At 70.6% G+C, this 55,526-nt stretch carries 54 protein-coding genes, 2 pseudogenes and 1 riboswitch (2 of these 57 cut by a window edge); of the genes and pseudogenes, 26 read left to right on the top strand and 30 right to left on the bottom strand.

Annotated features, from left to right (window positions below):
• Window positions 1–139, bottom strand: a pseudogene (gene sodX, locus ACFVDP_RS31995) (nickel-type superoxide dismutase maturation protease) (its annotated part extends 158 nt beyond the left edge of the window); the annotation flags it as partial.
• Window positions 140–295: 156 nt separating this feature from the next.
• On the opposite strand from sodX, the gene sodN reads away from it, so the two are divergent.
• Together sodN and ACFVDP_RS31985 are read left to right on the top strand one after the other, a co-directional pair.
• A complete protein-coding gene (sodN, locus tag ACFVDP_RS31990; protein ID WP_383497406.1) occupies window positions 296–691 on the top strand; it encodes a superoxide dismutase, Ni in 396 nt (131 codons plus the stop codon).
• A 142-nt stretch (window positions 692–833) separates the two neighbouring features.
• Window positions 834–1,679: a hypothetical protein gene (locus ACFVDP_RS31985; RefSeq protein WP_383497404.1), complete on the top strand. Its 846-nt coding sequence runs from the start codon at window positions 834–836 to the stop codon at window positions 1,677–1,679.
• Here the strand turns inward: ACFVDP_RS31985 and ACFVDP_RS31980 are convergent.
• From ACFVDP_RS31980 to ACFVDP_RS31970, 3 genes and pseudogenes are all read right to left on the bottom strand, one after another.
• Window positions 1,676–2,218 (bottom strand): sugar O-acetyltransferase, encoded by a 543-nt coding sequence (locus tag ACFVDP_RS31980; protein WP_383497458.1) that lies wholly within the window; start codon window positions 2,216–2,218, stop codon window positions 1,676–1,678. The genes ACFVDP_RS31985 and ACFVDP_RS31980 overlap by 4 nt on opposite strands.
• 33 nt (window positions 2,219–2,251) lie before the next feature.
• Window positions 2,252–2,572 (bottom strand): annotated as a pseudogene (locus tag ACFVDP_RS31975) (DUF952 domain-containing protein); the annotation flags it as partial.
• A gap of 26 nt (window positions 2,573–2,598) precedes the next feature.
• Window positions 2,599–3,186, bottom strand: a complete 588-nt coding sequence (locus ACFVDP_RS31970) for a dihydrofolate reductase family protein (protein WP_383497402.1) — start codon at window positions 3,184–3,186, stop codon at window positions 2,599–2,601.
• 120 nt (window positions 3,187–3,306) lie between these two features.
• Here ACFVDP_RS31970 and ACFVDP_RS31965 point away from each other — a divergent pair, with 120 nt between their 5' ends.
• Window positions 3,307–3,897, top strand: coding sequence for a TetR/AcrR family transcriptional regulator (locus ACFVDP_RS31965; RefSeq protein ID WP_383497400.1), 591 nt, complete (start codon window positions 3,307–3,309; stop codon window positions 3,895–3,897).
• A 27-nt stretch (window positions 3,898–3,924) separates the two neighbouring features.
• On the opposite strand, the gene ACFVDP_RS31960 is transcribed toward ACFVDP_RS31965, so the two are convergent.
• The 3 genes from ACFVDP_RS31960 to ACFVDP_RS31950 all read right to left on the bottom strand — a co-directional run bounded on the left by ACFVDP_RS31960 (window position 3,925) and on the right by ACFVDP_RS31950 (window position 7,253).
• Window positions 3,925–4,533 carry a GNAT family N-acetyltransferase gene (locus ACFVDP_RS31960; protein WP_383497398.1) on the bottom strand — a complete coding sequence of 203 codons (609 nt, stop codon included), beginning with the start codon at window positions 4,531–4,533 and terminating at the stop codon, window positions 3,925–3,927.
• A gap of 193 nt (window positions 4,534–4,726) precedes the next feature.
• Window positions 4,727–5,797 (bottom strand): family 2 encapsulin nanocompartment cargo protein polyprenyl transferase, encoded by a 1,071-nt coding sequence (locus tag ACFVDP_RS31955; protein WP_383497396.1) that lies wholly within the window; start codon window positions 5,795–5,797, stop codon window positions 4,727–4,729.
• Window positions 5,798–5,840: 43 nt separating this feature from the next.
• Entirely contained in the window at window positions 5,841–7,253 is a 1,413-nt protein-coding gene (locus ACFVDP_RS31950) for a family 2B encapsulin nanocompartment shell protein (protein WP_383497394.1), read from the bottom strand.
• A gap of 232 nt (window positions 7,254–7,485) precedes the next feature.
• Between ACFVDP_RS31950 and ACFVDP_RS31945 the strand changes: the two genes are divergently transcribed.
• The 3 genes from ACFVDP_RS31945 (at window position 7,486) to ACFVDP_RS31935 (ending at window position 9,409) form a co-directional block, all read left to right on the top strand.
• Window positions 7,486–7,719: a hypothetical protein gene (locus tag ACFVDP_RS31945; RefSeq protein WP_383497392.1), complete on the top strand. Its 234-nt coding sequence runs from the start codon at window positions 7,486–7,488 to the stop codon at window positions 7,717–7,719.
• A gap of 156 nt (window positions 7,720–7,875) precedes the next feature.
• Window positions 7,876–8,466 (top strand): N-acetylmuramoyl-L-alanine amidase, encoded by a 591-nt coding sequence (locus ACFVDP_RS31940; RefSeq protein ID WP_383497390.1) that lies wholly within the window; start codon window positions 7,876–7,878, stop codon window positions 8,464–8,466.
• 25 nt (window positions 8,467–8,491) lie between these two features.
• On the top strand, window positions 8,492–9,409 hold the full coding sequence (locus ACFVDP_RS31935; protein WP_383497388.1) for a 1-aminocyclopropane-1-carboxylate deaminase/D-cysteine desulfhydrase: 918 nt from the start codon (window positions 8,492–8,494) through the stop codon (window positions 9,407–9,409).
• 7 nt (window positions 9,410–9,416) lie between these two features.
• On the opposite strand, the gene ACFVDP_RS31930 is transcribed toward ACFVDP_RS31935, so the two are convergent.
• Window positions 9,417–11,015, bottom strand: coding sequence for a Na+/H+ antiporter (locus ACFVDP_RS31930; protein ID WP_383497386.1), 1,599 nt, complete (start codon window positions 11,013–11,015; stop codon window positions 9,417–9,419).
• Between the two features lie 51 nt (window positions 11,016–11,066).
• Between ACFVDP_RS31930 and ACFVDP_RS31925 the strand changes: the two genes are divergently transcribed.
• The 3 genes from ACFVDP_RS31925 (at window position 11,067) to ACFVDP_RS31915 (ending at window position 13,028) form a co-directional block, all read left to right on the top strand.
• Window positions 11,067–11,327: a UBP-type zinc finger domain-containing protein gene (locus ACFVDP_RS31925; protein WP_383497384.1), complete on the top strand. Its 261-nt coding sequence runs from the start codon at window positions 11,067–11,069 to the stop codon at window positions 11,325–11,327.
• A gap of 256 nt (window positions 11,328–11,583) precedes the next feature.
• A complete protein-coding gene (locus tag ACFVDP_RS31920; RefSeq protein ID WP_111666343.1) occupies window positions 11,584–11,997 on the top strand; it encodes an anti-sigma regulatory factor in 414 nt (137 codons plus the stop codon).
• The gene (locus tag ACFVDP_RS31915; protein ID WP_383497382.1) at window positions 11,997–13,028 is read left to right on the top strand and encodes an RNA polymerase sigma factor SigF; all 1,032 of its coding nucleotides are present in this window, start codon (window positions 11,997–11,999) and stop codon (window positions 13,026–13,028) included. The genes ACFVDP_RS31920 and ACFVDP_RS31915 overlap by 1 nt, the downstream gene beginning before the upstream one ends.
• A 98-nt stretch (window positions 13,029–13,126) precedes the next feature.
• Here ACFVDP_RS31915 and ACFVDP_RS31910 read toward each other — a convergent pair whose 3' ends face one another.
• Complete coding sequence (locus tag ACFVDP_RS31910; protein WP_383497380.1) at window positions 13,127–13,588, bottom strand: hypothetical protein; 462 nt, start codon at window positions 13,586–13,588, stop codon at window positions 13,127–13,129.
• A gap of 92 nt (window positions 13,589–13,680) precedes the next feature.
• Here ACFVDP_RS31910 and ACFVDP_RS31905 point away from each other — a divergent pair, with 92 nt between their 5' ends.
• Both ACFVDP_RS31905 and ACFVDP_RS31900 read left to right on the top strand, forming a co-directional pair.
• On the top strand, window positions 13,681–14,649 hold the full coding sequence (locus ACFVDP_RS31905; protein WP_383497378.1) for a diacylglycerol/lipid kinase family protein: 969 nt from the start codon (window positions 13,681–13,683) through the stop codon (window positions 14,647–14,649).
• 319 nt (window positions 14,650–14,968) lie between these two features.
• Window positions 14,969–15,226: a WhiB family transcriptional regulator gene (locus ACFVDP_RS31900; RefSeq protein ID WP_016639615.1), complete on the top strand. Its 258-nt coding sequence runs from the start codon at window positions 14,969–14,971 to the stop codon at window positions 15,224–15,226.
• A gap of 207 nt (window positions 15,227–15,433) precedes the next feature.
• Here ACFVDP_RS31900 and ACFVDP_RS31895 read toward each other — a convergent pair whose 3' ends face one another.
• The 3 genes from ACFVDP_RS31895 to ACFVDP_RS31885 all read right to left on the bottom strand — a co-directional run bounded on the left by ACFVDP_RS31895 (window position 15,434) and on the right by ACFVDP_RS31885 (window position 19,110).
• A complete protein-coding gene (locus ACFVDP_RS31895) occupies window positions 15,434–16,900 on the bottom strand; it encodes a sensor histidine kinase (RefSeq protein WP_383497456.1) in 1,467 nt (488 codons plus the stop codon).
• Window positions 16,901–17,316: 416 nt separating this feature from the next.
• Window positions 17,317–17,922: a TetR/AcrR family transcriptional regulator gene (locus tag ACFVDP_RS31890; RefSeq protein WP_383497376.1), complete on the bottom strand. Its 606-nt coding sequence runs from the start codon at window positions 17,920–17,922 to the stop codon at window positions 17,317–17,319.
• Window positions 17,923–18,045: 123 nt separating this feature from the next.
• Window positions 18,046–19,110, bottom strand: coding sequence for an SIS domain-containing protein (locus ACFVDP_RS31885; RefSeq protein ID WP_383497454.1), 1,065 nt, complete (start codon window positions 19,108–19,110; stop codon window positions 18,046–18,048).
• 373 nt (window positions 19,111–19,483) lie between these two features.
• Between ACFVDP_RS31885 and nagB the strand changes: the two genes are divergently transcribed.
• Entirely contained in the window at window positions 19,484–20,269 is a 786-nt protein-coding gene (nagB, locus tag ACFVDP_RS31880; protein ID WP_383497374.1) for a glucosamine-6-phosphate deaminase, read from the top strand.
• A gap of 235 nt (window positions 20,270–20,504) precedes the next feature.
• On the opposite strand, the gene ACFVDP_RS31875 is transcribed toward nagB, so the two are convergent.
• The 4 genes from ACFVDP_RS31875 to ACFVDP_RS31860 all read right to left on the bottom strand — a co-directional run bounded on the left by ACFVDP_RS31875 (window position 20,505) and on the right by ACFVDP_RS31860 (window position 25,335).
• Window positions 20,505–21,998 (bottom strand): glycoside hydrolase family 3 protein, encoded by a 1,494-nt coding sequence (locus tag ACFVDP_RS31875; protein ID WP_383497372.1) that lies wholly within the window; start codon window positions 21,996–21,998, stop codon window positions 20,505–20,507.
• Between the two features lie 9 nt (window positions 21,999–22,007).
• Entirely contained in the window at window positions 22,008–22,850 is an 843-nt protein-coding gene (locus ACFVDP_RS31870; protein ID WP_383497452.1) for a carbohydrate ABC transporter permease, read from the bottom strand.
• Window positions 22,851–22,918: 68 nt separating this feature from the next.
• Entirely contained in the window at window positions 22,919–23,911 is a 993-nt protein-coding gene (locus tag ACFVDP_RS31865) for a carbohydrate ABC transporter permease (RefSeq protein ID WP_383497370.1), read from the bottom strand.
• A 143-nt stretch (window positions 23,912–24,054) separates the two neighbouring features.
• Window positions 24,055–25,335, bottom strand: coding sequence for an extracellular solute-binding protein (locus tag ACFVDP_RS31860; protein WP_383497369.1), 1,281 nt, complete (start codon window positions 25,333–25,335; stop codon window positions 24,055–24,057).
• A 427-nt stretch (window positions 25,336–25,762) separates the two neighbouring features.
• On the opposite strand from ACFVDP_RS31860, the gene ACFVDP_RS31855 reads away from it, so the two are divergent.
• The 7 genes from ACFVDP_RS31855 (at window position 25,763) to ACFVDP_RS31825 (ending at window position 32,587) form a co-directional block, all read left to right on the top strand.
• Window positions 25,763–26,527 carry a GntR family transcriptional regulator gene (locus ACFVDP_RS31855; protein ID WP_018535186.1) on the top strand — a complete coding sequence of 255 codons (765 nt, stop codon included), beginning with the start codon at window positions 25,763–25,765 and terminating at the stop codon, window positions 26,525–26,527.
• Between the two features lie 107 nt (window positions 26,528–26,634).
• Entirely contained in the window at window positions 26,635–28,776 is a 2,142-nt protein-coding gene (locus tag ACFVDP_RS31850; protein ID WP_383497366.1) for a carbon starvation CstA family protein, read from the top strand.
• On the top strand, window positions 28,748–28,948 hold the full coding sequence (locus ACFVDP_RS31845; protein ID WP_202456023.1) for a YbdD/YjiX family protein: 201 nt from the start codon (window positions 28,748–28,750) through the stop codon (window positions 28,946–28,948). Before ACFVDP_RS31850 ends, ACFVDP_RS31845 begins: the two co-directional genes overlap by 29 nt.
• A gap of 119 nt (window positions 28,949–29,067) precedes the next feature.
• Window positions 29,068–29,334 carry a DUF3311 domain-containing protein gene (locus ACFVDP_RS31840; protein WP_383497364.1) on the top strand — a complete coding sequence of 89 codons (267 nt, stop codon included), beginning with the start codon at window positions 29,068–29,070 and terminating at the stop codon, window positions 29,332–29,334.
• The gene (gene mctP, locus ACFVDP_RS31835) at window positions 29,331–30,953 is read left to right on the top strand and encodes a monocarboxylate uptake permease MctP (protein ID WP_383497362.1); all 1,623 of its coding nucleotides are present in this window, start codon (window positions 29,331–29,333) and stop codon (window positions 30,951–30,953) included. Before ACFVDP_RS31840 ends, mctP begins: the two co-directional genes overlap by 4 nt.
• Before the next feature lie 138 nt (window positions 30,954–31,091).
• Complete coding sequence (locus ACFVDP_RS31830) at window positions 31,092–32,072, top strand: nucleoside hydrolase (RefSeq protein ID WP_383497360.1); 981 nt, start codon at window positions 31,092–31,094, stop codon at window positions 32,070–32,072.
• The gene (locus ACFVDP_RS31825) at window positions 32,069–32,587 is read left to right on the top strand and encodes a GNAT family N-acetyltransferase (RefSeq protein WP_383497358.1); all 519 of its coding nucleotides are present in this window, start codon (window positions 32,069–32,071) and stop codon (window positions 32,585–32,587) included. Before ACFVDP_RS31830 ends, ACFVDP_RS31825 begins: the two co-directional genes overlap by 4 nt.
• Here the strand turns inward: ACFVDP_RS31825 and ACFVDP_RS31820 are convergent.
• Window positions 32,577–33,410: a hypothetical protein gene (locus ACFVDP_RS31820; protein ID WP_383497356.1), complete on the bottom strand. Its 834-nt coding sequence runs from the start codon at window positions 33,408–33,410 to the stop codon at window positions 32,577–32,579. The two genes, ACFVDP_RS31825 and ACFVDP_RS31820, sit on opposite strands and share 11 nt — an antisense overlap.
• Window positions 33,411–33,487: 77 nt before the next feature.
• Window positions 33,488–33,629, top strand: a riboswitch (cobalamin riboswitch).
• Window positions 33,630–33,753: 124 nt separating this feature from the next.
• Here ACFVDP_RS31820 and ACFVDP_RS31815 point away from each other — a divergent pair.
• Complete coding sequence (locus ACFVDP_RS31815; protein ID WP_383497353.1) at window positions 33,754–36,102, top strand: ribonucleoside-diphosphate reductase subunit alpha; 2,349 nt, start codon at window positions 33,754–33,756, stop codon at window positions 36,100–36,102.
• Entirely contained in the window at window positions 36,102–37,127 is a 1,026-nt protein-coding gene (locus ACFVDP_RS31810) for a ribonucleotide-diphosphate reductase subunit beta (protein ID WP_383497351.1), read from the top strand. The genes ACFVDP_RS31815 and ACFVDP_RS31810 overlap by 1 nt, the downstream gene beginning before the upstream one ends.
• A gap of 14 nt (window positions 37,128–37,141) precedes the next feature.
• Here ACFVDP_RS31810 and ACFVDP_RS31805 read toward each other — a convergent pair whose 3' ends face one another.
• A complete protein-coding gene (locus ACFVDP_RS31805; protein ID WP_383497349.1) occupies window positions 37,142–37,309 on the bottom strand; it encodes a hypothetical protein in 168 nt (55 codons plus the stop codon).
• Window positions 37,310–37,402: 93 nt separating this feature from the next.
• Here ACFVDP_RS31805 and ACFVDP_RS31800 point away from each other — a divergent pair, with 93 nt between their 5' ends.
• Entirely contained in the window at window positions 37,403–38,365 is a 963-nt protein-coding gene (locus ACFVDP_RS31800) for a helix-turn-helix domain-containing protein (protein ID WP_383497347.1), read from the top strand.
• A gap of 3 nt (window positions 38,366–38,368) precedes the next feature.
• Here ACFVDP_RS31800 and ACFVDP_RS31795 read toward each other — a convergent pair whose 3' ends face one another.
• From ACFVDP_RS31795 to ACFVDP_RS31750, 10 genes are all read right to left on the bottom strand, one after another.
• Window positions 38,369–39,751, bottom strand: coding sequence for a cytochrome P450 (locus ACFVDP_RS31795; RefSeq protein WP_383497344.1), 1,383 nt, complete (start codon window positions 39,749–39,751; stop codon window positions 38,369–38,371).
• The gene (locus ACFVDP_RS31790) at window positions 39,748–40,686 is read right to left on the bottom strand and encodes a multidrug MFS transporter (protein ID WP_383497342.1); all 939 of its coding nucleotides are present in this window, start codon (window positions 40,684–40,686) and stop codon (window positions 39,748–39,750) included. Before ACFVDP_RS31790 ends, ACFVDP_RS31795 begins: the two co-directional genes overlap by 4 nt.
• Window positions 40,687–41,148: 462 nt before the next feature.
• On the bottom strand, window positions 41,149–41,799 hold the full coding sequence (def, locus tag ACFVDP_RS31785; RefSeq protein WP_383497340.1) for a peptide deformylase: 651 nt from the start codon (window positions 41,797–41,799) through the stop codon (window positions 41,149–41,151).
• A 124-nt stretch (window positions 41,800–41,923) separates the two neighbouring features.
• Window positions 41,924–42,904, bottom strand: a complete 981-nt coding sequence (locus ACFVDP_RS31780; RefSeq protein WP_383497338.1) for a tetratricopeptide repeat protein — start codon at window positions 42,902–42,904, stop codon at window positions 41,924–41,926.
• A gap of 105 nt (window positions 42,905–43,009) precedes the next feature.
• Window positions 43,010–44,209, bottom strand: coding sequence for an HD-GYP domain-containing protein (locus tag ACFVDP_RS31775; protein ID WP_383497336.1), 1,200 nt, complete (start codon window positions 44,207–44,209; stop codon window positions 43,010–43,012).
• A 155-nt stretch (window positions 44,210–44,364) separates the two neighbouring features.
• Window positions 44,365–45,678, bottom strand: coding sequence for an HD-GYP domain-containing protein (locus ACFVDP_RS31770; RefSeq protein WP_383497333.1), 1,314 nt, complete (start codon window positions 45,676–45,678; stop codon window positions 44,365–44,367).
• Window positions 45,679–45,881: 203 nt separating this feature from the next.
• Window positions 45,882–46,172, bottom strand: coding sequence for a mycothiol system anti-sigma-R factor (rsrA, locus tag ACFVDP_RS31765; protein ID WP_383497331.1), 291 nt, complete (start codon window positions 46,170–46,172; stop codon window positions 45,882–45,884).
• A complete protein-coding gene (gene sigR / locus ACFVDP_RS31760) occupies window positions 46,169–46,843 on the bottom strand; it encodes an RNA polymerase sigma factor SigR (RefSeq protein ID WP_351451648.1) in 675 nt (224 codons plus the stop codon). Before sigR ends, rsrA begins: the two co-directional genes overlap by 4 nt.
• Before the next feature lie 244 nt (window positions 46,844–47,087).
• On the bottom strand, window positions 47,088–47,726 hold the full coding sequence (locus ACFVDP_RS31755; RefSeq protein WP_383497329.1) for an alpha/beta family hydrolase: 639 nt from the start codon (window positions 47,724–47,726) through the stop codon (window positions 47,088–47,090).
• A 417-nt stretch (window positions 47,727–48,143) separates the two neighbouring features.
• A complete protein-coding gene (locus tag ACFVDP_RS31750; protein ID WP_383497327.1) occupies window positions 48,144–48,959 on the bottom strand; it encodes an SOS response-associated peptidase in 816 nt (271 codons plus the stop codon).
• 54 nt (window positions 48,960–49,013) lie between these two features.
• Here ACFVDP_RS31750 and ACFVDP_RS31745 point away from each other — a divergent pair, with 54 nt between their 5' ends.
• The 4 genes from ACFVDP_RS31745 (at window position 49,014) to ACFVDP_RS31730 (ending at window position 52,513) form a co-directional block, all read left to right on the top strand.
• Window positions 49,014–49,715 carry a M50 family metallopeptidase gene (locus tag ACFVDP_RS31745; protein WP_383497325.1) on the top strand — a complete coding sequence of 234 codons (702 nt, stop codon included), beginning with the start codon at window positions 49,014–49,016 and terminating at the stop codon, window positions 49,713–49,715.
• 36 nt (window positions 49,716–49,751) lie between these two features.
• Complete coding sequence (gene aroA / locus ACFVDP_RS31740) at window positions 49,752–51,077, top strand: 3-phosphoshikimate 1-carboxyvinyltransferase (RefSeq protein ID WP_383497323.1); 1,326 nt, start codon at window positions 49,752–49,754, stop codon at window positions 51,075–51,077.
• A gap of 13 nt (window positions 51,078–51,090) precedes the next feature.
• Entirely contained in the window at window positions 51,091–52,101 is a 1,011-nt protein-coding gene (gene rsgA, locus ACFVDP_RS31735) for a ribosome small subunit-dependent GTPase A (protein ID WP_383497321.1), read from the top strand.
• Window positions 52,102–52,189: 88 nt separating this feature from the next.
• A complete protein-coding gene (locus ACFVDP_RS31730; RefSeq protein ID WP_383497319.1) occupies window positions 52,190–52,513 on the top strand; it encodes a DMT family transporter in 324 nt (107 codons plus the stop codon).
• A gap of 628 nt (window positions 52,514–53,141) precedes the next feature.
• Here ACFVDP_RS31730 and ACFVDP_RS31725 read toward each other — a convergent pair.
• Window positions 53,142–55,163 (bottom strand): dipeptide ABC transporter ATP-binding protein, encoded by a 2,022-nt coding sequence (locus ACFVDP_RS31725; RefSeq protein ID WP_383497450.1) that lies wholly within the window; start codon window positions 55,161–55,163, stop codon window positions 53,142–53,144.
• Window positions 55,156–55,526, bottom strand: partial view of an ABC transporter permease gene (locus ACFVDP_RS31720; protein WP_383497317.1) — the final stretch only. It continues 535 nt past the right edge of the window; 371 of the gene's 906 nt are visible here — the last part of the coding sequence; the start codon falls outside the window, past its right edge; it ends in the stop codon at window positions 55,156–55,158. The genes ACFVDP_RS31725 and ACFVDP_RS31720 overlap by 8 nt, the downstream gene beginning before the upstream one ends.

The raw sequence follows: 55,526 nt of genomic DNA, 5'->3' as shown, positions 1-55,526 counted from the left end.
CGGGCCGCACCCGCGCGCCGTGCTGCACCAGCAGCCAGTCCCCCGGATTCAGGGTGGGCACCATGGAGGGCCCCTCCACCTCGATGAGCTGGAACGGCACCCTGCCCTCCCGCGCTTCCTCCGCCGCCGTCTCGGGCATCAGACACAACCTCCCCGGTCCCTCACGGTCCCATCCTCCACCAGTCCCGGTCCCACCCTGGACTTTTGTCCTAAGCCCCCGGGGGCACCCGAGAAAACCAGTGCTGCACGGAGTAATGTCGCACTCGAGAAGACGATCACGAGGAAGGACAGCTACATGCTTTCCCGCCTGTTCGCCCCCAAGGTGAAGGCCAGTGCCCACTGCGACCTCCCCTGCGGCGTGTACGACCCGGCCCAGGCCCGCATCGAGGCCGAGTCGGTGAAGGCCGTCCAGGAGAAGATGGCGGCCAACGACGACGCGCACTTCCAGGCGCGCGCCACGGTCATCAAGGAGCAGCGAGCAGAGCTCGCCAAGCACCACGTCTCGGTGCTGTGGAGCGACTACTTCAAGCCCCCGCACTTCGAGAAGTACCCGGAGCTGCACCAGCTGGTCAACGACACCCTGAAGGCCCTCTCGGCCGCCAAGGGTTCGAAGGACCCGGCCACGGGCCAGAAGGCGCTCGACTACATCGCCCAGATCGACAAGATCTTCTGGGAGACCAAGAAGGCTTGATCCCTGATCATGCCGTTTGACCTGCGTTTTCCTTGTTCGCATGGTCTTCCGGTCCGCACCTGGTCCACGGTTCGCCGCATCCCGGCGCTCTGATGGACCAGGTGCGGTCTTCTTTTTCCCGTCACTCCAGGAGCCAGGAACCTTGTCCGCACCGCGCAGCAGCACCCGCCCCCGCATCCTCTACGTCACCGATCTCGCGTACGAGGCCCGTGGCCGCCGCTACTGCGACGAGGACATCTTCCTGACCTCACGGCTGCGCGCCGCCTTCGACCTGGCGCTGTGCCATCCGCTGGACGCGGCCGGACTGATGGACTCCTTCGACGCGGTCGTGGTGCGCAACAGCGGTCCGGTGCTCGGCTACCAGGAGGCGTACGAGGCGTTCCGCGCGCGGGCCCTCGCGCAGGGCACGACCGTCTACAACCCGCTGAACGGGCGCGCCGACATGGCGGGCAAGCAGTACCTAGTCGACCTGACCGAGGCCGGCCGCCCGGTCATCCCGACCGTCGAACGGGCCGCGGACCTGGCGAAGCTCCCGGCCGCGCCCGCGTACGTGGCGAAGCCGAAGCAGGGCGCGGACTCGATAGGTCTGCGCCGGGTGAGCCCGGAGCAGCTCACTGAACTCCCCTACGAAGAGGGCCTGCTGGTCCAGCCCCACATCGACTTCGCCTACGAGGTCTCGTTCTACTTCGTCGACGACGCGCTCCAGTACGCCCTCTACGCACCGGACCCGGCCCGCCGCTGGGAGCTGCGCTCCTACGAAGTCACTCCCGCCGACCGCGAGTTCGCCCGCTCCTTCATCGACTGGAACACGCTCCCGTACGGCATCCAGCGCGTCGACGCCTGCCGCACCCGCGAGGGCGACCTGCTGCTCGTGGAGCTGGAGGACCTCAACCCGTATCTCTCGCTCGACCTGGTGGACGACGCGACGCGGGACGCCTTCGTGACGGCGATGACGGCGTCGGTCCGGGCGGCGGTCTCCGGCTCCTAGCTGTCCGGGAGGTCGCGCACGACCCGCGCCGGATTGCCCACCGCCACCACGTCCGCGGGCAGGTCGCGGGTGACGACGGAGCCCGCGCCGACCACCGTGTTCGCCCCGATGGTGACGCCGGGGCAGACGATGACGCCGCCGCCCAGCCAGACGTTGTCACCGATGGTGATCGGCTTCGCCGCCTCCCACTTGGCGCGGCGCGGTTCCGCCGCGACGGGGTGCGTGGGCGTGAGCAGTTGGACGTTCGGGCCGATCTGGACGTCCTCGCCGATCCGGATGGGCGCCACGTCGAGGAACACGGCGCCGTAGTTGACGAAGGTCCGCGCGCCGATGCTGATGTACGTCCCGTAGTCGACGGCGAGCGGCGGCCGGACCACGACGTCCTCGCCCAGTTCGCCGAGCAGTTCGCGCAGCAGGGCCCGGCGCGCGGGCAGGTCGGTGACGCTGCTCGCGTTGTACCGCTCCCCGAGTGCGGCGGCGCGCAGGGCGGCCGCCTCCAGTTCGGGGTCGTCGGCGAGGTAGAGGTCACCGGCGAGCATGCGCTCCTTCTGGCTGCGCTCCTCGGGGCGCGGCCAGTCGCGCACCTCGGTCACCGCCGAGACCGGCAGCGGACCGTAGAGGTGCGGGAACCGCTCCCCGCCGGGCACGCCCTCCTCGACCCGCACCGGAACCCCGTCGAGACGTCCCGGGTCGACGACGAGGACCACCAGCTCGCCCGGGGCGGGATCGGTCCCGTACAGCAGTTCCGCGACCTGGCGCACCTGGTGCGGGAACGAGAAGTGGATGAAGCCGACCTCCGGGAGCGTCTTGCCGCGGGTCGACATCTCGTACGTCCCCGCGGCCCGGGCGCTCTCCCACAGGCGTCGCTCGGTGATGTGCAGCAGCTCGATCATGCCCCCAACGTACGGGGCCGCCGAGGTCACCGCGTCCTGGTGTAGCGGCGCACCACCACGCCGCCGGCGAACGTGCGGTTCTCCGTCAGGTCGAACCGGTCGAACGAGTAGGAGCGGCCGCCGAACAGCGGCATGCCGCCGCCGAACACCACCGGGTACGTCTTCAGCACGAGTTCGTCGATCTCGTCCATGAGCAGCCCGGCGAGCTGCGCGCCGCCGCACAGCCAGATGTCCAGGTCGCCGTCCTCGGCCTTGAGTTCACGGACCTTGCCGACGACGTCGTCGTGGATCAGTCGCACGTTCGGGTGCGGGGACTCGGTGAGGGTGCGCGTGAGGACGTACTCGCGCAGGTGCCCGTACGGGCTGGTGAGCCCGGCGTCGAGGCCCACCTGGTAGCTGTTGCGGCCCTGGATCACGGTGTCGAATTTTTTGTTCGCGACCCCGTCGAGGCCGAGCATCTTCCGGCCGGGCGCCGAGACGGTGTCCGGGTATTCGCCGGTGAGGTACGCGAGGAACTCCTCGTCGGCGAACTGCATGAACATGTTGCCGTCGCCGGTCTCGTCGCCGATGAAGCCGTCGATGGACACGGCGACGAAGTACGTGAGCTTGCGCAAGCTGGTCTCTTTCCGCTGGGGACAAGGGAGTTGGGGCGTCGTTCCGCCCGAACCACTTCAGTTATAGTGCTTCACGTGTAGTGGTTGCAAGGGCTTTGAGGGATACAGGGAGTCGGACGCATGGTGAGGAATCCCGAGCGCAGGGCGGCACTGGTCGACGCGGCCGTCGAGGTGCTGGCGGCGGAGGGGGCCCGGGGCCTGACCTTCCGCGCGGTGGACACGGCGGCGGGCGTGCCGACGGGCACGTCGTCGAACTACTTCGCCAACCGCGACGACCTGCTCCACCAGATCGACGCCTGGCTGCACCAGCGGCTCGCACCGGACCCGGAGGCCGTCGGGAAGCTGCTGGCGCTCCCCCGGGACCGGGCCCTGGTCACCGCGTTCATGCACAACCTGATGGGGCGCGTGCAGGGCGACCGCACCGGGTTCCTCGCGATGATGGAGATGCGCCTGGAGGCGAGCCGTCGCCCGGAACTGCGTGCGTCCCTGAGGGGGTCGCTCCGCGGCGACCTGGACGAGGCCGTCTCCTTCAACGCGCAGGCGGGACTGCCCGGCGGCGCGGAGGAGATCACGCTGCTCTACCTGGGCATGCTCGGACTCATCCTGGAGCACCTGACGATGCCGGGAATGCTGGACGGCGCGATCCCCGGGGCGAGCGTGCCGGACGGCGTGGTGGCACGCCTGGTGGAGCGGATCATTCCCGAGGGCTGACGCGGCACGGCGGGCAGCGGCGAGCGGTCAACCCGCCTGCGGCTCGCGCCACATGGGCCACATCGTCGGCCCGTCCGGCAGCTGGACGGTACGGTCCATGACGGCGAACCCGAGCCGCTCGTACAGGGCGCGGCCGCGTGCGCTGCTGGCCTCCAGGTACACGGGCCGGCCCGCACGGTCGCACCGGTCGAGCACCGGCGTCATCAGCGCGGTGCCGAGCCCCTCGCCCTGCCGCTCCGGCGCGACGCCGATCATCCAGAGGTACGTGTGGGCCCGCCCCTGCGGGTGCGCCTCGTCCAGCAGGCGGGCGATGTCCTCGATCCGCGCGTTGTCCGGATCGACGGCCTCCCGCACCTGGGCCGGGATGTCCTCGTCACCGGCGTCGTGCGGCTCGTCGGGCACGTCCATCCACAGCGCGACGGCCGAACCGTCCTCCAGCAGATCGACATATCCCCCGGACCCCTCGGCGAGCGTCGCATCGGTGAACGCCCCCATGAGCCCCGCATGCCGGACCCGCCGGTACTCGGCACCGGGAAACACCCAGCCGCTGACCGGATCGTCCATGAACGCCCGATCGAGCACCCCGACTATCCACTCCCGATCCTCGACCCCCGCCCGCCGGATCCCCACACCCACACCAACCGCCCCCGCTCAACTCGCCTTCGCTGCATGGCCGTTGGCAGCCTAAACGATGAGAACCGGAGATCTGCGCGCCCCCTCCTGATGGGAGATGCCGCACGAAGTGCGCATCTCAGGGGCGCGGGGAACTGCGCGCCCAGCCCCCACGCACCCGCACACGCCCCACAACACGAGGCCCCCGAGCGGAGCGCTACCGCTCACGGCGCGTGACGAACTCCGCCAACGACAACAACCCTCCCGCCGCCTCAGGCACCGGCACAGCCCGCTGCAACTCGGCCACGGCCCGGGCCATCTGATCGGCGGCCTGCGCCTGCGCCCAGTCCCGCCCACCGGCCCGCTCGACCGCGAGCGCGATCGCCTCGATGTCGGCCCGCCCCTCCTGCCCCGGCCCCGGCGGCCCGTACCGCGCGGCCAGCTCGTCCGCCGCCGGCCCACCGGAGGCCAGCGCCGCGACGACCGGCAGCGACTTCTTGCGGACGACCAGATCAGCGCCGGCCGGCTTCCCGGTACGGGCCGGATCGCCCCAGATCCCGATCACGTCGTCGATCAGCTGGAAGGCCAGACCGGCCGCCCGCCCGAACGCGTCGAGCGCCGCGACCTCCTCGTCCCCCGCTCCCGCGTACAGCCCGCCGAGCGCGCAGGCGCAGCCGAGCAGCGCCCCGGTCTTGGCCTCCGCCATGGCCAGCGTCTCCGCGAGGCTGGTCTCCGCCGGATCGCGCCGCTCCAGGGCGACGTCGGCGGCCTGCCCGGCGCACAGCTCCACGACGCAGGAGGCGAGCCGGGCCACCGCAGCGGCCGCCGCCGGGTGCGCGTCCTGGACGAGCAGCCGCTGCGCCTGGGCCTGCAACGCGTCCCCCGTGAGGATCGCGTCCGCGTCACCGAACACCGCCCACGCGGTGGGCCGGTGTCTTCGGGTGGCGTCGCGATCCATCACGTCGTCGTGCAGCAGCGAGAAGTTGTGCGTCAGCTCCACGGCGGCCGCGGCCGGTACCGCCTGCTCGGTGCGCCCGCCGAGGGCGCGCGCCGCGGCGAGCACGAGGGCGGGCCGTACCGCCTTGCCCGCGTGGCCCACCGCCGGTGTGCCGTCCGCGTGCTCCCACCCGAAGTGGTAGCGGGCGACGCGGCGTATGGACCCCGGCAGGTCCTCGACGGCCCGCCGCAGCGCGGGGTCGACCGACGCCCTGGCCTGCGCCAGGATCGTCGCTGCTTCCTGGGCCTCGGGCGACTGCACCGTGTTCGCGATCTCCGTCGTCCGGGTCAAGGGCTCACCCGGGTGCGGGTGCCGGTACGCCGTGTGCGGCTCGTCACCGCCACCGGCCGATCTCGACGTTCTCCAGGACTCCCAGCGCGTCCGGCACCAGGACCGCCGCCGAGTAGTACGTGGTCACCAGGTACGAGATGATCGCCTGCTCGCTGATGCCCATGAACCGCACCGACAGGCTCGGCTCGATCTCGTCCGGGATGCCGGACTGCCGCAGACCGATGACGCCCTGCTCGTCCTCGCCCGTACGCATGCAGATGATGGACGTGGTCCGCGCCTCGCTGATCGGGATCTTCCCGCACGGGTAGATCGGCACCCCGCGCCAGGTCGGGATGCGGTTCCCGCCGACGTCGATGCTCTCCGGGACCAGGCCCCGCTTGTTGCACTCGCGGCCGAACGCGGCGATCGCCTTGGGGTGCGCCAGGAACACCTTGGAGCCGCGCCGCCTGCTGAGCAGCTCGTCCATGTCGTCGGGGCCGGGCACGCCGTCGTGCGGCTGCAGCCGCTGGTCGTACTCGCAGTTGTTGAGCAGGCCGAACTCCCGGTTGTTGACGAGCTCGTGCTCCTGGCGCTCCTTCAGCGCCTCGACGGTGAGGCGGAGCTGGTGCTCCGTCTGGTTCATCGGCTGGTTGTAGAGGTCGGCCACGCGCGTGTGGATGCGCAGCACGGTCTGGGCGACGCTCAGTTCGTACTCGCGCGGCGCCGCGTCGTAGTCGACGAACGTGCCCGGCAGGACGGCTTCGCCGACATGGCCGGCCGAGAGGTCGATCTCCTTCTCTCCGTAGTTGTTCGACCGCTGCTCCGGCAGCGAGCGCAGCTGCTGGAGATGGTCGCGCAGGGCTTCCGAGCGCTCGGCGACCTGCTCCACGTCGCGGCGCGGCAGGACGAGCACGGTGCACGCGGTGGCCGCGCGTGCCGTGTACTCCCAGATGCCCTCGTCGTCGAGGAGGGCCTGGTCACCGAAGTACGCGCCGTCGGCGAGGACGCCGAGCACCGCGTCGTCGCCGTACGGGCCCGTGCCGACCTTCTCCACCCGGCCGTGCGCGAGCAGGAACACCTCATCCGCCTGGCTGCCGAACGAGGCGAGCACGTCGCCTGCCGCGAACTCGCGCTGCGCGCACCGCTGCGCCAGCTCGTTGAGGACATCGGGGTCCTCGAAGTCGCGCAGCGCGGGCAGCTCGCCCAGCTCGGCGGGGATGACCCGGACGTCGTCCCCCGTCTTCACGAAGGTGATCCGTCCGTCACCCACCGAGTAGCTCAACCTGCGGTTCACCCGGTACGTGCCGCCCTGGACGTCCACCCACGGCAGCGTCTTCAGCAGCCAGCGTGAGCTGATCTCCTGCATCTGCGGGGCGGACTTGGTGGTGGTGGCCAGATTCCGCGCGGCGGATGTGCCGAGGCTCTTCTGTCCCCCCGAGCCCGTCTGCTCCGCGCGGACCTCTTCGCCTACCGACATGTCTTTGCCCCTCCCGATCACGAACCGACCTGCGGAGGAAAGCCTTCCAGCACGGTGAGTGGCGACGCCATTACACGAATGAGGGGGAATGGACCTGCCCGGCGCGGGGCATGGGCGGCGTTTTTCGCACACGGCGTTGCTCCGTACCGCCGATTTCCGGAACTCGAAGATCTCGGTGCGCGTTGATCGGGGAACGGCTTCCCACAGAACTCCGACAGAAAAGGTGACCACCATGGCGGGCTTCCTGGACAAGGCCAAGGAACAGGCGCAGCGCGGGCTGACGCAGGGCAAGCAGAAGCTGGACGAGGTGCAGGCGCAGCGTGCGGGCGGTGACCTGCTGAAGAAGCTGGGCGCCGCGTACTACGCGGAGCGCTCGGGCAGCGGCAGCCCCGAGGCGACGCAGACGGCGCTGCGCGCACTGGAGGCGCACATCGCGACGAACGGGGACGGGTTCCTGCACAGCTGACCCGCGGCTCCGCGCAGGGTGCCCGCTGTCCGGAACGGCTCGCACGGAATACGAACGAGTAGTCAACGAGTAGTCCCTGCCGGGCTGTTCCGGGTACAAGCAGCGGTACGAGACGGCCCGCGGGAGGCGGCCGTCGTCCCCGCGAAGGAGTCGGTCATGGCCCCACCCATGTCCGCGGCCAGTTTTCTCGCCGCTCTGAAGGACGAAGGCGTGACAGTGGTCGAAGTCGGCGACTGGCAGCATCACAACCGCAACAGCAAGGGCGCCTGGGGTCCGGTGAACGGCGTGATGATCCATCACACCGTCACCAAGGGCAGCGCGGCGACCGTCCGGATCTGCCGCGACGGACACACGGACCTGCCGGGTCCGCTCTGTCACGGCGTCATCACCAAGGACGGCCACGTCCACCTGGTCGGCTACGGCCGGGCGAACCACGCGGGGCTCGGTGACGACGACGTGCTGCGCGCGGTGATCGCGGAAAAGGCGCTCCCGCACGACAACGAGGCGAACACGGACGGCAACAGCCGCTTCTACGGCTTCGAGTGCGAGAACCTCGGCGACGGCGAGGACCCGTGGCCGGCGGCTCAGCTGGCGGCCATCGAGAAGGTGTCCGCGGCGATCTGTCGCCACCACGGCTGGACGGAGCGGTCGGTCATCGGCCACCTGGAGTGGCAGCCCGGGAAGATCGACCCGAAGGGCTTCACGATGTCCTGGCTGCGCGAGCGCGTCCGGGACCGCCTGAAGTAGGCCGCGACGGCGGGCACCCGGACACATGTCCGACAATGGCCGGGTGCCCCGCCTGTCCCTCGCCGATCTGCGCCCCCGTCTGCCGTCGCCCCTGACGGAGATCGACGACGACCGCTTCACCCGCCACGGCGTCCGTGTCCTCCTCAAGCGGGACGACCTGATCCACCCGGATCTGATCGGCAACAAGTGGCGCAAACTCGCCCCGAACCTGGAGGCGGCGCGGGGTCGCCCCCTCGTCACGTTCGGCGGCGCCTACTCCAACCATCTGCGGGCCACGGCCGCGGCCGGCCGTCTCCTGGGCATCTCCACGACCGGCATCGTCCGCGGTGACGAGCTGGCAGACCGCCCCCTCAACCCGTCGCTGACGCGCTGTGCCGCGGACGGCATGCGGCTGCACTTCGTCGACAGATCGACGTACCGGCACAAGGACCGGCCCGCCACGCTCGCCGCACTCCTCGACGCGGCCGACGCCCGGGACGCCCATGTGGTCCCCGAGGGCGGCAGCAACGCTCTCGCCGTCCGGGGCTGCACGGCGCTGGGCCGCGAACTGCGCGGCCGGGCCGATGTCGTCGCCCTCGCGTGCGGCACCGGCGGCACCCTGGCGGGGCTGGCCGCGGGCCTCGCCCCCGACCAGCGCGCGCTCGGTGTAGCGGTCCTCAAGGGCGGCTTCCTGACCGCCGAGGTCCGCGCCCTCCAAGAGGCGGCGTTCGGCGGTGTGCGGGGCGACTGGCAGGTGGCGGACGACTTCCATTTCGGCGGCTACGCGCGCGTGCCCGCCGAGCTCAGGGCGTTCGCCGAGGACTTCGAACAGCGGCACGGCGTCCCCGTGGAGCACTTGTACGTCGCCAAGATGCTCCACGCCCTCGTCACCCTGGCCCAGCAGGGCGCGTTCTCCCCGGGCACGACGATCGCGGCGGTCGTCACGGGCACGCCCCAGCAGTAGGCCGGGCTCAGTCGTCGACCTCCCGGTAGGCCGCGGCCTCCTCCAGGTCCAGCTTGCGCAGCAGCGTCCGCATCATCTCGTCGTCGATGCGCCGCTCGTCGCGCAACCGTACGAACACTTCCCGCTCCGCGGCGATCGCCTCCCGCGCGAGCCGCCGGTACGTGTCGTCGGCGGACTCCCCCGTCACCGGGTTGGGCTGTCCGAGCCGCTCCCACACGGAGTTGCGCCGCCGCTCCAGCACGGTGTGCAGGCGGTCCTGGAGGGCCTGTGGCAGGCAGTTGCGCTCGTCGCGCATCAGGGAGTCCACCCGCTTCTCCGCGGCCGTCGAGGCGGTGTTCTGCGCCTGCGCCTCGGCCAGCGTCTCGGCCTGCACGTCCCGCCCGGGCAGCTTCAGCAGCCTGATGAGCGGCGGCAGCGAGAGCCCCTGCACGACCAGCGTGCCGATGACCGTCGTGAACGTCAGGAAGAGCACCAGGTTGCGGGCGGGGAAGTCCTCCCCGCTGTCCGTCACGAGCGGGATCGAGAACGCGATGGCCAGTGACACCACACCCCGCATCCCGGCCCAGCTCACGATGAGCGGTTTGCGCCAGTCCACGTCGTCCTCGCGCTCCCGCGCGCGCGGGAAGATCCACCACGGCAGATAGGTGGCCGGATACGACCACACGAACCGCACCACGACCACGAGGAAGAACACCCCGACCGCATACCAGACGGCCTGCGCGACGCTGTACTCGCCGAGGCCGCCGAGGACCACGCGCAGTTGCAGTCCGATGAGCGCGAACACCGACGACTCCAGGATGAAGGCGACGACCTTCCACACCGCGGCCTCCTGGAGCCGCGTCTCGAAGTCGACCTGCCAGGACCGGTGCCCCAGGTAGAGCGCGACGGTCACCACGGCGAGCACCCCGGAGGCCCCCACCTGCTCGGCGGCGGCGTACGCGACGAAGGGGATGAGCAGGGACAGCGTGTTCTGCAGCACCGCTTCCTTCAGGTGCGTACGCAGCCAGTGCAGCGGCACCATCAGCAGCAGCCCCACGCCGACCCCGCCGACGGCAGCCACCAGGAACTCCCGGATACCGCCCGCCCAGCTGGCCCCCTCCCCCACGGCGGCGGCGAGTGCCACCTTGTAGGCGGTGATCGCGGTCGCGTCGTTCACGAGGGACTCGCCCTGGAGGATCGTCGTGATCCGCGCGGGCAGCCCCACCCGCCGGGCGATCGCCGTGGCCGCCACGGCGTCGGGCGGCGCGATCACCGCGCCCAGGACGAGCGCGGCGGTCAGCGGCAGATCGGGGATCAGCTGGTACGCGAGCCAGCCCACGGCCACCGTGGCGAACAGGACGTACCCCACGGACAGCAGCGCCACGGGCCTGATGTTGGCCCGCAGATCGAGGTACGAGCTCTCCAGGGCCGCGGTGTGCAGCAGCGGCGGCAGGATCAACGGCAGCACGATGTGCGGGTCGAGCGCGTATTCGGGAATCCCCGGCACATACGAGGCCGCGAGACCGACCGCGACCAGCAAGAGGGGCGCCGGCACCGGTGTCCTGCGCGCCGCCCCCGCCACCGCGGCACTCACCGCGACCAGTCCCACCAGCGGCAATACGTCCATGGCCCGCCCTTCGCCCTACGTGATCACGCCACCCGTCGTAACCTGGCCATCATGAACGAGTGCCCGCACGTCGACACGCTGCCGCACCCCGAGCCCGACTCTCTGAGCGAGACCTGTCTGGAGTGTCTGGCCGTCGGCAGTCACCCTGTGCAACTGCGGCTGTGTCTGGTCTGCGGCCACGTCGGCTGCTGCGACTCCTCGCCCTACAAGCACGCCACGGAGCACTTCAAGGAGACCGGGCATCCGGTGATGCGCACCTTCGAGCCTGGTGAGAGCTGGCGCTGGTGCTTCGTGGACACCGCTCTCGTCTGATCGTCGGCGGCATCGGGATTCGATCGGCGAGCACGTGGGTACGTCAAACCGGCGCCCCCTCTTTCCAATTGGGCCCGCACACCCTCTAGCCACTGTCCGTGCCCGTGGGCTTACTATGAGTGACAGCAATGGGCCGGGGGTCCCCGGGACAGGAAAGTCGGGCGCGCGGTAGCGTCACCGCAGATATATGTGGCGTGTCACCCGGGGGACGACACCTCCGGAGCCCGAAAGTGCTTGTACCACCTTGGAGGTGAGGGTGTCCCAGTTTGCAGGCGAGCCCGGGAATCAGGACTTCGTGGAAGTCCGGCTGCCGGCTGCGGGTGCCTACCTGTCGGTGCTGCGGACGGCCACGGCCGGCCTCGCGGCGCGTTTGGACTTCACCCTGGACGAGATCGAGGACCTGCGCATCGCGGTCGACGAGGCCTGCGCGATCCTGCTTCAGCAGGCCGTCGCCGGCTCCGTTCTCAGCTGCGTGTTCCGCCTCGTGGACGACTCCCTGGAGGTGACGGTCTCCGCACCGACCACCGACGGCCGGGCCCCGGAGCGCGACACCTTCGCATGGACGGTGCTCTCGGCCCTCGCGGGCCAGGTCGATTCCTCGGTGGCCGAGGACAAAACCGTCTCGATCAGCCTCTACAAGAAGCGCGGCGCGGGCCCCGGCCCGGCGTGATGAACGGGGAAGGTCCGGTGCGGGACGACAAACGCGGCACACGGGATCTCCCGGCCGACGGCTCGGGCGGGATGCGACGGCTGACCACCGGCATTCCCGAACAGCAGGCCCGGCCGCATCCGGAAGACCGAGCGGACCCGGCGACGAAAGCGCCACAGCAGGCAGCACCGACCACCGGGGCCGACGTTCGCGGGGGCTCAGGAGGATCGGACGCGCGACGGGCGGGATTGATGAGCGACCACGAGCGACACGGCCAGCAGCGCGGCCGGCGCGATCCGCAGGACCGCAGTGGTGCACGCGCGATGTTCATCGAGCTGCGCACCCTGAAGGACAGCAGTTCGGAGTACGCCGAGCTGCGCAATCAGCTCGTGCGCATGCATCTGCCGCTGGTCGAGCACCTGGCGCGCCGCTTCCGCAACCGCGGGGAGCCGCTGGACGACCTCACGCAGGTGGCGACCATCGGTCTGATCAAGTCGGTGGACCGGTTCGACCCGGAGCGCGGCGTGGAGTTCTCCACGTACGCGACGCCGACGGTGGTCGGCGAGATCAAGCGGCATTTCCGCGACAAGGGCTGGGCCGTGCGCGTCCCGCGCCGTCTGCAGGAGCTGCGGCTGGCCCTGACGACGGCGACGGCCGAGCTGTCCCAGATGCACGGCCGCTCCCCCACGGTCCATGAGCTGGCCGAGAAGCTGGCCATCTCCGAGGAGGAGGTCCTGGAGGGCCTGGAGTCGGCGAACGCGTACTCCACGCTGTCCCTGGACGTCCCGGACACGGACGACGAGTCCCCGGCGGTGGCCGACACCCTGGGCGCGGAGGACGAGGCGCTGGAGGGCGTCGAGTACCGCGAGTCCCTCAAGCCGCTCCTGGAGGACCTGCCGCCGCGCGAGAAGCGCATCCTGCTGCTGCGTTTCTTCGGGAACATGACGCAGTCGCAGATCGCCCAGGAGGTCGGCATCTCCCAGATGCACGTCTCCCGCCTCCTCGCGCGGACCCTCGCGCAACTGCGGGAGAAGCTCCTCGTGGAGGAGTGAGCGAGAGTTCCTCCACGCGTATTTCTCGCAGCACACGAAGGCGCCCGGTGCGATGTCCGCACCGGGCGCCTTCGTACGCGTAGAGATCGTGTGGAGAACTACCGGGACTCCTGGGACTCCTGCGTGCTGCCCGGCGTACGGATGCCGAGCGCGCGCGTGGTCTCCCGGTTGACGAGCATTACCAGGGCCACGACCGCCACCACACCGAGCACGATGCCGGCGCCGATGGCCGCGCTGTCGGCCTGCAACAGCGTGTAGGCGACGGGCAGCGCCATGATCTGCGTGATGATCGCGGGGCCGCGGCTCCAGCTCTTGCGGGCCAGCAGGCCGCGGGCGGCGAGCAGCGGCAGCAGCGCGAGGACGATCAGCGTGATACCGCCGGTGATGGCCTGCTCCGGATTGTCGGGGTGTCCGGCGAGCCCCGCGACCAGGATGTAGCCGCCGCCCGCGACGAGCGCGGCACCTTCGAGTCCGGCCAGGGCGGCGGCGACGGTCAGCCGGCCGGGGCGCGGGACTTCTTCTTCGGAGGTCTCGGGGGCGGGATTCTGCTCTGAGGTCACCTTTGCAGAGTAGCCCCCGCCCGCGACGGCGTTCTTACCCGACTCCTACCTCGGTCTGGGCGCGATCAAGGGCGCTAGGTACGCTGCCTTGCATGCGTGCACTTCTCGTGGTCAATCCGGCGGCAACCACCACCAGCGCGCGCACGCGCGATGTCCTGATCCACGCCTTGGCGAGCGAGATGAAGCTCGAGGCCGTCACCACCGAGTACCGCGGCCACGCCCGCGACCTCGGCCGGCAGGCCGCGGAGAGCAAGGACATCGAGCTGGTCGTCGCCCTCGGCGGCGACGGCACGGTCAACGAGGTGGTGAACGGGCTGCTGCACGGCGGCCCCGATCTCGACCGGCTGCCGGGCCTCGCGGTCGTCCCCGGCGGCTCCACGAACGTCTTCGCCCGCGCCCTCGGCCTGCCGAACGAGCCCGTGGAGGCCACGGGACAGCTCCTGGACGCCCTGCGGGAGGGCCGGCAGCGCACGGTGGGTCTGGGACTCGCCGCGGGCACGCGCGGCACGGAGGACGAGGCGGTGCCGTCGCGCTGGTTCACCTTCAGCGCGGGCCTCGGCTTCGACGCGGGGGTGGTCGGCCGGGTCGAGCAGCAGCGGGAGCGGGGCAAGCGTTCGACGCACGCTCTGTATGTGCGACAGGTGGTGCGCCAGTTCCTCGGCGAGCAGGACCGCCGGCGCGGCACGATCACGCTCGAACGGCCGGGCGAGAACCCGGTCACGGATCTGGTCGTCTCCATAGTCAGCAACACCTCGCCGTGGTCGTTCCTGGGCAACCGTCCGCTGTACCCGACGCCCCAGGCGTCCTTCGACACCGGCCTTGACGTGCTCGGACTCAAGAAACTGTCGACTCCGGCGGTGACCCGCTACGGCACCCAGCTGCTGATGTCGACGCCCGAACGCGGCCCCCACGGCAAGAACGCGGTCACGCTCCACGACCTCACCGACTTCACCTTGCATTCGAAGGTGCCTCTGCCCCTTCAGATGGACGGTGACCACCTGGGGCTGCGCACGAGCGTGACGTTCACAGGCGTACGCCGTGCACTGCGTGTGATTGTGTGAGTGGAAGGGCCCAAAGTCCTTTATCTCGAACGTTTGGGCTGGGCTCCACCCCATGGAAGTACGGCTGTGACCTAGCCGACACCGAGGAATCAAAAAAAACTTTCCTGAAGGGGTTGTATCCGCCGCCGAGGTTTGCGAATCTCTACATGGCGCTCGGGACGGCCCGCAACATCGGCCCCATTGAGAGCCCGAATCCCCTCCTCAAAGCAACGGACCACCGTCGCGTACGTGACGTTCGGCCCTTCACTTGTTGAGGGATTCGTGAAAGCGTTCACATTCACAAGCAACCTGCACGTAATACCAAGGAGAGGTAGCAGCCATGGACTGGCGTCACAACGCCGTTTGCCGCGAAGAAGACCCCGAGCTCTTCTTCCCCATCGGCAACACTGGTCCTGCGCTGCTGCAGATCGAGGAAGCCAAGGCCGTCTGCCGTCGCTGCCCCGTCATGGAGCAGTGCCTGCAGTGGGCGCTCGAGTCCGGCCAGGACTCCGGCGTCTGGGGTGGCCTCAGCGAGGACGAGCGCCGCGCAATGAAGCGCCGCGCCGCTCGCAACCGGGCCCGTCAGGCCTCCGCCTGATTCCCCACCCCTCACGAGCCTGAGCCCGGCGGCGCGTACAGCGAGTACGCATCTCCCGCCCCCGAGCCGCAGCGCGCAGTACCCCCGATGCTCCCCCAGGCTCAGCCCGGGACATGACCCGAGCACGCGAGTATGGAGCCCCGGACCGTATCCCGGTCCGGGGCTCTCTGCTGTGTGCACTCCCTCGCCGAATGCGGCCGGCGGCGGCTACTTCTGTGAGCGGACCGGGATGTCGAGGATGACCTGGGTGCCGCGCTCGGGTGCGGGCACCATGTCGAACGTTCCGCCCAACTCGCCCTCCACCAAGGTGCGTACGATCTGCAGTCCCAGATTGCCGGCCCGCTTCGGGTCGAAGTTCTCGGGCAGACCGACACCGTCGTCCTGGACGGTGATCAGCAGACGGGTCTCCTTGCTCGTCCCGCCGCGCACCGCCGAGACCTCGACGGTGCCGGTGTCGCCCTGGCGGTAGCCGTGCTCAAGTGCGTTCTGCAGCACCTCGGTCAGGACCATCGACAGCGGCGTGGCCACCTCGGCGTCGAGGATGCCGAACCGGCCGGTGCGCCGACCCGTCACCTGGCCCGGGGAGATCTCCGCGACCATCGCGAGCACCCGGTCGGCGATCTCGTCGAACTCCACGCGCTCGTCCAGGTTCTGCGAGAGCGTCTCGTGCACGATCGCGATGGAGCCCACGCGCCGGACCGCTTCTTCGAGCGCCTCGCGCCCCCGGTCCGACTCGATGCGCCGGGCCTGAAGACGGAGCAGGGCCGCGACGGTCTGGAGGTTGTTCTTCACCCGGTGGTGGATCTCCCGGATGGTGGCGTCCTTGGTGATCAACTCACGCTCGCGGCGGCGCAGTTCGGTGACGTCGCGCAGGAGGACGAGGGATCCGATGCGGGTGCCCTTGGGCTTGAGCGGGATCGCCCGCAGCTGGATCGAGCCCTCCTCGCCCTCGATCTCGAACTCGCGCGGGGCCCAGCCGCTGGCGACCTTGGCGAGTGCCTCGTCCACCGGGCCGCGGGACGGGGCGAGTTCGGCGGTGGTGCTGCCGAGGTGGTGGCCGACCAGATCGGCCTGGAAGCCCAACCGGTGGTAGGCGGACAGCGCGTTGGGGGACGCGTACTGGACGACACCGTCGGCGTCGAGCCGGATCAGGCCGTCGCCGACACGCGGGGAGGCGTCCATGTCGACCTGCTGTCCCGGGAACGGAAACGATCCGGCGGCGATCATCTGGGCGAGGTCGGACGCCGACTGGAGATAGGTCAGTTCCAGTCGGGAGGGGGTACGCACCGTCAGCAGGTTGGTGTTGCGGGCGATGACCCCGAGGACCCGGCCCTCCCGGCGGACGGGGATCGACTCGACCCGGACCGGGACCTCCTCGCGCCACTCGGGGTCGCCCTCGCGCACGATGCGGCCCTCGTCGAGCGCGACGTCCAGCATCGGGCGGCGGCCGCGCGGCACCAGGTGGCCGACCATGTCGTCCTGGTAGGACGTGGGGCCGGTGTTGGGGCGCATCTGCGCGACGGAGACGTATCGCGTGCCGTCGTGCGTGGGGACCCACAGGACGAGGTCGGCGAAGGAGAGGTCGGAGAGCAGCTGCCACTCCGAGACCAGCAGGTGGAGCCACTCGAGGTCGGAGTCACCGAGGGCGGTGTGCTGGCGTACGAGATCGTTCATGGAGGGCACCAGGCGAGCGTACCCGCCGGTCGGCAGGGGCCCGAACGGTCCCGAAAAGACCGACGGGCCGCGGCGCCGGGGGTCGGGACCCTCAACCCTTTCCCTGGCACCGCAGCCCTTCAGGTGCATCGGCTTCCAGGTGTGCGGTTCCCGGTGCCGATCGAGGAGCCGACGCAGTCAGGGCAGAGAGCGGCGGGTCCTCTGTCCGTCCTCCTGTGCGGGGAGGACGGAGGTCTCCGTTACGCATTGTGGACTAGACCATTCTCCGATGTCCATGCATCGGCGGAGGATTGTTGTCGTCTCTTCCTACGACTTCTGCCACGACTCGTCCTCCGGTCGACAGGGCCGCTCCCGGCCCGCGCGTCCACGGTTACTCCAACGTACGTCCTTCACCACGGGTGCCGGAACGCCCGGGTTCAATCGGATTCGATTCCGGGCCAGACCGCCATCGCCAGGGCGGCGACGGCCTCCAGCTCGGTCCGGCTCGCGCCGTCGCGGGCCTGCTGGGACATGCCCTGGAAGACCGCGGCGACGCAGCGGGCGAGAGCGGTGGTGTCCGTGCCCTCGGGCAGCTCCCCCGCGGCCACGCCCTGGCGCAGCCGGTCGGCGATGGCGCCGAGGCTGGTGTTGCGCTGCTCGCGCAGGGCCAGCTCGACCTCGGGGGTGGTGCAGTTCGTCGCGGCGTGGATGACCAGGCAGCCGTGCGGGAGCCCGGGGGCGGTGAACGCGTCGGCCGCCTCCCGCAGCAGTCGCTCGACCGCGCCGCGGGCCGTCGGCTCCTCGGCGAGGGCGCGGCCGGGGCCCGCGCCGTGCGTGGTGCCGTAGACCCGCACGACCTCTTCGAAGAGGGTGCGCTTGTCCCCGAACGCGGCGTAGAGACTCGGGGCGCCGATCCCCATCTCGCGGGTCAGGTCGGAGACCGAGGTCGCCTCGTACCCGTTCTCCCAGAAGGCTCGCATGGCCTTCTCCAGGGCGGTCTCCCGGTCGAAGGAGCGGGGCCGCCCGCGCTGCTTGGTCGCCATGGGGTGAATTCTATAGCGCCCACTAGAAAACGGGGCAGGGGCTGCGCTACGGTCATTTTCTAGCGAGCGATACAGAAACGGGGGCGCGATGGTGCACGGCTCAGGGAGCGGCGCGGTGGACGGCTATCGGGTCTCGGTGACCTTGGCGAGGGCGCGCGGGGCGTCGGGGTCCTGGCCGCGGGCGATCGTCACCTCGTACGCGAGCAGCTGCAGCGGCAGGATCTCCAGCACCGGCTGCACCTCCTCGGCCACCCCGGAGGTGGGCAGCACGAAGCCGGCGGAGGCCCGGGCGACCTGGGCCTCGGGGCCGACGACCATCAGATCGGCGCCGCGGCCGCGCAGCCGGTCGAGGACGGGCTGGAGGGCAAGACCACCTCTGCCGTCGGTGACCACGGCGATGACCGGGGAGATGTTGTCGACCATGGCGAGCGGGCCGTGCAGCAGATCGGCGCCGGAGTAGGAGAGGGCGGGGATGTAGCTGGTCTCCATCAGCTTGAGGGCCGCCTCCTTGGCGGTCGGGTAGCCATAGCCACGGGAGGTGATCACCATGCGTCCGGCGAAGCGGTAGCGGGAGGCGAGCGTGCGGACCTCGTCCTGCCGGGCGATCAGGTCGTCGGCGAGATCGGGCAGCACGGCGGCCACGTCCGAGCCGTCGGCGCCGCGCAGCCCCTCCACGAAGAGGTAGAGCGCGAGCAGGGACGCGGTGTACGTCTTCGTCGCGGGCAGCGCCTTCTCCGGCCCCGCCATGATGTCGATGTGGTGCTCGGAGACCGCGGCGAGCGGGGAGTCCGGGTTGTTGGTCACGGCGAGGGTGATCGCGCCGGCCTCGCGGGCCGCCTTCGTCGAGGCGACGAGGTCGGGTGAGCCGCCGGACTGGCTGACCGTGATGACGAGGACGTCCCGCAGATCGGGCCGGGCGCCGTAGGCCGTCGTGGTGGACATGGAGGCGAGACCGCAGGGCAGGCCGAGCCGGATCTCCAGGAGGTACTTGGCGTAGAGGGCGGCGTTGTCCGAGGTGCCGCGAGCGGTGAGGAGGACGAAGCGGGGGGCGCGGGCGGCGACCTGGCGGGCCACGTCCTGGATGCGCGCGGCACCGGTGCCGAGGAGGCGGCGCAGGACGTCGGGCTGCTCACGGATCTCACGGGCCATGATCCGGCCGGGCCGTTCCTGCTCGGGCGTGGCGGTCATGCGGGTCACCTCCGGTGGGTCGGCGCGGCCGGACATCTTCCACTCTGGCCGCCCACGGCGCGCGGCGCCCAGTGAAACGCGGCGCGGGTCGATCGCGTCGGCCCGCCCGGCCGCGCGCAGGCGTCCCGGAAGCGTGGCCGCGCCCATCACGTCGAGCCGCGCACCATCCGCACCATCACCACTGGCACCACCCCCACCGCCCGCACCACCCGCGACGGCCCCCTTCGACGTGCCGACCCCCGGTGCAGCGTCGAGCATGGTCGGAGCGGGTCCGTGGAGGGCCTGACCGGCGGGGCCCTGCTCTGCTAGATTGGTCTATACCACATGAACTCCGGTTCTCCCCGTCCCCTCTGACCAGAACGGCAGGCCATTCGTGGAAGTTGTGATCGTTCCGGACGCCAAGGCAGGTGGCGAGCTGATCGCCGAAGCCATGGCCCAGCTGCTGCGGCGCAAGCCCGACGCGTTGCTCGGTGTGGCCACCGGCTCGACCCCGCTGCCCATCTACCAGGCGCTGACGGCGAAGGTCGGCAGCGGCGAGGTCGACGCGTCCAGGGCGCGCATCGCCCAGCTCGACGAGTACGTGGGGCTGCCCACCGGGCACCCCGAGTCGTACCGGGCGACGGTGCTGCGCGAGGTCGTGCAGCCGCTCGGGCTCGGCGAGGGGTCCTTCATCGGTCCCGACGGCAGCGCCGAGGACGTGCAGGCGGCCTGCGAGGCGTACGACAAGGCGCTGGCCGAGGCCGGGGGTGTCGATCTCCAGCTGCTGGGGATCGGGACCGACGGGCACATCGGGTTCAACGAGCCGTGCTCGTCGATCGCGTCGCGGACCCGGATCAAGACGCTGACGGAGCAGACCATCGCGGACAACGCGCGGTTCTTCGACGGCGACCTCGGCCAGGTGCCCCGCCATGTCATCACGCAGGGCATCGGGACCATCCTCGAAGCCCGTCACCTGGTGCTGCTCGCGACCGGCGAGGGCAAGGCCGACGCGGTCGCCGCCACCGTCGAGGGGCCCGTCGCCTCGGTGGTGCCCGCCTCCGCGCTGCAGTTGCATCCGCACGCGACCGTCGTCGTGGACGAGGCCGCCGCGTCCAAGCTGAAGCTTGCCGACTATTTCCGGCACACCTATGCCAACAAGCCGGAGTGGCAGGGCATCTAGGCTCCGCCTCGACCCGGCAAAAAGGTGCCGGCCCCCATCCGGGGGCCGGCACCTTTTTCTGTTTCGTCGTCGGCTGCGGGCCGGTGGGGGCTGGTCGCGCAGTTCCCCGCGCCCCTGAAGGGCACACTCCGTGCGCCCCAGGGGGAAGCTGCGCGAAGCGCATGCTTCAGGGGCGCGGGGAACTGCGCGACCAGCCACGACGAGAGCCGCGGCCGACGACCGAACGAAGCCGGGGCTAGGCCCCCACGATCACCTCGGCGGCAGCCACCCCGCACACCCGCGCCGCCCCATGGGTGGCGATGTGCAGAGCGCCGCGCGCCGCGGCCTGCGGCACGCCCATCTCCACGACCACCGTGTCCGGCCGCGCCGCCAGCAGCGCGTCGACGGCGGCCGCCATCCACCCGTGGCGGTGCTCGTCGCGGACGACGGCGATGATCCGCCGGTCCCCCGCGGCGGCCAGCGCCTCGGCACCGGCGTCGGCGCCCGTGTAGGAGCCGGTGGTGGTGCCGGGCAGCAGGCGTTCGAGTTCGGCGGCGACGCCCCAGGGGGTCTCGTCGCCGACCGCGATGTTGGCGACCGGGGAGAACGCCGCCACATGGACGGGGGCCCCGGCGACCGACGGCGCGTACCCGGCGGACCGGGTCACCGTCAGCGCGCGCCGGGCCGCGACCAGGCCGATCCCGGGATCGGTGGGCACGCCCCCCGACGTGCCCGCCGCACCCGAGGTCCAGGCGGCGAGGGCCCGTACCCGGGCGGCGGCGTCGGCGAGCCGCTCCTCGGCCAGTTCGCCGGAGCGGACCGCCGCGACCAGCGCGTCGCTGAGCCGGACCACCGTCTCGTCGTCGGCGAGCCCGCCGCCCACGCAGATCGCGTCGGCGCCGGCCGCGATGGCGAGGACACTGCCGCGCTCGATGCCGTATGTGGCGGAGATGGCCTGCATCTCCATGCCGTCGGTGACGATGAGGCCCTGGTAGCCGAACTCCTCGCGGAGCAGGCCGGTGAGGATGCGCCGGGACAACGTTGCCGGACGCTCGGGGTCGAGTGCCGGGACCAGGATGTGGGCGCTCATCACGGCCTGCGAACCGGCCGCGATCGCCGCGCGGAACGGGGCGAGGTCGCGGGCGTGCAGCACGTCGAGGCCGACGTCGATGCGCGGCATGTCGTGGTGCGAGTCCACCGCGGTGTCGCCGTGCCCGGGGAAGTGCTTGGTGCAGGCGGCGACGCCCGCGGACTGCAGCCCCGTCACGTACGCGGCGGTGTGCCGGGCGACGAGGTCGGTGTCGGCGCCGAAGGAGCGGACGCCGATGACGGGGTTGCCCGCGTTGGCGTTGACGTCGGCGGACGGCGCCCAGTTGAAGTTGACGCCGCATTCGGCGAGCCGGCGGCCCAGCTCGTGGGCGACGGCCCGGGTCAGCTCGACGTCGTCGACCGCGCCGAGCGCGTGGTTGCCGGGGAAGGACGAGCCGGTGCGCACCTCAAGGCGGGTGACGTCACCGCCCTCCTCGTCGATGGCGACCAGGATGTCGTCCCGCTCGGACCGCAACTGGGCGGTCAGGGCGGCCAGTTGCTCCGCGGAGGCGATGTTGCGGCCGAACAGGCCCACCGACGCCAGGCCCTCGCCGACCCGGCGCAGCAGCCAGTCGGGCGCGGTCGTGCCCGGGAATCCGGGCTGCAGGACCGTCAGGGCATCCCGCGTGAGGGTGTCCGTACCGTGTGCGAGTGTCGTCATCAGGTGGCGTTATCCCTTCACGGCGCCGGCGGTGAGACCCGCGGCCATCTTGCGCTGGACGAAGAGGAACAGAACGACGATCGGCACGGCCATCATCGTGGCTCCGGCCATCATCGGGGCGTACTCCGTACCGTGCTTCGTGGTGAAGTTGCCGAGCCAGACCGTGGCCGTCTGGTGCTTCTGGCTCATCAGCATCAGGGCGTACAGGTACTCGTTCCAGGCCTGGATGAAGGCGTAGACCGAGGTGGCGACCATGCCGGGGGCGAGCAGCGGGAAGACCACGCGGACGAAGGCGCTGGTGCGGGTGCACCCGTCGACCTGGGCGGCCTCCTCCAGTTCCTTGGGGATGTTCACGATGAACCCGCGCAGCGTCCACACCGTGAACGGCAGGATGAAGGTCAGGTACGTGATGACCAGGCCGGAGAGCTTGTCGTACTGGTCGAGGTCGTTCAGCAGCAGGAAGACCGGGATGATCATGGCGACGAGCGGCACCATCTGCACCGCGAGGATGCCGACGATCACGACCTTGCGGCCGCGGAACGCGAACCGGGAGATGGCGAGCGCCGCCAGCATGCCGACGATGATGCCGATGACGACCACGACGAGCGAGACGATGAGGCTGCGGCCGACCGGGCCCCAGAAGTCCGAGATCTCGAGGGCGCGCTTGAAGTTGTCCAGCGTGAACCCGGTCGGGAACAGGCTCGGGTCCGGGTCGATGGCGTCCTTGGCGGGCTTGAACGCCGTGTTGACCATCCAGTAGACCGGGAACCCGGCGATGAGGAAGACCAGCACGCCGATGACGTTCCAGCCGAGCTTGGACTTGCGGCGGCCGCTGTCGGCGGTGATCGTCACCGGGGCCGTCGTCCCGGGCTTGCCCGGCTTGCCCGGGTTCCCCGGCTTCACAGGGGCGGTGGTGGTGCTCACTCGACCTCTCCGATCTTGAGCATCTGGCGCATGTAGACGGCGACGACACCGAGCAGCAGGATCACCGTGATCAGGGCGATCGCGGAGCCCTGCGCGTAGTCGTTGACCTGGAACGCCCGGTCGTAGGAGTAGGTGGTGAGCAGTTGGAACTCGTCCTCGGGGTGCCCGCCCCGCATCACGAAGACCTGCGGGAAGACGCCCATGTCCCAGATGACCGACAGCGTCGTGAGCATCACGATGATCGGCTTGAGGATCGGCAGGGTGACGAAGCGGAAGACGCCCCAGGCGCCGGCCCCGTCGAGGCGCGCGGCCTCCTCCATCTCCTTGGGCACCTGGGTCAGGCCCGCGCTGAGCGTGATGACCACGAAGGGCACGGCGCCCCAGACGACCAGGAGCATGATGACGGCGAGGCCCTGCGGGCCGCTGGCGAACCAGTTGTGGCCGACCATGTCGACGCCCGGCAGCTTGCTCAGCACGGCGTTGAAGATGCCGTAGTCGGTGTCGAACAGCCACTTGAAGACGGTGGTGGCGACGATGATGGGCATGCCCCAGCTCGCCACGAGCGCGATGTTGATGAGGGTCTTCACCCAGCCGGAGACGCGCTGCTGGAGCAGCGCGATCAGCATGCCGACGACCATCGTGAAGATGACGGACCCGCCGGCGAAGATGATCGTGCGGACGACGACCTGCCAGAACTGGCTGTCGCCGAGGATCGCGGAGAAGTTGTCGAAGCCGACCGACTCGGGATCCTGGAAGCCCCACAGCTGGGACTGGCCGAACTTCTGGAAGGAGAGCGTGACCAGCCTGACCAGCGGGTAGCCGAGGACCAGGACGAGGATCAGCAGACAGGGGGCGAGCAGCGCCCAGGGGGTGGCCGCCCCGCCCGTGCGCTTTCTGCGTGGCCCCTGCGGGGCCCCGCTCGCTCCGCCCGGCGGCGGTGATTGCCGCGGCGGCGGCATCTTGGCAGTGGTCGTGTCTGCGGCACTCATCCGCGCGCTCCTCAGCGGTCCCTCAGGTCGTGCAATAGGTCGAGCTAAGCCGTGGGGTACGCGCCCGGCGCGCGGGGCGTACCGATAAGGACGAGCCGCGGGGCCCCGTCGCTGTGAGGCAGCCGACGGGGCCCCGCGTCAGGTCACTTGGTGTTGATGACCTTGTCGATCTTGGCGTCCGCGTCCTTCGCGGCCTGCGCGACCGACTTCTTGCCGGTGCCGATCTCCTGCAGCATCGTCTGCAGGACCTGGGCCTTCTCGACGGCACCCCAGCCCGGGGCCATCGGGACGAACCAGTTGGACTCGGCCGCGGTGGCCGGGACCTCGGTCTTCGGATCGGCCTTCATGGTGGCCAGGTCCTTCTTGTTGTTGGGCAGGTTGCCCTTGGCCATCAGGCCGGCCTGGCCCTTGGCGCCGGTGAAGGCGTTGATCCACTCGCCGGCCACGGCCTGCGCGTCGGACTTCACCGGGACGGCGAGGTCCGAGCCGCCGAGGAAGACGGGCATCGCCTTGCCGGACGGACCCGGCATCACGAAGTTCTCGAGGTTGTCCTTGAGCTTGCCGGTCTTGTCGTTCTTCGGGTCGGCGGAGGTCGCGCCCTCCCAGGCCGCACCGAAGATCAGGTCCGACTTGCCCTGCCCGTACACGATGTAACGGTCGGACTCGTCCTTGGTCTTGTCACCGTGCATGTACTTGTCGATGACGTTCTTGAACTCCGTGAGGCCCTTCTGGGACTCGGCCGAGGAGAGGTTGGCGACCCACTTGCCGCCCTCTTCCTTGGCGATGGAGCCGCCGGCGTCGTAGACGAAGGACATGGCCGCGTACCAGTCACGGGTCGGCTGGTACCAGGCGTTGAACTTGTCGCCCTGCTTCTTCTGGATCTTGTCCAGGTCGGCGGTGAGCTCGTCGTACGACTTCGGCGCGGCCTTGATGCCCGAGGCCTTGGCGATGTCCGTGCGCCAGGTGGCGACACGGCCACCGGCGTAGTAGGGGACACCGTAGGTCTTGCCGTCGTACGTGACCGAGGCCTTGAGGCCGTCCAGCCACTGCGCGGAGTTCTCGAACTTCGCGGGGTCGACCGGGGCGAGCGCACCCTTGACCATGTAGCTGAGCATCTCGGTGTTGCCCATCTCGACCACGTCCGGCACCTTGTCGGTGGCGAGGACGGCGTCGAGCTTGGCGGGCTTGTCCGGCCAGCCGTAGTACTCGTGGTTGATCTTGATGCCGGGGTGCTTCTTCTTGATCGCCGCGTCGGCGGCCTTGACCAGGTCCGGCCAGTTGTTCTGAGCGTCGACCGTCAGCCAGACGGTCAGCTCCTTGGCGTCCGCCCCCGCGTTGTCGGACTTCTTGTCACTGTCGCCACACGCCGCGACCGAGACCATGATGCCCGCGATACCGATCGCCGCTATCAGCTTGCGCTTCACGCCACACTCCTCAGAGATGCCAGCAACCCCCCACCCACAGCGACGCATACGACGAGTAGTGCTCGTGGGACTGGGACCTGGTCGTTAATGGTGTAGACCAGTAAGCGGAGCTTGGCCCAGACCAATAGGCGTGTCAAGGGTGGCTGAGAAAGGTCCGTGCGTCCGTTATCGGAACGACACCCGCCCGTCATGGCAGGGGGGTTGAGCCCGCGGCGCACCACTTGCCCGGTAACGCTCCCACCAATCGGCCATGTGGACTAGACCAGACGGTCACCGGACGGTATAAGGAGGGATCACGGAGCGTGCGGGGCCTGAAGAGGGGTCCCGGCCAGCGAGCCGTGCCACGATGAGAACCGTGGGGCCGTGGCCGATGCACATGGACGTCGGTCGCATCGGCACAGGAGCCGGGAAGGCGGAGCAGCGGAGCATGAGCACCGACGTCAGCAGTGCGGAGAACGAGAGCGGGGCGCCCGTCCGTACCGCGCGCGTGCCCAAGTACTACCGCCTGAAGAAGCATCTGCTCGACATGACGGAGACCCTGCCGCCGGGCACCCCGGTGCCGCCGGAGCGCACGCTGGCCGCCGAGTTCGACACCTCCCGCACCACGGTCCGCCAGGCTCTCCAGGAGCTGGTCGTCGAGGGCCGTCTGGAGCGCATCCAGGGCAAGGGCACCTTCGTCGCCAAGCCCAAGGTCTCCCAGGCGCTCCAACTCACCTCGTACACCGAGGACATGAGGGCCCAGGGGCTGGAGCCGACCTCTCAGCTGCTCGACATCGGCTATGTCACCGCCGACGACACCCTCGCGGGCCTGCTCGACATCACGGCCGGCGGTCGTGTGCTGCGCATCGAGCGGCTCCGCCTGGCCAGCGGCGAGCCCATGGCCATCGAGACCACGCATCTGTCGGCCAAGCGCTTCCCCGCGCTGCGCCGCAGCCTCGTCAAGTACACGTCCCTCTATACGGCGTTGGCCGAGGTCTACGACGTCCATCTCGCCGAGGCCGAGGAGACCATCGAGACCTCGCTGGCCACGCCGCGCGAGGCGGGCCTGCTCGGCACGGACGTCGGCCTGCCGATGCTGATGCTCTCCCGTCACTCGATCGACGGCTCGGGCCAGCCGGTGGAGTGGGTGCGTTCCGTGTACCGCGGCGACCGCTACAAGTTCGTGGCGCGCCTCAAGCGGCCGATGGACTGATCGAACCCCAACTCCCTTACCCGGTGGCCGTGTTCGCGCCGTAGCGCGCGTACACCTTTCTGCCCTACGGTCCTCCCGTCGCCGCATGGACGGGAGGGGACCACCCCGTGCGTACCGCATCTCCTCGCACCATCGCCCTCTGGACACTCGTCGCCCTCGTGGGCGCCGCCGGCTGGAGCGTGCTCGCGCTCGCGCGCGGAGAGGAGGTGTCCGCCGCGTGGATGGTGGCCGCCGCTCTCGGCACGTACGCCATCGCCTACCGCTTCTACGCGAAGTTCATCGCGCACAAGGTGCTGAAGGTCGACGCGACGCGGGCCACCCCCGCCGAGCGCCTGAACGACGGCATGGACTTCCATCCGACCGACCGGCGGGTGCTCCTCGGTCACCACTTCGCCGCGATCGCCGGGGCCGGACCGCTCGTCGGCCCGGTGCTCGCCGCACAGACGGGCTATCTGCCGGGCACCATCTGGATCATCGTGGGCGTCGTCCTCGCGGGCGCCGTCCAGGACATGGTGGTGCTGTTCTTCTCGACCCGGCGCGACGGGCGCTCGCTCGGACAGATGGCCCGCGAGGAGATCGGCCCGTTCGGCGGGGCCGCCGCACTGATCGCCGCCTTCGCCATCATGATCATCCTGCTCGGGGTGCTCGCGCTCGTCGTCGTGAACGCGCTGGCGGCCTCCCCGTGGGGGACGTTCTCCCTCGCGATGACCATCCCCATCGCGCTGTTCATGGGCTTCTACCTGCGCGTCGTGCGGCCCGGCCGGGTCAGCGAGGTCTCGCTCATCGGTGTCGCGCTGCTGCTCCTCGCACTGGTCGCGGGGCGCTGGGTCGCCGAGTCGTCCTGGGCCGGCGCCTTCACCCTGAAGCCCTCCACCCTCGTCGTCTGGCTGGTCGCCTACGGGTTCGTGGCCTCGGTGCTGCCGGTGTGGATGCTGCTCGCGCCGCGCGACTACCTCTCCACCTTCATGAAGCTCGGCACCATCGCGCTGCTGGCCGTCGGCGTGGTCGTCGCGCTGCCGACGCTGAAGATGGACCCGGTCACCGACTTCGCCTCGCGCGGCGACGGGCCGGTGTTCGCCGGCTCGCTGTTCCCGTTCGTCTTCATCACCATCGCGTGCGGCGCCCTGTCGGGGTTCCACGCGCTCATCTCGTCGGGCACGACGCCGAAGATGATCCAGAAGGAGACGCAGGTCCGGATGATCGGCTACGGCTCCATGCTCATGGAGTCGTCGGTCGCGATCATGGCGCTGATCGCCGCCTCGATCATCGACCCGGGCCTGTACTTCGCCATGAACGCGCCCGCGGGCGTCATCGGCGACAGCGTGCAGTCCGCGTCGCAGGCCGTGGCGCACTTCGGGTACTCGATCTCGCCGGGCGACCTCGCCCAGGCCGCCAAGAACGTCGAGGAGTCGACGCTCCTGTCCCGCACCGGCGGCGCGCCCACCCTCGCCATCGGCGTCTCGGAGATCTTCTCGAAGGTGACCGGGGACGGCCTGCGCGCCTTCTGGTACCACTTCGCCATCATGTTCGAGGCGCTGTTCATCCTGACCGCGCTCGACGCCGGCACGCGCGTGGGCCGCTTCATGCTCCAGGACATGCTCGGCAACGTCGTCAAACCGTTCAAGAACGTGAGCTGGAAGCCGGGGCTGCTCCTGTGCAGCGCCGCCGTCGTCGGCCTGTGGGGCTACTTCCTCTGGGTCGGCGTGCACGAGCCGCTCGGCGGGATCAACCAGCTCTTCCCGATCTTCGGCATCGCCAACCAGCTGCTCGCGGCCGTGGCGCTGGCGGTCTGCACGACGCTGCTGGTGAAGTCCGGACGGCTCAAGTGGGCGTGGATCACCGGCGTTCCGCTCGCCTGGGACGCCACGGTGACGCTCACCGCGAGCTGGCAGAAGGTGTTCTCGTCGGACCCGAAGGTCGGCTTCTTCCAGCAGCGCGCGAACTACCGGGACGCGATCGACGCCGGGAAGGTGCTGCCGCCCGCCAAGAGCATGGACGACATGCACACCGTCGTCACCAACTCCACGGTGGACGGCGTCCTGACGGCCGCGCTCGCGCTGCTCATCGTCGTGGTGATCGTGGACGCCGCCCGGATCTGCGTGAAGCACGTACGCGATCCGCGCTCGTCGAAGCTCAGCGAGGCCCCGTATCTGGAGTCCACCCTGGTGGCACCGGCCGGCCTCTTCCCCAGCCGGAAGGAGAAGGAGGAACGTCGTGACGCTGGTGTCGGCAGTGCTGCGGGTCGGTAGACAGGTGCGCTGGTACGTCAGGGAGCTGACGGACGAGGCGGCGTACGACCGCTATGTGGCGCACCTGCGGGCCGCGCATCCGGAGATCTGCGCGCCCTCGCGCCGGGAGTTCGAACGGATGCGGACGGACCGCCAGGAATCGGATCCGCGGCAGGGGTTCCGCTGTTGCTGACGCCGCGTCATGTCACGTCCGTTATGCGGACGGGGGTTCCGTAGAGCAAGACTCTCGCCTAGATTTCCCGCACGTTAAGCATGAGATAAGTGGAACCAGCGAGGGGACGGAGCCGCGTCATGTCCGATGCGCCTGAAGTGAACGGACCGGTGGTCACACTGGTCCGCGTCGTCATTGCACTGTGTCTGATCGCACCGTTCGTGGCGATGCTCTGGGTCAGTTCCTACGCCAAGGTCGACCCGACGTTCATCGGGATCCCGTTCTTCTACTGGTACCAGATGCTCTGGGTGCTGATCTCGACCGCGCTCACGATGACCGCGTACAAGCTGTGGCAGCGCGACCAGCGCGGCCGTAAGTCCGACCGGTCCGCGGGGAGCAAGGCGTGAACAACGGGGTCAACGGTGTCGCGCTCACCGTCTTCATCATCTTCTTCCTGGCCGTCACGGTCATGGGCTTCCTCGCCGCGCGCTGGCGCAGGCCGGCGAACGAGTCGCTGGACGAATGGGGCCTGGGCGGCCGCTCGTTCGGCACCTGGATCACCTGGTTCCTGCTCGGCGGCGACCTGTACACGGCGTACACCTTCGTCGCCGTCCCCGCGGCGATCTACGCGGCCGGCGCCGCCGGCTTCTTCGCCGTCCCGTACACGATCCTCGTGTACCCGCTGATCTTCACGTTCCTGCCGCGCCTGTGGTCGGTCTCGCACAAGCACGGGTACGTGACGACGTCCGACTTCGTGCGCGGGCGCTTCGGCTCGAAGGGCCTCTCGCTCGCGGTCGCGGTCACCGGCATCCTCGCCACGATGCCGTACATCGCGCTCCAACTGGTCGGCATCCAGGCCGTCCTCGACGTCATGGGCGTCGGCGGCGGCGAGGGCACCAACTGGTTCGTCAAGGACCTGCCGCTGCTGATCGCGTTCGGCGTGCTCGCCGCGTACACGTACTCGTCGGGGCTGCGGGCCCCCGCGCTGATCGCGTTCGTCAAGGACACGCTGATCTACATCGTCATCGCCGTCGCCATCATCTACATCCCGATCAAGCTGGGCGGCTTCGAGCACATCTTCGCGTCGGCCTCCGACAAGTTCGACGCCGCGAACAAGGCGGCCGGCAAGCCGGTCGCCGGACTCGCGCCCGGATCGTCGGGGACCTGGACGTACGCGACGCTCGCGCTCGGCTCGGCCCTCGCGCTGTTCATGTACCCGCACTCGATCACGGCGACCCTGTCGTCCAAGAGCCGCAACGTGATCCGCCGCAACACCACGATCCTGCCGCTGTACTCGCTCATGCTGGGCCTGCTCGCGCTGCTCGGGTTCATGGCGATCGCGGCCGGAGTCAAGGTGCAGAACGGGCAGTTGGCGATTCCGCAGCTGTTCGAGGACATGTTCCCCGACTGGTTCGCGGGCGTCGCGTTCGCCGCGATCGGCATCGGCGCGCTGGTCCCGGCGGCCATCATGTCGATCGCCGCGGCGAACCTGTTCACGCGCAACATCTACAAGGACTTCCTCAAGCCGGACGCCACGCCCGAGCAGGAGACCAAGGTCTCCAAGCTGGTCTCGCTGCTGGTGAAGGTCGGCGCCCTCGCCTTCGTCCTCACCATGGACAAGACGGTCGCCATCAACTTCCAGCTCCTGGGCGGCATCTGGATCCTGCAGACCTTCCCGGCGCTCGTCGGCGGTCTGTTCACCCGCTGGTTCCACCGGTGGGCGCTGCTCGCCGGCTGGGCCGTCGGCATGGTCTACGGCACGGTCGCCGCGTGGAACGTCGAGTCGGCGACGCAGAAGCACTTCGGCGGGTCCTCGGCCAAGATCCCGGCCATCGGGCAGATCGGGTACATCGGCATGACGGCGATCGTGCTGAACGTGATCGTGACCGTGGTGCTCACCTTCATCCTGCGGGCCGCGAAGGCGCCGGACGGGGTCGACGAGACGTCGCCGGGCGACTACACCGCCGATGCCGGGGACAAGGGCGTCAAGGTGGAGCTGCCCACCGTGGGGGCCTCCGGGCACTGACGGTTCGTCGTCGGGTGCGGGTGGGCTGTGGCTGGTCGCGCACACGCGGCGGTAGCCGCAGATCAGACACAGCCCCGCGCCCCTGGCGGGGTTACCGTGGGCCCGAATCATGATCCGTACCGCCCCCGGAGGAAAACTGTGCCCGCCCCCATCGTTCTCGACAGTGATCCCGGTATCGATGATGCCGTCGCGCTCCAGTACCTGCTCGGCACCGGGCTGTGGGACCTGAAGGCGTACACGACCGTCGGCGGCAATGTCCCCGCCGGACAGACCTTCCGCAACGGCCGCGCCCTCGCCCGCGCCTTCGGCATCGACGGGGACGTGTCCGTGCACCGCGGCGCGGGCCGCCCGCTGACCCGACTGCCGTACTCGGCGGCCGGTGAGTTCCACGGCGCCTCGGGGCTCGGCGCCGAGACGCTGCCCGACTCGACGGCGCCCGAGGCGACCGAGTCCTCGACGCAGGCGCTGCTGCGGCTCTCGCGGGAGTACGAGGGTGAACTCACCGTCTGCGCCACGGGACCGCTCACCAATGTGGCCCTCGCGCTCACCGAGGACCCGGACTTCGCCCGCCGTGTGAAGAAGCTCGTCTTCATGGGCGGCGCCGCCGACGTGCCCGGGAACATCACCCCGGTCGCCGAGTTCAACGCCTGGGCCGACCCGGACGCCGTGGACCTCGTCGTCTCCTCCGGCATCACCTACACGATGGTCGGGCTCGACGCGACGCACGGCTGGCGGTTCACCACCGACGACCTGGAGACCCTGCGCGCGGCCGGTGAGGGCATGGCGCTCACCGCCCGGCTGATGGACTTCTACCTCGGCGCGTACCGCGAGAGCGGCGGTTCCCCGCTGCACGACCCGCTGGCCGTGGGCGTGTGCGCCGACGAGTCGTTCGTGACCGCCGCCGAAGGCACGGTCGTGGTGGAGTGCGGGTCCGAACTGACCCGCGGCAAGACGGTGTTCATCCCCTACGACGCCGACTACCCGCGCGCCTACTACCAGGAGTCCCCGCTGGTCGCGGAGCGCACCGCCCGGCGCGGCCGGGTCGCCCTCGGCACCGGCCCGCGCAACTTCACCGAGGATTTCGTCAACACCCTCCTCAAGCAGCCGAGCGTGGCGTGAGCGCTCCCCCGGCTGTCACCGTCCGGGCCGTGCGCCCCGAGGACCACGCCCGGCTCGGCGAGATCGGTGCCGCCGCCTATCTGGACAGCGGGCTCCTCGCGTTCGGCGAGAGCGACTGGTACGCGGGCGAACTGCGCGATGTCGCGCGGCGCGCCCGGGAGGCGACCGTGCTCGTCGCCGTCGGCCCCGACGGGGCCGTGCTCGGCGGTGTCACGTACGTCCCCGCGCACGACCATCCCTACGCCGAGGTGGCCCGGGAGGGCGAGGCCGAGTTCCGGATGCTGGCCGTGGCCGCCGAGGCGCGCGGGCAGGGCGCGGGGGCGGCCCTCGTACGGGCCATGATCGACCGCGCGCGGGCCGACGGACGCACGGCCCTCGTGCTGTCCACCCAGCCCGTCGCGACCGCCTCGCACCGGCTCTACGAGCGGCTCGGGTTCCGCCGGGCGCCCGGCCGGGACTGGGCGCCGGTGCCCGAAGTGACGCTCCTGGGCTACGAGTTGAGGCTCAGCGGCTGATCCCGTACAGATCGCCGCGCACGTCCCTGGCGAGCTGCGCGGCCCAGCGGACGGTCGCGTCGCGGTCCGGGTCCTCGCCGCTCTCCACCCGGACCAGGACGCCGCCGACGCGGACGTGCGCCCGGTACGAGGTTCTGGTGTCGCCCTCGTAGACGATCTCCTGGACCTCCAGGTTCGCCTCGTCGCCGAGCCCCTTCAAGGGCTCGACGCGGTAGCGCTCGGTCGCGGTGCCGGCCTCCATGTCGGAGCCGAACTCCGGGCAGTGGCGCAGGATGTCCTGCTCGACGCGGTGCAGGTCACGAGCGGCGGCCGTGGTCAGCGACACGAGGTGCTGGGACACCATGATGTGGCCCTGGGGCGGCCGCGTCCTGCGGTTCGTCCACAGGGAGTGGGAGTACGCCTCCGTGCCGCGGTAGGCGGCCGGGCCGAGCCACGCCGGATCCTCCTCCGACTCCAGGCAGTACGACCACCAGCCGCGCCGCTGCTCGTGCGTGTTCTTGAACACCCCGGCCTGGTGCTGATCCTTGCTGTCCAGGCCCCGGCCGAAGGCCGAGTCGGGCAGCAGGGTGGCATCCAGCTGCGCGCCGGTGAAGGTCCGCTGCGACGGCGCCACGGAGTCGACGCCCGGGGCGGTCGGCGCGCCGGTGGGCGGCACGATCCCCGGCGGCGACGCGGCCGGGCTCGCGGAGGCCGACGTGGGCGTCCCGGGCGCCGACGACCTCGGCGCCGCCTTGTCCGCCTCCCCCGTCCCGTTCACCCCTTGGGTGCCACAGCCCGCCAAGAGTCCCACCAGCACCATGGCCGTCACTCGCCCCGCACGCATGGAACCACTCTCCCCAAGATCGTCCACACTCGACTGGCCGTCACCCTAGCCGACACAACATGTGGGGCTGCCGCGAACACCCGACACAACATGTATGCTCGCTCTCGCTGTCAGCGCAGGGGAATCCGGTGCAAATCCGGAACTGTCCCGCAACGGTGAACGTAAGCCTCAAAAGCGTGTACGTGAGTCCGAAGACCTGCAGACGGCACACCCGAGCCACTCGGCCCGGGTGTCGAAGACGTCCGGGCCTCGTGGAATGGGCCGGTGACGCGGGCCCTGCCGTGCGCGGGCCCGGGCCACTGTTCCCCCGCGGGCCCCGAGCCGAGCGAGGGAGAGCCCCACCGTGACCATCGCGCCCGCTGATCCTGCCTCAGCCGTGGCCGAGGCGGATGCCCCCGGTACCGCGCTGCTGCGCACCCTGACCGAGCTGACCGCCGATCTGCCCGCCGCGGATCCCGGCCGGGTCGCGGCCGCCGCGCTGCGGGGCCGCAGCGCGCGGGCCGACGAGGCCGAGCTGCGCGAACTCGCCACCGAGGGCGCGGCCGGGCTGATCTCCGAGGACCCCGTCTACTCCCGGCTCGCCGCGCGGCTGCTCACGCTCTCCATCGCCGCCGAGGCCGCCTCGCAGGGCGTCACGTCGTTCACCGGGTCGATCGCCGTCGGCCACCGCGAGGGCCTGATCGCGGACCGCACCGCCGAGTTCGTGCGCGTCCACGCCGCGCGGCTCGACGCACTGGTGGACCGGACGGCCGACGACCGCTTCGGCTACTTCGGCCTGCGCACCGTCTTCAGCCGCTATCTGCTGCGCCACCCGATCACCCGCAAGGTGATCGAGACGCCCCAGCACTTCATGCTGCGCGTCGCGGCCGGTCTCGCCGAGGACGACTCGGCGCGGGCGCTCGACGAGGTCGCGGCGCTGTACGGCCTGATGAGCCGGCTCGACTACCTGCCCTCCTCCCCCACCCTGTTCAACTCCGGCACCCGGCACCCGCAGATGTCGAGCTGCTACCTGCTCGACTCGCCGCTGGACGAGCTGGACTCGATCTACGACCGCTACCACCAGGTGGCCCGCCTCTCCAAGCACGCCGGTGGCATCGGGCTCTCGTACTCCCGCATCCGCAGCCGGGGTTCGCTGATCCGCGGCACGAACGGGCACTCCAACGGCATCGTCCCGTTCCTGAAGACGCTCGACGCCTCCGTCGCCGCGGTGAACCAGGGCGGGCGCCGCAAGGGCGCGGCGGCCGTCTACCTGGAGACGTGGCACTCCGACATCGAGGAGTTCCTGGAGCTGCGCGACAACACCGGTGAGGACGCGCGCCGTACGCACAATCTGAACCTGGCGCACTGGATCCCCGACGAGTTCATGCGCCGCGTGGACGCCGACCGGCCGTGGTCGCTGTTCTCCCCCGCCGACGTGCCCGAGCTGGTCGACCTGTGGGGCGACGAGTTCGACGCCGCGTACCGCAAGGCCGAGGCCGAGGGGAAGGCGCGCAAGACCATCCCCGCCCGCGACCTGTACGGCCGCATGATGCGCACCCTCGCGCAGACCGGCAACGGCTGGATGACGTTCAAGGACGCCGCCAACCGCACCGCCAACCAGACCGCGGAGCCCGGCCACACGGTCCACTCCTCGAACCTGTGCACCGAGATCCTGGAGGTCACGGACGACGGGGAGACGGCCGTCTGCAACCTCGGGTCGGTGAACCTCGGTTCGTTCGTCGTCGAGGGCGACATCGACTGGGAGCGCCTGGACGAGACCGTCCGCACCGCCGTCACGTTCCTCGACCGTGTCGTCGACATCAACTTCTACCCGACCGAGCAGGCGGGCCGCTCCAACGCCCGCTGGCGCCCGGTGGGCCTGGGCGCGATGGGGCTCCAGGACGTCTTCTTCAAGCTGCGCCTGCCGTTCGACTCCCCCGAGGCGAAGGCGCTGTCCACGCGGCTCCAGGAGCGGATCATGCTCGCCGCGTACGAGGCGTCGGCGGATCTCGCCGAGCGCAGCGGCCCGCTGCCCGCCTGGGAGAAGACCCGCACCGCGCGCGGTGTGCTGCACCCCGACCACTACGACGTCGAGTTCACCTGGCCGGAGCGCTGGGCCGCGCTGCGGGAACGTATCGCCGCGACCGGCATGCGCAACTCGCTGCTGCTCGCGATCGCGCCGACGGCCACGATCGCCTCGATCGCGGGTGTCTACGAGTGCATCGAGCCGCAGGTCTCCAACCTGTTCAAGCGCGAGACGCTGTCGGGTGAGTTCCTCCAGGTCAACTCGTACCTGGTGGACGAGCTGAAGGCGCTCGGCGTGTGGGACGCGCAGACCCGTGAGGCGCTGCGCGAGTCCAACGGCTCGGTGCAGGGCTTCACCTGGGTGCCGGACGAGGTGCGGGCGCTGTACCGCACGGCGTGGGAGATCCCGCAGCGCGGGCTCATCGACATGGCGGCGGCCCGTACCGCCTTCCTCGACCAGGCCCAGTCGCTGAACCTGTTCCTGGAGACGCCGACCATCGGCAAGCTCTCCTCGATGTACGCCTACGCCTGGAAGTCGGGCCTGAAGACGACGTACTACCTGCGCTCGCGCCCCGCGACGCGCATCGCCCGCGCGGCGGCCCGCGCCACCGTCCCCGTACAGGTGGCCGATCCCGACGCGGTCGCCTGCTCCCTGGAAAACCCCGAGTCCTGCGAGGCCTGCCAGTAATGACCACCCCTGCCGACAAGACCGGGAAGAACCTGCTCGACCCGGGCTTCGAACTGACCCTGCGCCCCATGCGCTACCCGGACTTCTACGAGCGCTACCGCGACGCGATCAAGAACACCTGGACCGTCGAGGAGGTCGACCTCCACTCGGACGTCGCCGACCTCGCGAAGCTCAGCCCCGGCGAGCAGCACATGATCGGCCGCCTCGTCGCGTTCTTCGCGACGGGTGACTCGATCGTCGCGAACAACCTCGTACTGACGCTGTACAAGCACATCAACTCCCCCGAGGCGCGGCTGTACCTGAGCCGTCAGCTGTTCGAGGAGGCCGTGCACGTCCAGTTCTACTTGACGCTGCTCGACACCTACCTCCCCGACCCGGAGGACCGGACGGCGGCGTTCGCGGCGGTGGAGAACATCCCGTCCATCCGCGAGAAGGCCGAGTTCTGCTTCAAGTGGATGGACTCGGTCGAGAAGCTCGACCGCCTGGAGACGAAGGCGGACCGCCGCCGCTTCCTGCTCAACCTGATCTGCTTCGCCGCGTGCATCGAGGGCCTGTTCTTCTACGGCGCCTTCGCCTACGTCTACTGGTTCCGGTCGCGAGGTCTGCTGCACGGCCTCGCCACCGGCACCAACTGGGTGTTCCGCGACGAGACGATGCACATGAGCTTCGCCTTCGACGTGGTCGACACGGTCCGCAAGGAGGAGCCCGAGCTCTTCGACGACGCCCTGGAGCAGCAGGTCACCGACATGCTGCGGGAGGCGGTCGAGGCGGAGCTGCAGTTCGGGCGCGACCTGTGCGGTGAGGGCCTGCCGGGCATGAACACCGACTCGATGCGCCAGTACCTGGAGTGCGTCGCCGACCAGCGCCTCCAGCGGCTCGGCTTCGCCCCGGTCTACGGCTCGGAGAACCCGTTCTCCTTCATGGAGCTCCAGGGTGTCCAGGAGCTGACCAACTTCTTCGAGCGCCGGCCCTCCGCGTACCAGGTCGCGGTAGAGGGCTCGGTCGGCTTCGACGAGGAGTTCTGAGAGGTGCGGCCGGCTCAGGCCACGGTCGCGTAGCGGGAGCGCCGCTCGTCGGCCTCACGGGCCTCGCGGGCCGCACGGATCTCGCGGTCGATCCGCCGGTCGCGGGCGATCCCGTACAGCGAGGGACCGGCGAGGAGCAGGAAGACGAAGAGGACGGTCAGGTAGTTCATCGCTGTGTTCATGCCTCTACTCTGTCGCTGCCGCGCACCCCGCGGCAGTGGCAGGACTGTCATCAGACCCTGAATTCCTGCCAACTCTGAGGCACACTGGACGGCATGCTGAAGAACGTGGCCGCAGTGCTGCTCGACGGTGTGCATCCCTTCGAACTCGGCGTCGTCTGCGAGGTGTTCGGCCTCGACCGGGGTGACGCGGGACTGCCCGTGTACGACTTCGCGGTGGTCTCCGCCGAGAGCCCGTCCCTGACCACCCATGTCCCGGGCATGACGGTCTCCACCCCCTACGGCCTCGAACGGCTGGCGGAGGCCGACCTCATAGCGATCCCCTCGGCGGGGCGGCGGTTCGACGCCTACCCGCCGGAGCTGCTCGACGCGCTGCGGCAGGCGGTCGACCGGGGAGCGCGGGTGCTCAGCCTCTGCGCGGGCGTGTTCGTGCTGGGCGCCGCCGGACTGCTCGACGGCCGCCGCTGCGCGGTCCACTGGCGGTACGCGCGTCAGCTCGCCCGGCAGTTCCCGCGCACCCGGGTCGACCAGGACGTGCTGTACGTCGACGAGGGGCCGGTGATCACCTCGGCCGGCACCGCCGCCGGCATCGACGCCTGCCTGCACATCGTGCGCACCGAGCACGGCGCCGAGGTGGCCAACACGATCGCGCGGCGCATGGTCGTCCCGCCGCACCGCGACGGCGGCCAGGCCCAGTACGTGGAGCGGCCGCTGTCGGCGACGCGCTGCGACACCGTCGGCGAGGTGCTGGCCTGGATGGAGCGGCACCTGGCCGAGCCGGTGACCGTGGAGGAACTGGCGGCGCGGGCGCTCATGTCGCCGCGCACGTTCGCCCGCCGCTTCCTCCAGGAGACGGGCACCACGCCCTATCGCTGGCTGCTGCGTCAACGGGTGCTGTTCGCCCAGGAGTTGCTGGAGGGCACCGACGAGACGGTGGACGCGATCGCCGGGCGCGCCGGGTTCGGCAACGCCGCGGCGATGCGCCACCAGTTCATGAAGGTGCTCGGCACGACACCGAACGCCTTCCGCCGGACCTTCCGGGTGCGACTGGCGGGCTAGTCCCTATCGCGCCTCGACCCGCAGCAGCGCCCTCTTGGGCTGGAGCGTGATGCCCAGCTGCGGGGTCGGGTCCGTCTCCGGCACCTGCACGAACCGCCACTTGGCCACCAGCGTGCCCAGGGTCAGCGCCAGTTCGGTCATGCTGTAGTGATCGCCCGGGCACTTGCGGTTGCCGGTGCTGAAGGGCTGGTGCGCGATCTGCGCGGCCCGGGTGCGGCGCTCGGGCAGCCAGCGGTCGGGGTCGAAGTCGAGCGCGCCGTCGAACGAGCGCGGGTCGCGCTGCATCGCGTACGGGCTGTAGACGATGTCGGCCCCGGCCGGAATCCGGTACCCGCCGAGCTCGGTGTCGACGGCGGCGACCCGGGTGAATATCCAGGCCGCCGGTCGAATCCGCATCGACTCGGTGATGAGATTCCGCATATATGCGAGTTTCTCGAGGTCGTCGAATGCGACCGGCCTGCCACCCGTGACAGATTCAACTTCTTCGTACAACCGCCTTTCGTGCTCCGGGTGTTCGGCGAGGAGTTGCAGGGTCCACGACAGCGTCTTCGCGACATTCTCGGCGCCGGCCACGAGCAACGCGATGACTTGGTCGTGGACCTCTTGCTCGGTGACCAGTTCGCCGTTCTCGTCGCGGGACCGGAGCAATGTGGTGAGGAGCGCGTCCGCATTGCCTTCCGAAGCCACCGCTCCCCTTCGTTCAGCGATGATCTCGTCGACCAGCCGATGCAAATCGGCCAATGCCCGGTCGAATCGCCGATTGGCCGGAAGCGGCAGCCGGTAGAACGGGCCGACGGAGAGGATCATCCGCCGGTACATACCGCCGAAGACGGTGCCGAGGGCCGTGCACAGCAGCTCGGCGCGATCGTCCAGGGCCTCTGTGCACAGCAGCGAACGGGCCGCCGTGCGGGTCGCGGTACGGAACATCTCGGCCGCGATGTCGACGGTCTGCCCGTCGCGCAGCCCGTCGGAGGTGCGCTGTGCCTCCTCGGCCATCAGCACGCCGTACTCGGCGATCCGGTCCGGCCGGAACGCGGGCTGCAGGGCCCGGCGCTGGCGCCGGTGCCGCGCTCCGTTGCTGGTCGCCACGCCCTGGCCGAGCAGCACGCCGAGCGTGTCCCACAGGGCCCCGCCGACCAGGAAGTCCGGGCTGCGCAGCAGCCGTTCGACCAGTTCCGGGGAGTTCACCGCGTAGGCGTTCTTGGGGCCCAGCCTGATCCGCACCACCTCGCCGCCGTCGCGCAGCGAGGTGAGGAAGCCGAGCGGGTCGCGCAGCAGGTTCCAGGCATGGCCGACGAGCGGCGCGCCGCCGGGGGCGGGCGGCGGCGGCTTCGGCTCGGCCTCCGGTGTCTGTGCCGGATTCGGCAACGTGGATTCGATGGTCATGCGCGGTCACCCACCTGATCGGTCCGGGGCGTGTCGGTGATGTACGGCGGGGTGGCCCGGTCGTCCCAGGTGTCGACCTGATAGCGCCCCGATTCGTGATGGAACCAGTACACGGAACTGAACCAGTTCCGCATGTTCTCGACGCACGACCTGATGGCCGCCGCGAGCTCCTTTCCGTGCGGGCCGATATTCTCCGCGGCCACCGTGGTCCGCTCGATCTCCCGCTCCGCGGAGAGGAAATCGGAAACGGTTCCCTCGACCCTTCGGTGGACTTCCGTCACGGCCTCCCGCACGGAAATACCCTCATGCTTGATGAGGCTTATCCCGAGGTTGTGCAATTCCTGTCCCGCGAGTTCCTTGGGCAGCGAGCAGAGGTCGTTGTACCAGGCGGAGAAATCCTGGGTCGCGAGCGCTGCCCGCATGAATGCCTCGTTCTTCCGCACCCATGTGGGGAGTTCGTACTGGGCGACCGGTTCGAGCAGATCGATCCAGATCCAGTGTGCGAAAGTCCGCCGCCGCAGTCCGATGTATTCGTCGACCGTCGGCACGGTCCCGGTCATCCGGTTGCGGAACTCCTCGTCGTACGCGTCGATCACCACGTGGAAGTGGCGGGCGAACCGGGCGTCCCAGGACCTGCTCAGCCGGCCGTAGAACCGGTCGAAGCAGTCCGCGAAGCCCGCGACCAGTGGGTCCTGGTGGTCCAGGTGCAGCTTCGGGGCCTCGGTGGCCGCGTGCAACTGGACGGCGAGGCGCCGCCAGTTCGCCGTCCTGCCGTGGACCACGTCACGGTCGTGCCGGTCGTCCCAGGCGAAGAACCACGCGCTGAAGTCGGCTATCGCTTCGAGGAGGTCGTCGGGCGCGCCCATGTAATAACCGGCGACCAAGTCCGTGTAGCACAGGCCGTCGGCATATTTCGCCACCTTGTCGGCGGGCATGAGGCGCTTTTCGAGCAGCCAGGTACGGGTCGTCCCCTGAAGCTTTGGCCAATACGGATGCAGTTTGCGAGGAAACGCGTCCTCGATCACCGGTAGTGCCAGCGCCGGCGGTACTGCCGCATGTGGAGCATGTGGATAGGCAGGCACGAACAAACCCCTCTCTGTCGGCCGAAGGCGTACACCCCTCCCGCAGTGCCGGGCGCGCGCCGTTGCGTATCCCCGCGCTTTCTATTCAGCACCACAACTGACCGTTCTGGGAACGGATTTGCTCCCCTCACTACCCCTAGTCACCGGATTCGTCCCCTTACATGACCGGATCTGAATCTTGTTCGGCCGGTCCTGTTCGCACACGCGGGCGCACACCCGCTCGTGCGATCGCACGCCTGACCCGGCGGTCAGCGGGAACGCGAACGGCGCCTGGCCGGATTCATCCGTACCAGGCGCCGTTCGGGGCGATGAGAATCAGTCGTTCGCGACCACGGGGTAGCGCGGGGTGCCCTCTTCCATCTGCTTCAGGGCGTTCTTGCGCTCACGCTTCGACAGCCGGTCGATGTAGAGGTACCCGTACAGGTGGTCCGTCTCGTGCTGGAGGCAGCGCGCGAAGTAGCCGGTGCCGCGCACCGTGATGTCGTTGCCCTTCTCGTCCTGCCCGGTGACCACGGCGTAGTCGGGGCGCGCGAGTTCGGCGTACGCGGTCGGGACGGAGAGGCAGCCCTCGTTGGAGTCGTCGAGGCGACGCCGCTCGGCGGGCAGCTCCTGGAGCACCGGGTTGCAGACGACGCCGGTGTGGCGCACGCCGTCGTCGTCCGGGCAGTCGTACACGAAGACCTTGGCGCTCACGCCGATCTGGTTGGCCGCGAGGCCGACGCCCTCGGCGGTGTGCTGGCTGGCGAACATGTCGTCGACCAGCCGGGCCAGCTCGTCGTCGAACGCCGTGACGTCCGCGCACTCCTTGTGCAGCACCGGGTTCCCCACCACGGTGATCGGCCGGGACGTCCCCCGCTCCCGGTACGCCGCCTCACGGGCCTCGCAGTCCTCGGTGTCGACGACGAAACCCTCGTCGTCGACGGGGAGCACACCCGCGTGCTGCTTCTCGATGTCCTGCTGAGCCATGACGGACGTGAGCCTTCCTAGGGGATCGCGGTGGAACCTTTACAGGGTACGGGCAGTAGAGCCCCGCCAGGGGCGCGAGGAACTGCGCGACCAGCCACAACGAACCGTCAGACGGCAGCGAAGCTCAGCACACCTCTTCAAGATCCCGCCAGTCCCGCGAATCCGGCGAATCAGCGACCCACCCGTCGAGCAGCCCCCGCACCAGAGAAGCCGGCGCAGCCACGCCACACTCCCGCTCCGGCACCCACAGCTGCCCGTCGGTGCGGTGCCCCAGCGGCCCGGGATGCCCCGGCTCGCTGTGATCGTGCGGATCGAGGTGCTCCTCGTCGCCCTCGTCGGACGGCATCCGGGACTCCGAGCACATCCGGCACAGCAGCCGCACCGACGAGGACCAGTCCTCGGCGGCGAAGCCGGCGTCGGCGGCCAGCCGCTCCAGGGCGTCCCGGTCGGACTCGGTGGCGGCCTCCAGGAGCACGACCCAGGTGGGCACCGGCGAGGGCGCCCACAGCTCGATCTCGTCGAAGACCGGGAAGGAGTGTCCGGCGGCGGTGGTCCGCTCGCCGTGCGGCACCCCGTCGTGCAGCACGACCTCGCCCCAGCGCCGCCCGGAGGAGGGCAGCGGAATGGACAGCACCTCGATGCGCGCGGGGTCGAGCCTGCGCCCCCACACGACCTCGGCCTCGCCCTCCGGCGAGAGCCGCACCGCGGCGCTGCCGAGCTCCATGCCCGTCGGCTCACCGGAGGTGGTGGCGCCGCCGGGCACCCGCAGCCCGTACGCCTGCCAGGCCCGCCGCGCCAGCGGCCAGTCCTGGAGGGCGGTGGCGGCGATCCCGACGTTCCACCAGTCAGGGGCTCCGGTCTCCCGGTCCAGCAGGGCGACGGCGCGCAGTCCGGCCGTCCGCGCCTGCTCCCAGTCGTGCCGGAACTTGTGCAGCAGCGCGAGGTTGAACCAGGACTCGGAGAGCCACGGTTCGAGGTCGGCAGCGCGGGTCAGCAGCGCCCCCGCGTCCTCGTACCGTCCGTCCCCGATCAGCGTGAACGCACGATCTGTGGCCTGCCGCCACGAGGCGGAGGGCCGGTGCCGTCCCTTGCCGAAGATCCTCACGATTCCCGCCTGCCGATACTTGAGGCCCGTGCCCCCGGACCCCCTCTTTGGTCGCTCTTTTGCATCCAACCACGGACGGTCGGACACCCGCTCATTACCCATGGGTTACCCAGCCGACCCTAGGCTCAGACCGGGATGCGCCACCACCCTGGCCAGCGCCTCGACGACCTCCGGCTGGTACTCCCTGCCGGTGGCCAGACGCAGTCCTTCCAGGGCGGCGAGCGGTCCCTGGGGACCCGTTCCCCTGGCCATCTCGTCGTACGCGTTCGCTGTCCGCACAATCCGTGCGGTGAGTGGCTGTTCCCGGTACGGATCGGCCAGCCGCTCGACGACGACGGCCACCTGGGCGTCCACCCCGGTCTGCCGTACGACGGCGCCGCCGAGGAGTGCTATCCGGCGCTGCTGGGTGACGGGCAGGGTCGCGGTGGCGCCGTCCCGCACCGGGTCGACGAGCGAGAGCTGCCCGATGTCGTGCATCAGGGCCGCGTACTCCAGAACGGTCAGGTCCGGCCCGGAGAGCCCCATCTCGCGCCCTATGGCACGGCTCAGCGCCGCGACCCGGTGGGCGTGCCCGTGCGGGGTGTACCCGGCGATCTCGGTGGCGCGGGCCAGCGAGGCGATGGTCTGCCGGTACGTGGCCCGGACCGCGGAGTAGCGCCGGAAGGCCAGCTGAGTCAGGAGCAGCGGCAGGCTGATGACGGGCAGCGCCCACAGCCCGGCGACGGCCACGGCCAGCGCCAGCACGGCCCCGGTCGCGCCGACGGCGGTCCCGATGCCGAGCATGGCCCGCATCTCGTCGCGCAGCAGCGGGCCGAACGGCCAGCGGGTGCGCGCGTGCGCCATGGCCGCGGCGAGCACGGCGTCGCAGAGCCCGGTCAGCGCCAGCAGCGCGGCGACGAACAGCGCGTAGTACGCCCCGCCGCCGAACCACTCCTCGACCTTGCCCCGGTTGTACAGCGGCTGGAAACAGGCGGCGGCGAACCAGACGGTGAGCACCCGCCGCGCCATGTGGTCGAGCGAGGGCCCGCGGCCGCGTGCCACGTGCGGGACGCAGCCGGCGAGCGCGCCCGCCACGGTGACGGCGACGACCTGGAGCACCCCGTGGTGCGTGCTCTGTCCGGCCACCGACCCGAGCAGCGCGTACGCCAGCGCGCCCGCGGCCCCGAGCGGCGCGGACTCCCGGTCCCCGCCGCCGCCCCAGCGCGCCAGCTCCCCCACGGCGACCAGCACCCCGAAGGCCAGCGCGACCCCTCGCTCATCGAGCCCCCGCGAAACGGTGGCCCCGAACGCCACAAGGGCCAGCACCCCGGCAACGCAGTACACCCCGACGACGCCCCCCGCCCTGGGCGATCCGCCGCCGACCCGCGCCGCCTTGGGCGATCCGCCGCCAGGGGCGGCAGGGTGGGCAAGGCGGCCCCCAGCGCCGGGCGCGCCTTCTTCGGGCTCCTGCCGCGGCCCCCTCACCGCGCCGAAGCCCCGCGCAGCGGAACCGTCTCTGCCCGGGCGACCGGCACCCCGTCCGCCTCGTCCGCCGTCACCATCGGATGCCACCCCTCCCGGTCGAGCGCCCGCACCAGCGCCCCCACCATCACCGGATCGAACTGCGTCCCCGCGCACCGCTCCAGCTCCGCCACGGCGACCGGCACCGGCCGCGCCCGCGAGTACGTGCGCGTGGAGGTCATCGCGTCGAAGGCGTCGGCCACCGCCACGACCCGGGCGAACTCCGGGATCTGCGTGCCCACGAGCCCGTACGGGTATCCGCTGCCGTCCAGCCGCTCGTGGTGGTGCAGGATCGCGGCCCGCGCCTCCCCGAGGAAGCCGATGCCGCGCACCATCTCGTGCCCGTACTCCGGATGCAGCTCGATGACCTTGCGTTCCTCCGGAGTGAGGGGCCCGTCCTTGCGCAGCAGCCGCGTCGGCACACCGAGCTTGCCGACGTCGTGCAGGATCCCGGCGAACCGCAGCACCTCGGCCCGCTCGTCCGGCATCCCGAGCTCGCGGGCGATCATCATGGACGCCTGCCCGACCCGCTCGCTGTGCCCGCGCGTGTATCCGTCCTTGATGTCGACGGCCTGCACGAGGGCGCGGATGGTGGCCTGGTGGGCGGCGCGCTCCCGCTGGTACTGGGCGAACACCCAGCAGGAGATGCACATCGGCAGCACGACGAGCAGCGCGGCGACGGGCCCGTACGAACTCGCCCACAGCACCGCCATCATCAGCCCGGCCAGACCGTGCACGGCCACCGGTGCGAGGGAGCGCAGGAAGAGGCCGCGCCACGCGGTCCGCAGCGGGACCCGCTCGGCGACGGCGAGGATGCCCCCGTCGAGCACGGTGAGCACCGCGCAGAAGGCGAGCACGGCGGCGCCACCGGGCGCCAGCGCGTACGGGAACCGGGGCCCGGAGATCGCGTCGGGCCCGCCGAGCGCGCCGAAGACCTGCGCGGACGCCCATACGGCGACAGCGAGTTGGGCCGCTCTCCAGAGTCGGCGCAGCCACTTGGGCCGCTGCTCGACCTGGCCGAGCAGGGCCCCGGGGACGGCGACGAGCACCGCGGCCGACGGCGGCAGCAGAAACGCTCCTGCGAGCAGCACGGGATAGAACGTCCCCATGCCCCGCGGCCCGCGCCCGGCGAGCCCGCAGCCCACGTACACGCACGCGAGCAGCGCGACGGCGGGCCAGGAGGTACCGGAGGAGAACGCGGGCGCCGCGCAGAAGGCGCCCGCGCCCGCCGTCAGGAGCACATACGCACCGGCCATCGGCGGAACCGACCGCATGCCCAACTCCCTCCCCGTGACGTTCCGTTCACGGAGACCAGAGATTAGGGCGCGGGACGCGCCGTCAGGGCACCATCCCGTCGATTACCGGGACAGAGGGCCCTGGATTAGCACGATCGGGTGAACCAAGTGGCGTACGGACTCCCAACCACCACTGCGGGTGGGGCAGTTGGGTACGCCGATGGTCGGGAGGCCGGCCGGGCTCAGGCGAGCGGGGTGCCCTCTTCGGGCCCGCCCTGGCCGGAGCGGATCACTTCGATCCGCCCCATGACCTTGGCCCGCAGATCGCTGGGCACGTCGTCCGAGCCGCAGCACCGCTTGACCAGCTTCTTCACGGCCTGCTCCAGGCCGTACTTCTCCAGGCACGGGGAGCACTCCTCGAAGTGCACCTCGAACTTGGTGCAGTCGGAGTCCGGCATCTCATGATCAAGGAACTCATAGAGATGGTCGAGGACCTCACTGCAGTCCGTCTCGTGCGGCTCTCCGCAGCTCATGAGCCCGAGCCTTTCGCTTCGTTCGACTCTCCGGCGCCGGCCGGGACGAGCCCGCGGTCGCGGGCGTAGTCCTCGAGCATGCCGCGCAGCTGACGGCGGCCCCGGTGGAGCCGGGACATCACTGTCCCGATGGGTGTCCCCATGATGTCCGCGATCTCCTTGTACGCAAAGCCCTCTACGTCGGCCAGATAGACCGCGATGCGGAATTCCTCGGGGATCGCCTGCAGCGCGGACTTCACGTCCGAGTCCGGCAGGTGGTCGAGCGCCTGCGACTCGGCCGAGCGCAGACCGGTCGACATGTGCGACTCGGCGCGCGCCAGCTGCCAGTCCTCGATCTCCTCGGCGGCACTGCGCTGGGGCTCGCGCTGCTTCTTGCGGTACGAGTTGATGAAGGTGTTCGTCAGGATCCGGTACAGCCACGCCTTGAGGTTGGTGCCCTCACGGAACTGGTGGAACGACGCGTACGCCTTCGCGTACGTCTCCTGCACCAGGTCCTCCGCGTCCGCCGGATTGCGCGTCATCCGCAGCGCGGCCGAGTACATCTGGTCGAGGAACTCCAGCGCGTCCCGCTCGAAGCGCGCACTGCGCTCGGTGGCGGTCTCCGCCGGCTCGGGCCGCTCGTCGGGCTGGCCGTGTTCGGTCCCTGCGTCGGTCCCTGTGACCGGACCCACCTCCTCAAGCGACGTCGTGGAACCCGGGAAGGCTCCACCCGAATCGGAGGATAGACGACGATCCGGTCCGCCCGCCGCCCGAATAGGAGCGGTCTTGGCAGCCGTCAGCACGCTCCACTCCAGGTCAGGAGTGGTGCTGCGACTGGGGCAGATGGTCGAACCCATGCGGCGGACTTCCTCTCGTACGAATGGTGTGCACCGGTAATCGGCACAACAGTCGTCCCGCGCTCCACATTCCCGGGGCTCAGACGAGTGACCGGGTCCACGCGACGACCGCGTCGGTGATCGTGACGAGGGCCTCGTCCTGGCTCACGGGAGCGCGCTTGGGGACGGCGAAGCCGTGGTCGCCGTAGGGCACTTCGACCAGCTCGTAGAGCGGGGAGTCCGGGAACTCGGCGGGCTTGCCGAACGGGTCGTTGCCGCCCTGCACGACGAGGGTCGGCAGGCCGGCTCCGAGCAGTTCCTCCGCCCGGGACTTCTCCGGCTTGCCCGGCGGGTGCAGCGGGAAGCTCAGCGCGAGGACGGCCGTGGCGCCCAGCTCGGCGGCGGTGCGGCAGGCTACGCGGGCGCCGGCGCTTCTGCCCGAGGCGATCACCGGGAGGCCGGGCGCGCGCAGGGCGGGCCACAGGTCCCGCCAGCCTGCGTCGAGGGTCTTCGGGGCCGGGGCCACTTTCTTCCCGGCCACGCGCCAGGGCTGCTCCACCAGGGCGACGGTCACTCCGTGGGTGGGCAGGGTCGTGGCGAGGGCCTGCAGATCGCGGGCCTCGATGCCGCCCCCCGCGCCGTGGCTGGCCGCCAGGACCAGGTTCGGGTGCGCGGCGGGGTACCAGGTGACGCGGGCGTCGCCGGTTCGGGTGGACACAGTCTCGATTTCTGGGGTCACGCGATCATGGTGCCGGGTGGGAGCCGGGTTCGTCGGCTACGGCCCGGTGCCCTTTTCGCGCAGTTCCCCGCGCCCCTGAAGGGTTGACCTTCAGCTGACGGCCGGTGGGGGCTTGCCCCGGGTTGTCGGTCGACTGACGGCCGGTGGCCGCTTCTCGCGCAGTTCCCCGCGCCCCTGAGGCAGGCGCTGCGCGCCGCCTCCCCTCAGAGGCTGCGCTCCGCGCGCCTCCACACGAGACAGGGGGGCGCGCCTCCGCCTTGGCCAGGTGGCGCGCCTCGATGGAGGTAGCGCACGAAGTGCGCATCTCCAGGGGCGCGGGGAACTGCGCGAGAAGCGGCCACCGGCCCGCACCCGACCGACAACCCCACAAGGGGCGCGGGGAACTGCGCAACCAGCCACGACGCACCCCGCACTCGGCTAGAACAGCGTGCCCTCCTCCGGGCCCTCCAGCTCTGTCAGGAGTTCGGGGCCGTTGTTGCGGACATTGCTCACGGCGGTGGACACGGGATAGGCCCGCATCAGACCCTCCGGAGGCGGCGCCAGCAACCCCCGTACGTCCGAGACATCGGTCCGCGACGGATCGAGCCACGCATCCCACCGGTCCGGCGGCAGCATCAACGGCATCCGGGGATGAATGTCGGCGAGCGAGCGCGGCCCCTCCTTCGGCGCGACCCCGAGCGGAGCCGACTCGGCCTCAAGGGTGATCACGGAGCACGTCACCCACCAGGCCAGCGGATGCTCGTCCGGAAGCGTGCGGTCCCGCCAGAACTCGTACAGGCCCGCCATCGCGAAGACGGATCCGTCGGCCGGCGTCACGAAGTACGGCTGCTTGCGCGGCCGCTTCTTCTTGCCCTCGACCTCGAGATCACGCTCGGCGGACGCGGTCACCCACTCGTAATAGCCGTCGGCCGGAACGATGCAGCGCCGCGCGGCGAAGGCCCGCCGGTACGACGGCTTCTCGTGGACGGTCTCGCCCCGCGCGTTGATCATGCGGGCACCGCCCTCGGGCGTCTTCGCCCAGGACGGCACGAGCCCCCACTTCAACTTGCGCAGCTGGCGAACCGGACGGGGGCCCTCGGCGTCTTTCACGGGACGGTCGAGTACGGCGTAGACCTCTTTGGTCGGAGCCACGTTGAAGTCGGGCTCGAACGCCTCCTCCGGCTCCCACTTCTCGATCTCAAAGATTCCTGCGAGATCCTCGGGCCTACGACTCGATGCATACCGTCCGCACATACGTGCCACAGTGCCAGAAGCAAGCCCCTCACCGAACGGGAGCCCGGAAACACCATGGACGCCAGCCTCTGGGACCGGATCTTCGGAACCCAGTCCGACCCCGACACGTGGGTGGTGATCGCCACCGGCGTCGTCGCTCTCGCCGCGATCGTCCCGCACAACATCTGGCGGCTCTCCCGCAACGCCATCACCATCGCCCACGAGGGCGGCCACGGCCTGATCGCCCTGCTGATGGGCCGCCGCCTCGACGGCATCCGGCTGCACTCGGACACCAGCGGCCTGACCGTCAGCCGTGGCAAGCCGCACGGCCTCGGCATGATCCTGACGGCGGCCGCCGGGTACACGGCCCCGCCGCTGCTCGGCCTGGGCGGCGCCGCGCTGCTGGGCGCCGGGCACATCACACTGCTGCTGTGGCTGGCCACGGCCCTGCTGATCGCGATGCTGGTGATGATCAGGAACGCGTACGGGGTGCTCACGGTCGTGGTCTCGGGCGGCGCGTTCCTGCTGGTGTCCTGGCTGGCGGGGCCGCAGGTGCAGGCGGCGTTCGCCTACGCGGTGGTGTGGTTCCTGCTGCTGGGCGGCGTCCGTCCCGCGTTCGAGCTGCAGGCGAAGCGGCACAGGGGCGGGGCGGGCGACTCGGACGCGGACCAGCTCTCCCGCCTCACGCACGTCCCCGCGGGAATGTGGTTCTTTTTCTTCCACGCCGTCTCGCTGTGCTCACTGCTGGGCGGCGGTCGCTGGCTCCTGGGGCGGTGAACAGGTACCTCCGGATGCGCCCACTAAAGTAAAGGCATGACCACAGACCCCGCGCACACCGCACTCTGGCCCGCCCCTCTCGCGAGCGGCGCCGTCGACGCGACCGTCCAGGTGCCGGGGTCCAAATCCGTCACCAACCGGGCGCTCGTCCTCGCCGCCCTCGCCGCCGAGCCGGGCTGGCTGCGGCGTCCCCTGCGCTCGCGCGACACCCTGCTGATGGCGGGCGCCCTGCGCGCCATGGGCGTCGGCATCGAGGAAGGCGTGGGCCCCGACGGTTCCGGTGAGGCCTGGCGTGTCATCCCGTCGGGCCTGGCGGGCCCGGCCACGGTCGACGTCGGCAACGCGGGAACGGTCATGCGCTTCCTGCCGCCCGTCGCGGCGCTCGCCGACGGGCCGATCCGGTTCGACGGCGACCCCCGTTCGTACGAGCGTCCGCTGCACGGCGTGATCGACGCGCTGCGCGCGCTCGGCGCCCGCATCGACGACAAGAACCGGGGCGCGCTCCCCCTGACGGTGCACGGCGGCGGCGCGCTCGACGGCGGTCAGGTCGAGATCGACGCCTCGTCCTCGTCCCAGTTCGTGTCGGCCCTGCTGCTGTCGGCCCCGCGCTTCAACCAGGGCGTCGAGCTCCGCCACACCGGCGCGACGCTGCCCTCGATGCCGCACATCCGGATGACGGTCGACATGCTGCGCGCGGTCGGCGCCCAGGTGGACACCCCGGAGTCGGGCGGCGAGGCGAACGTGTGGCGGGTCACTCCCGGCGCCCTGCTCGGCCGGGACATCACCATCGAGCCGGACCTCTCCAACGCCCAGCCGTTCCTGGCCGCGGCGCTGATCACCGGCGGCTCGGTGACGATCCCCGACTGGCCGGCCCACACCACCCAGCCCGGCGACGCGCTGCGCGACATCTTCACCCGAATGGGCGGCAGCTGTGAGCTGACCGAGCGGGGCCTGGAGTTCACCGGCTCCGGCACCGTCCACGGCATCGACGTCGACCTGGGCGAGGTCGGCGAGCTGACCCCCGGCATCGCGGCCGTCGCCGCCCTGGCCGACGGCCCGTCCACCCTGCGCGGCGTCGCCCACCTGCGGCTGCACGAGACGGACCGCCTCGCCGCGCTCACAAAGGAGATCAACGAGCTGGGCGGTGACGTCACGGAGACCGCCGACGGCCTGCACATCCGCCCGCGCCGCCTGCACGGCGGGATCTTCCACACGTACGACGACCACCGCATGGCGACGGCGGGCGCGATCATCGGCCTGGCCGTGGAGGGCGTCCAGATCGAGAACGTGGCGACGACCGCGAAGACGCTGCCGGACTTCCCCGACATGTGGACCGGAATGCTCGGGACCGACCGGTCGTAGGGAACGTAACGCGATGCGCCGCTACGGCAAGAACACCGACGAGGACGACATCCGCCAGCGCCCCAACCGCAAGGGGAACCGGCCGCGGACGAACATCCGCCCCAAGCACGAGGACGCGGCGGAGGGCATGGTCCTCACCGTGGACCGGGGGCGGCTGACCGTCCTCATCGACGACATCCCGGTCACCGCGATGAAGGCCCGTGAGCTGGGCCGCAAGGCGGCGGTCGTGGGCGACCGGGTATCGGTCGTCGGCGACCTGACGGGCAAGAAGGACACGCTCGCCCGCATCGTCCGCATCGAGCCGCGCACGTCCGTCCTGCGCCGCACGGCGGACGACGACGACCCGTACGAGCGGGTGGTGGTGGCCAATGCGGACCAGCTCGCCGTCGTCACCGCGCTCGCCGACCCCGAGCCGCGCCCGCGCATGATCGACCGCTGTCTGGTCGCCGCGTTCGACGGCGGGCTCTCCCCGCTCCTGGTCCTCACCAAGTCGGACCTGGCGGACCCGGCCAAGATCCTCGATCTGTACGGGGATCTGGACATCCCCTACGTGGTCACCAGCCGCGAGGAGCTGGAGAACGGCACGGCCGTCGCGCGGGTGCGCGAGCAGCTCGACGGCAAGATCACCGCGTTCGTCGGGCACTCGGGCGTCGGCAAGACGACTCTGGTGAACGCGCTGGTCCCGGGCGACCGGCGGCGCTCCACGGGGCATGTCAACGCCGTCACCGGCCGCGGCCGGCACACCACCACGTCGGCGCTCGCGCTGCCCCTGTCGGGCGACGCGGGCTGGGTGGTCGACACTCCGGGCGTGCGCTCGTTCGGCCTGCACCACGTGGACCCGTCCCGCGTCATCCACGCCTTCCCCGACCTGGAGCCCGGTACGGAGAACTGCCCGCGCGCGTGCAGCCACGACGAGCCGGACTGCGCCCTGGACGCCTGGGTCGCGGAGGGGCACGCGGACCCGGCGCGGCTGTACTCACTGCGCCGGCTGCTCGCCACCCGGGAGCGCCGCGACGGCGACTGACCTGTGTCTTGTTTGCTGCCCCCGCGCCCAGGTAAAGGCATAATCGCACCGAGCCGGACGATCAGTGGGAACGCGGGAGGCACATCACATGGCGTGGCTGCTGGTCATCGTCGCGGGAATCCTGGAGACCGGGTTCGCGGTCTGTCTGAAGCTCTCGCACGGCTTCACCCGCCTGTGGCCGACGATCGCGTTCGCCTGCTTCGCGCTGGGCAGCTTCGGTCTGCTGACGCTGTCGTTGAAGAAGCTGGACGTGGGGCCCGCGTACGCGGTCTGGACGGGCATCGGGGCCGCCGGCACCGCCATCTACGGCATGATCTTCCTGGGTGACGTGGTGTCGACCCTGAAGATCGTCTCGATCAGCCTGGTCGTCGCAGGCGTGATCGGCCTCCAACTCTCCGGCTCCAGCCACTGACCCGTCACCCGGCACCCTTGGGCCCGTCGCCACCTGACGGCCGGTGGGGGGCCGGCCGCGCAGTTCCCCGCGCCCCTGGGCTGTCACCATTCCGCGGGCCGGTGGCCGCTTCTCGCGCAGTTCCCCGCGCCCCTAAGTAGTTCTCCGTCTACCGGCCGGTGGCCGCTTCTCGCGCAGTTCCCCGCCCCCCTCGGTAGTCATTCGTCCGCCGGCCGGTGGCCGCTTCTCGCGCAGTTCCCCGCGCCCCTGAGGCAGGCGCTGCGCGCCGCCTCCCCTCGGAGGCTGCGCTCCGCGCGCCTCTCGATGAGGGGCGGGGCGCGCCTCTCCTGCGGGAAGGGGCGCGCCGTCACCTCGAACAGGGGGGTGCGCCTCCCCCTCGGAAAAGAGCGCGCCTTCACCTTGGGCAGGGGGGCGCGCCTCTCCTGCAGGGTGGGTGGCGCGCCTCCGATGAGATGCCGCACGAAGTGCGCATCTCAGGGGCGCGGGGAACTGCGCGAGAAGCGGCCACCGGCCCGCGCACGACCGTCAACCCCGCAAGGGGCGCGGGGAACTGCGCGAGAAGCCCCACCGGCCCGCGCACGACCGACCACCCCACAAGGGGCGCGGGGAACTGCGCGACCGGCCGCACTCAACCGGCACCCGACAGCACACCCGGAAAGTGACACGCCACCCCCGACTCCCCCACCCCGGGCGGAGCCTCCCCCTCGCAGCGCCCCCGCTGAACCTCCCCCAGCCCCGCGTACACCGGACACCGCCCCCGGAACGAACACCCCTCCCACCGCTCGGTAGGACTCGGCGGATCCCCCGCCAGAAGGATCCGCCCGCGCCGCCGCTCCCGCTCCCTGCCGGGATCCGGCACCGGCACCGCCGACAGCAGCGCCTGCGTGTACGGATGCGCGGGCCGCTCGAAGACGTCCTCGACGGTCCCGGACTCCACGGTCCGCCCCAGGTACACCACGCTCACCCGGTCCGCGATGTGCCGTACGACGGACAGGTCGTGGGAGACGAAGAGATAGGCGAGCCCCAGCTCCCCCTTCAGCCGGCGCAGCAGATTGAGCACACCCGCCTGCACGGACACGTCCAGCGCGGAGACCGGTTCGTCGAGGACCAGCAGCTCCGGCTCCACCGACAGCGCCCGGGCGATCCCGATCCGCTGGCGCTGCCCGCCGGAGAACTGGTGCGGATAGCGTTCGGCGTGCGCCGGGTCGAGCCCCACGAGCTCCAGGAGTTCCGGCCCGCGCCGTGCGGCCCCCGCCCGGCCCACCCCCTGCGCGCGCAGCGGCTCGGTGACGATGTCGCCGACCGGCATGCGCGGGTCGAGCGAGGCCATGGGGTCCTGGAAGACGATCTGCACGCGCCGCCGCAGCGCCCGCACCTCGGCCTTGCCGAGCGCGCCGACCGGCTGCCCGAAGAGTTCGACGGAGCCGGCCTCGGGCCGTCGCAGCTCCATCAGCTCGAACAGGGTCGTCGACTTGCCCGACCCGGACTCCCCGACCACCGCCAGGGTCTCGCCGCGCGCGATGTCGAGGTCGACGCCGTCGACGGCGTACACGCTGCCCACGCGCCGCTTGAAGGCGGTCCCCTTGAACACGGGGAACGTCTTCGTCAGCCCGCGCACCTTCAGCACGGCCTCCCCGTCCGCAGCGCGCCCGGCGCCGGGCGCCGGCAGCCCGGGCACCGGGAACACGTCCCGCGGCGCGGCCCCGGCCAACTCCTGAGACCGCACGCAGGCCGCCGCGTGCCGCTCCCCCACGGCCAGGAGCGCGGGCACGGCCTCCCGGCAGCGCTCCTCGGCGAGCGGGCACCGCGCGGCGAACGCGCACCCGGCCACCGCAGCCCCGGCACCCGGCGCGACCCCCGGCACCGGCACCAGCACGTCCGCGGCCCCGTCGATCCGCGGCACCGCGCCGAGCAGCCCCAGCGTGTACGGCATCGCGGGCGCCCCGAACACGTCGTCGACGGGCCCGGTCTCCACCACCCGGCCCGCGTACATGACGGCCACCCGGTCGGCGGTCCCGGCGATCACCCCGAGGTCGTGGCTGACCAGGACGAGGGCGGCGCCGGTCTCGCGCTGCGCGGTGCGCAGCACGTCCAGGATCTGCGCCTGGATGGTGACGTCGAGGGCCGTGGTGGGTTCGTCGGCGACGATGACGTCGGGGTCGTTCGCCATGGCCATCGCGATCATCGCGCGCTGCCGCATGCCTCCGGAGAACTCGTGCGGGTAGGCGTCGGCCCGCTCCCGGGCGCGCGGGATGCCGACCAATTCGAGGAGGCCGACGGCCCGTTCGCGCGCCTGCTCGCGGGAGACGTCCCGGTGGGCGCGGACCGCCTCGGCGATCTGGTCGCCGATCCGGTACACGGGCGTGAACGCGGACAGCGGGTCCTGGAAGACCATGCCGATCCGGGCGCCGCGCACCCGGGACAGCTCCCGGTCCGAGGCGCCGACCAGCTCCTGTCCGTCGAGGCGCACTGATCCCCGTACGGAAGCGTTCGCCGGCAGCAGACCGAGCAGGGCCAGCGCGGTGGCCGACTTGCCCGAGCCCGACTCCCCCACGAGGCCGAGGACTTCGCCGCGTTCGAGGTGCAGGTCCACTCCCCGTACCGCCGCCTTGCCGTCGAACTCGACGTGCAGTCCGGTCACTTCAAGCAGCACGGCGCGCGCCCTTTCCCGAGGCGGACGGATCGAGCGCGTCGCGCAGCCCGTCGCCCACCAGATTCACCGCGAGGACGAAGACGATCAGCAGGCCCGCCGGGAAGAAGAACATCCAGGGGTAGGTGATCGCGGCCCCGGTCGTCGACGCGATCAGCGTGCCGAGCGAGACGTCCGGCGGCTGGACGCCGAACCCGAAGTAGGACAGTGCCGTCTCGCTCATGACCGCGCCGCCGACCGCGATGGTGGCGTCGATGATGAGGAACGAGGCGATGTTCGGCAGCACGTGGCGCAGGATCACCGTGAAGGGCCCTACGCCCATGTACCTTGCCGCGCGCACGAATTCGCGTTCCTTGAGGGAGA

Origin of the sequence: Streptomyces sp. NPDC057694 (assembly GCF_042799415.1) — a bacterium.
Classification (GTDB): Bacteria; Actinomycetota; Actinomycetes; order Streptomycetales; family Streptomycetaceae; genus Streptomyces.
Note: the sequence above shows the minus strand (reverse complement) of the source record. Positions and strands in the feature narration are given on the sequence as shown.

What these genes read in the sequence shown, in the direction of transcription:
- ACFVDP_RS31745 (WP_383497325.1), top strand. Translation starts at nt 49,014, where the DNA reads ATGGACGCCAGCCTCTGGGACCGGATCTTCGGAACCCAGTCCGACCCC.
- rsgA (WP_383497321.1), top strand. Translation starts at nt 51,091, where the DNA reads ATGCGCCGCTACGGCAAGAACACCGACGAGGACGACATCCGCCAGCGC.
- ACFVDP_RS31885 (WP_383497454.1), bottom strand. Translation starts at nt 19,110, where the DNA reads ATGACCGCCACGCCCGAGCAGGAACGGCCCGGCCGGATCATGGCCCGT.
- ACFVDP_RS31980 (WP_383497458.1), bottom strand. Translation starts at nt 2,218, where the DNA reads ATGCTCGCCGGTGACCTCTACCTCGCCGACGACCCCGAACTGGAGGCG.
- ACFVDP_RS31805 (WP_383497349.1), bottom strand. Translation starts at nt 37,309, where the DNA reads ATGAACACAGCGATGAACTACCTGACCGTCCTCTTCGTCTTCCTGCTC.
- ACFVDP_RS31945 (WP_383497392.1), top strand. Translation starts at nt 7,486, where the DNA reads ATGGCGGGCTTCCTGGACAAGGCCAAGGAACAGGCGCAGCGCGGGCTG.
- ACFVDP_RS31935 (WP_383497388.1), top strand. Translation starts at nt 8,492, where the DNA reads ATGTCCGACAATGGCCGGGTGCCCCGCCTGTCCCTCGCCGATCTGCGC.
- ACFVDP_RS31800 (WP_383497347.1), top strand. Translation starts at nt 37,403, where the DNA reads ATGCTGAAGAACGTGGCCGCAGTGCTGCTCGACGGTGTGCATCCCTTC.
- ACFVDP_RS31905 (WP_383497378.1), top strand. Translation starts at nt 13,681, where the DNA reads ATGCGTGCACTTCTCGTGGTCAATCCGGCGGCAACCACCACCAGCGCG.
- ACFVDP_RS31940 (WP_383497390.1), top strand. Translation starts at nt 7,876, where the DNA reads ATGGCCCCACCCATGTCCGCGGCCAGTTTTCTCGCCGCTCTGAAGGAC.
- ACFVDP_RS31890 (WP_383497376.1), bottom strand. Translation starts at nt 17,922, where the DNA reads ATGGCGACCAAGCAGCGCGGGCGGCCCCGCTCCTTCGACCGGGAGACC.
- ACFVDP_RS31865 (WP_383497370.1), bottom strand. Translation starts at nt 23,911, where the DNA reads ATGAGTGCCGCAGACACGACCACTGCCAAGATGCCGCCGCCGCGGCAA.
- ACFVDP_RS31855 (WP_018535186.1), top strand. Translation starts at nt 25,763, where the DNA reads ATGAGCACCGACGTCAGCAGTGCGGAGAACGAGAGCGGGGCGCCCGTC.
- ACFVDP_RS31875 (WP_383497372.1), bottom strand. Translation starts at nt 21,998, where the DNA reads ATGACGACACTCGCACACGGTACGGACACCCTCACGCGGGATGCCCTG.
- ACFVDP_RS31795 (WP_383497344.1), bottom strand. Translation starts at nt 39,751, where the DNA reads ATGACCATCGAATCCACGTTGCCGAATCCGGCACAGACACCGGAGGCC.
- ACFVDP_RS31770 (WP_383497333.1), bottom strand. Translation starts at nt 45,678, where the DNA reads ATGCGGTCGGTTCCGCCGATGGCCGGTGCGTATGTGCTCCTGACGGCG.
- ACFVDP_RS31810 (WP_383497351.1), top strand. Translation starts at nt 36,102, where the DNA reads ATGACCACCCCTGCCGACAAGACCGGGAAGAACCTGCTCGACCCGGGC.
- sodN (WP_383497406.1), top strand. Translation starts at nt 296, where the DNA reads ATGCTTTCCCGCCTGTTCGCCCCCAAGGTGAAGGCCAGTGCCCACTGC.
- ACFVDP_RS31950 (WP_383497394.1), bottom strand. Translation starts at nt 7,253, where the DNA reads ATGTCGGTAGGCGAAGAGGTCCGCGCGGAGCAGACGGGCTCGGGGGGA.
- rsrA (WP_383497331.1), bottom strand. Translation starts at nt 46,172, where the DNA reads ATGAGCTGCGGAGAGCCGCACGAGACGGACTGCAGTGAGGTCCTCGAC.
- ACFVDP_RS31820 (WP_383497356.1), bottom strand. Translation starts at nt 33,410, where the DNA reads ATGCGTGCGGGGCGAGTGACGGCCATGGTGCTGGTGGGACTCTTGGCG.
- def (WP_383497340.1), bottom strand. Translation starts at nt 41,799, where the DNA reads ATGGCTCAGCAGGACATCGAGAAGCAGCACGCGGGTGTGCTCCCCGTC.
- ACFVDP_RS31730 (WP_383497319.1), top strand. Translation starts at nt 52,190, where the DNA reads ATGGCGTGGCTGCTGGTCATCGTCGCGGGAATCCTGGAGACCGGGTTC.
- ACFVDP_RS31840 (WP_383497364.1), top strand. Translation starts at nt 29,068, where the DNA reads ATGTCCGATGCGCCTGAAGTGAACGGACCGGTGGTCACACTGGTCCGC.
- ACFVDP_RS31915 (WP_383497382.1), top strand. Translation starts at nt 11,997, where the DNA reads ATGAACGGGGAAGGTCCGGTGCGGGACGACAAACGCGGCACACGGGAT.
- aroA (WP_383497323.1), top strand. Translation starts at nt 49,752, where the DNA reads ATGACCACAGACCCCGCGCACACCGCACTCTGGCCCGCCCCTCTCGCG.
- ACFVDP_RS31930 (WP_383497386.1), bottom strand. Translation starts at nt 11,015, where the DNA reads ATGGACGTATTGCCGCTGGTGGGACTGGTCGCGGTGAGTGCCGCGGTG.
- ACFVDP_RS31790 (WP_383497342.1), bottom strand. Translation starts at nt 40,686, where the DNA reads ATGCCCGCCGACAAGGTGGCGAAATATGCCGACGGCCTGTGCTACACG.
- ACFVDP_RS31900 (WP_016639615.1), top strand. Translation starts at nt 14,969, where the DNA reads ATGGACTGGCGTCACAACGCCGTTTGCCGCGAAGAAGACCCCGAGCTC.
- ACFVDP_RS31895 (WP_383497456.1), bottom strand. Translation starts at nt 16,900, where the DNA reads ATGAACGATCTCGTACGCCAGCACACCGCCCTCGGTGACTCCGACCTC.
- ACFVDP_RS31925 (WP_383497384.1), top strand. Translation starts at nt 11,067, where the DNA reads ATGAACGAGTGCCCGCACGTCGACACGCTGCCGCACCCCGAGCCCGAC.
- ACFVDP_RS31750 (WP_383497327.1), bottom strand. Translation starts at nt 48,959, where the DNA reads ATGTGCGGACGGTATGCATCGAGTCGTAGGCCCGAGGATCTCGCAGGA.
- ACFVDP_RS31965 (WP_383497400.1), top strand. Translation starts at nt 3,307, where the DNA reads ATGGTGAGGAATCCCGAGCGCAGGGCGGCACTGGTCGACGCGGCCGTC.